Here is a 53,925-nt window from a genome sequence, read left to right as displayed (position 1 = left end):
GCGCCATGACGATGGCGCCGCCCCAGATGCAGATGATGAAGGGCTTCCACCAGATGCGCACGACCATGCCACCATCATTGGTCGGATCACCGAGCGAGACATAAAGCTGGCTGAGGCCAAGCGTCAGAATGCCGGCCTCGGTCGTGGCGGTGCGGCCGGCGGTGAAAAGTCGTTTGGAGGACGAGATGTTGGCGACGGCGACGCCGCCGCGGCTGACCGTAAACCGGGCGCGATCCTCGGTGTAGTTCGGGCCGACGCCGGGCTGGATGCCTTCGAAGTGCAGCGTATAGCCGCCAAGCTCGGCCGCGCCGCCCGGCTTCATCTCGGTGATGTTTTCGGACTGGAATGTCGTCACCGCGACGATGCCAAGCACGGTGATGCCGAGCCCGGCATGAGCGAGCGCCGTTCCGAAAGCCGAACGCGGCAAACCGACCAAACGCCGCCACGCGATATTCCCCGCCATCTTGCCGATACCGGCGCGGTACCAGAGATCAGCCACTGCGCCGAAAACCAGAAAAAAACCGGCGGCCAGGCCGAAAACGGCAAGCACCGGTCCGCCATGGCGGACGTAGAACAGGGCGAGACCCGCGATCAGGGCAAGGCCTGCGGCGACATAGAGCCGCTGCAGCACGCCGAGCAGATCACCGCGTTTCCAGGCAAGCAGCGGCCCGAAAGGAACCGCGATCAGGATCGGCGTCATCAGCAGGCCGAAGGTCATGTTGAAGAAGGGCGGGCCGACTGAAATCTTGTCGCCTGTGAGCGTTTCCAGCGCCAGCGGATAAAGCGTACCCGTCAGCACCGTGCCGCAGGCAACCGTCAGAATGAGGTTGTTCAACACCAGCGACCCCTCGCGCGAGATCGGCGCGAACAGGCCGCCGGCGGCAAGCTTCGGGGCGCGCAGGGCGAAAAGCGACAACGCCCCGCCGATGAAGATCAAAAGGATGCACAGAATGAAGATGCCGCGCGTCGGATCGCTGGCGAAGGAATGCACCGAGGTCAGCACGCCGGAGCGCACCAGGAAGGTGCCGAGCAGCGACAGCGAGAATGTCAGGATCGCCAGGAGTATCGTCCAGATCTTCAGCGCATCGCGCTTCTCCATGACGAGCGCGGAATGCAGGAGCGCGGTGCCGGCGAGCCAGGGCATGAAGGAGGCGTTCTCCACCGGGTCCCAGAACCACCAGCCGCCCCAGCCAAGCTCGTAATAGGCCCAATAGGAGCCCATGGCGATGCCGAGCGTCAGAAAGGTCCAGGCAGCCAGCGTCCAGGGGCGAACCCAGCGCGCCCATGCGGCGTCGATGCGGCCTTCGAGCAGAGCGGCGACGGCGAAGGAGAAACAGACGGAGAAGCCGACATAGCCAAGATAAAGCAGCGGCGGATGAACGGCCAGGCCGATATCCTGCAGCACCGGATTGAGGTCCTTGCCCTCAGCCGGGGCCGGATTGATACGGAGAAACGGGTTGGAGGTCAAAAGGATGAAGATCAAAAAGGCGGCCGAGATCCAGGACTGCACGGCAAGCACATTGGCGCGCAGCGTGTCCGGCAGGTTGCGCCCGAACAGCGCCACCAGGGCGCTGAACAGTGCCAGGATCAGCAACCAGAGCATCATCGATCCTTCGTGATTGCCCCAGACGCCGGAGATCTTGAAGATCAGCGGCATCAGCGAATGGGAATTTTCCCAGACGTTCAGCACCGAAAAATCGGAGGCGACATAGGCATAAGTCAAAACGCCGAAGGAAAAGGCGACCAGTGCGAACAAGACGACGGCGCCGACCGGCGCAATGTCCATCATCGACAAGTCGCCTCGCCGTGCGCCGATGACCGGGATGATCGAGAGGATGATCGCGGTCGCAAGCGCCAACACCAGCGCATAGTGTCCGAGCTCAATGATCATTGGCTGGCTTCCTCGCCCTTCCAGACGCCGTCCGCCTTCAGCTTGTCGGCGACTTCTTTCGGCATATAGCGCTCATCATGCTTGGCAAGCACGCTGTCGGCAACGAAGATGTCGCTGCCCGGCTCGAACCTGCCTTCCGTGACCACACCCTGCCCTTCGCGGAAGAGATCCGGCAGGATACCATTATATTTGACCTTGATCGCATCCGTACCGTCAGTGACGGAAAACTGCACCTGCGTTCCGTCGCCGCGCACCACGCTGCCCTGGCCGACGAGACCGCCGAGGCGGATCAGCGTACCGGCGTTGACCGGATTCTTGGCGAGGTCGGCCGGCATATAGAAATAGGCGACCGACTGGCTGAAGGCGAAGAGAACGAGCAGCACTGCGGCGGCGATGAAGCCCATGCCGCCGGCAATGACAGCCAGACGTTTCTGCTTGCGGGTCATTGCTGCGTCACCTCCGTCGGCAGTCCGAGCTCCTTCGCCAATGCCAGAAGCTGCTTGCCTTCGCCGCCGTCGGCCGGGAAAGTCTTCAGGCTCCGCTTCAGCGCATCCACCGCGCGGTCCGTGTCCTTCAGCACGGCATAGGAGCGGATCAGCCGCATCCAGCCTTCGAAATTCCTGGGATCATCCTTGAGCTTGGCGTCGAGGCTCTCGACCATGCCGCGGATCATCTGCTGACGGTCGCCGCTGTTCATCGCATCTGCGGCGGCAACCTGCTCGCTGGTCGGATTTCCGGGCGCATTGGCATTTGCCGAATCTGCCGTGGCGGTATCGGCCGCGCCGCCGTTCTTGACGATATGATCGTTGACGGCAGCCATCCAGGGCGCATCGGGGGGCGATTGCTTCGCCAGCGCCTCGAAGGCCGTCTTTGCTTGCTCCGCCTTGCCATCCTGCTCCAGCGCCAAAGCGAGATAGAAGAGCGCTCGGGGATTGTCGGCATCAAGCGCAAGGGATTGCTGCAACGAGCTGCGCGCCTCCGCCGTCACGATGCCATCGGCCTTCATGATCAGAACTTCGCCCAGATTGCCAAGCCGCTCGGCATTGGGACCGAGCAGACGGATGACATTGCGATAGGCGAGTTCCGCGTCGCCGATGCGGCCGGTCTTGAGGTAGATCGGCGCGAGCACTTCCCAACCCTTGCCGTCATCCGGTTGCTGCGCCAGATGCTGCTCGACCTTGACGATCGAGATGGCGAGATCGTTGCCGGGATGTTCGAGGCGCGCTTGCAGCGGCTGCGACGGCAGGCCGGGATTGCCCTTCACAAGATAGAGACAGAGACAGACGACCGGCAGCAGGACGATGATGAAGGCCTGGGAAAGGTAATGGCCGCGGGCTGGCACCTTCGCGGCACTCGGTCCGGCGCCTGAAACGGCAAGTAGACGGCGGCCGATTTCAGCGCGGGCATAGCCGGCCTCTTCCTGCGAAATCAGGCCGCCCGCAAGATCGCGGTCCAGCTCGCGAAGTTGATCGCGATAGACGGCAGCCTCGCCGGCACGACCGTCATCAGCCACCTTTGCTCCACGCAAAAGGGGGGAGAGCAGGATGGCACCGACAACAGCCGTCAGAACGGCCACGAGAATCCAGAACAGCATAGACGCCCAATACTTTAACAGGCCGCTTATTCCAACCGTCAAAGCCGCATTGACGAAGATTTGAGGCGTTTAGCCGCGATTTTCAGGCGGGGGATCTAATTCAGCGGCGTCCACGTACCGTCGTCGTTGCGGCAGGCAGCTCCTCTCGCCTGGGTCGGCTTGTCGTCGACCGTGATCGTATGGGTGTATTGGCGGCAATTTTGCGAGCCGACCTGATAGGGAGCGGCGGCCACGACCTCGCCACGGACGTTCTTGCCCGTCCAGGCGACAGGCTGACCGAGCGGCGCGGTTTCCAGCGCCCGATATTCCGCTTCCAGCGCCCGTTGCTTGTCATTGTCGCTGAGCTTGATGCCCGTGCGGCCGACGATGCCGCCCTCCAAGGCCGAGATATAGCGCGCCGAGGAGGCTGGTTTAGCGGAGGAAGATAGAAAGCCCGTCACGCCGCCTTTGCCGCTCGTGGTCGAGCAGCCGGAAAGGGCGATAAGGGCAAGAAGGGACGGGGCAATCAGAAAAAAAGTGCGAAGCTTCATACAACCGAACCAGTATCAACGAGCAAAACTAGAGGTACTGCGATGCGGCATCACTATGGCGCACCGCGTCTTTCTGGCATCATGCCGCGCGTCACGCAACATCCTTTGTTACCCCCGGTAGAATTAGGCTGGCGCGAAGTCCGCCCCAGGAACCACGGGACAGCTCGAACCGCCCCTGATATTCGTTGGTGATCTCGCTGACGATCGACAGGCCGAGACCGGTGCCGGGCTTGCTTTCATCCAGCCGGCGGCCACGCTTCATCGCCTCGCGGATCTGATCCGGCTCCAGGCCCGGCCCATCGTCCTCGACCACCAGCTCTACCCAGTGCCGTCGCGCCGGATCGATGCCCTTTACCTCGGCTGGCGCTTCGTTGGCGGCGACGCGCACCTTGCGTTCGGCAAAACGCGCGGCATTTTCCAGGAGATTGCCGACCGTCTCCTCCAGATCCTGCTGCTCCATGGCAAGCGACAGGTGCGGCGAAACGGAAAGCTCGAATTCCTTATCGGCATTGAGCCGCCGCATGACGCGCACCAGCCGCTCCAGCGCCGGCTCCGCGTCGGTGCGGGCCAGCACGGATTCGCGCTGGGCGGCGATGCGGGCACGGTTGAGGTAGGATTGCACCTGCCCCTGCATGACCTCGGCCTGGTTCTTGACGAGATCGCCGTGCGAGCGTTCCAGCACGCGGGACTCGTTCAACAAAACCGCGATCGGCGTCTTCAGCGAATGGGCGAGGTTGCCGACCTGCATGCGCGCTCGCTCCACAATGCGGCGGTTGCTGTCGATGAGGGCATTGACCTCGTTGGCGAGCGGCAGGATCTCACGCGGGAAATCCCCATGCAATCGCTCGCTCTCGCCGGCGCGGATGCGCTCCAGCGCCCCGCGCGCCTTATCGAGCGGCATCAGGCCATAGAGAATGGCGAGAGCGTTGACGACGAGACTGCCGACGCCGAAGCCGACGAGTGCGAAATAGAGGCTATGGGAAAAATTGCGGACATCGTCCTCCACCACCGCGACATTGCCGGTGACGCGAAAGCGCGCGGCGCGTCCGTCGGTATCGAGCACGACTTCGGTCTCGGCAACCTGTACCTGGTTTCCAAAGGCGTCGGTGACGATGTAGTAGCGCTCATAATTCTTATCGAAAGGCGCTTCCAGAACCGAGAGAACGGGCAAGCTCGACGCGCCGAGGGAGGGCGAAACCAATGGCGTCGCCGTATAGGTGCCGAGCGGTTCGACCATCCAGTACCAGCCTGTCTTCGGCTGAGCGAAACGCAGGTCGCCGAGCTGCGGGCTGCCCGACAACGCCCCTTGGTCACCGATCGTCACGGAGTTGATGACGTTATAGAGCTGCGCTCTCAGCAGGTCCTGAAAACCGCGTTCGGCGCTCTTGCGATAGATATTGGAAATGACGAGGCCGATCACCACCAGCGCCACGGCGGACCAGAGTGTGGTCAACAGCAGAACGCGGGCGGTGAGTGACTTAATTCGCATTGGTCGGCGCTTGGATACGATAGCCGAGACCCCGCACTGTTTCGATCAGGTCGACACCCATCTTCTTGCGCAGACGGCCGACGAAAACTTCGATCGTATTGGAATCGCGGTCGAAATCCTGGTCGTACATATGCTCGACCAGCTCCGTGCGCGAGACAACTTCGCCCTTGTGATGCATGAGATAGGCAAGCAGCCTGTACTCGTGCGAGGTGAGCTTCAGCGGCTTGCCGTCGACCGTGGCCTTCGAGCTCTTGGTGTCGAGGCGCACCGGGCCGCAGATGATTTCCGATGACGAATGGCCAGCGGCGCGACGGATCAGCGCCCGGATTCGGGCCAGTACCTCTTCTACGTGAAAAGGCTTGGCGACATAATCGTCGGCGCCCGCATCGATGCCGGCGACCTTGTCGCTCCAGCGATCGCGAGCCGTCAGGATCAATACGGGCGTCCCCCGCCCCGCACCGCGCCACTTCTCCAGTACCGTGATCCCGTCCATTTCCGGCAGGCCGATATCGAGGATGATGGCGTCGTAGGGCTCGGTCTCACCCAGGAAATGCCCCTCCTCGCCGTCGAAGGCGGTATCGACCACATAGCCCGCCTCTTTCAAGGCTTCGGCAAGCTGCCGATTCAAGTTGATATCATCTTCGACTATAAGAATGCGCATCTTCCGACCCAATTTCCCTGGTTTGAGAAATAGTACTGCAAATGAGGCTCGCGTGGAATCACTCGGCCATTAAAGATTTTGCGTGAGATTCAAAGCGTTAGAGAGTCCTTTGCGCGGCGGCGTGAAAGTGTTTCCACCTACATCGGCACCTTCATGGTTACCTTGCGCGGCCGCTGGCCATTACCCTGGACGAGAACGGTGATGACACAGCTATCGCCTGACGGCTGTGCGGAAAGGAGCTGTCCCCCCGTCTTTGCAACCACCTCGGCGGCCGCCTCGCTGCAGTCGCTGTTCGCACGCGCCACCAGGGTCGGCGTCGGCGTCGGCAGAACAGCCGAGCCGGCCATGATGGCGGCCGCTGCTGCTATGCTCAGAAATGATGCCATGCTCCAGACTTCCCACGGGGACATTAACTTGAGCAAATATTTACCCAAACGCGTCTGAATGGCAAATGAATGGGGCGTAATTTTCCACGCGCAGAACGTGCGGTCGGACGTCCCATCCCATCTAAGATCTTGCGCTAATTCGACCCGACAGTGGCGATATCAACGATGGGAAGGCGGCGGCCCGCCAAACGTTCCAAATCTCAGCCGCCGACCCCCTATCGATGACGCACACGGCAAATTGCGCGTGCAGCATATCGGCATCGCAATTGCTCACGGCACCGGTTTCCGCCGTAAACCGCAAAAGTCAGTCATTTTTAATCTATCTTGATTATCATCAACGCATAAGCACGCCCGTGATCGGGGGTGCCTAATCGGCCGATACGACCGGCCTTCAAGTGTTTTACCCACGTAAAACACTTGGGTTTCCTTGAGTCTTTTGAATCGCTTCGCGCCATGTTTTCGAGCATTGCTTCCAAGGCGTGAGAAGTTGAGTCAAAAGCTTCGCGCGATGCATGCGAATGCGGCGAACTTGATTCCGCGAGGCTATCCAGGCTTTTGAAAAGATTGGCGAATAGCTGTCCCTTCAGCGAAGGACCATACTAGACCGGCTTCCGCACCGCCGTCGTGCTCTCATAGTCCGCCGCGATCCGCATTTCGCGCAACGGGCGGACGCGTTCGATGGAAAGCTGATAGTTCGGATGCGCCTTGTAGGCTGCCAAAGCCGCTTCGTCGTCGAATTCGCCATAGACCACAAGATCGACATCGGTGCCGAGCTGGTCGGTCTTCACGTTCGTTCCGATCTCCAGCAGGCGCGCATGCGGAATAGCCGTCAGGATCGACAGGCCGGACCGTACGGCTTCAAGATTGGCGCGATCGGGAACGGTGAAGAAGACGATATGACGGATCACGCGGAGGCTCCCTATGCATTTGCGAAGGCACCGCGCGATATCATGCGTATTCGGTTATTTCAACGAGGAGCGGCCTCGGTGGGGCGGCCCTTTCGTCGCACGAGGCAGAGAAAAGCGGACGGCTGCGGTGCACTCGGCTTCCATGCTAATCTTCCGCTCATGACCGACGACGACCTCATTTCCTTTGCGCATGGCCTACCGGAAACGGTGGAGAGCTCGCATTTTGGGAATCGGGATTTTCGCGTTCGCGGGAAAATTTATCTGACGCTTCCGCACCCTGAATTCTGTGTTGTCAAGCTGACGCCCGATCAGCAGCAGATGGTGCTGGCAACCGTCTCGGAACACGTCCTCGCCGTGCCGGGCGCCTGGGGGCTCAAGGGCTGGACGCGGCTTTTCCATCATGTCCTGGATGACGACACGATACACGCGCTCGTGCGGCAGGCATGGCGCAATGTGGCGCCGAAATCTATGGCCTTGCCGGAGGACTAGCCTCCATGTCGTCTTCCACCGTCAACGGCCAATCGACGATGTAGTCTTCGAAATCGTCGAGATCGACATCGCTTTCGCTGACCGTGCGACCGCGGGCGGAGACGCCGGCTATGTGAACCGTTTCCGGATCGCCCGATATCAGCGGATGCCACCAGTAGAGGTCGCGCCCCTCGTTGACGAGGCGATAGGCACAGGTAGGCGGCAACCATTCCAGCTCCGGAACTTTCTCCGGCGTCAGTTGCACGCAATCAGGCACGAAATCCCAGCGGTTCGGGTAGCTGGTGCAGCGACAGCTTTCGCCGTCCATCAACTTGCAGCGGATCGAGGTGAAATAGACGTCGCCCGTATCCCACTCCTCGATCTTGTTGAGACAACAGAGGCCGCAGCCGTCACACAGGCTTTCCCATTCGGGTGTGCTCATCTCCGTCAGCGTCTTGCTCTTCCAAAAAGGTATGTCGTCCATCGTCGTCTTCCTCGCCGCTCGCGAGGGAAATGCGGGCTGCGGCATGCATGTCTCTTGTTCTTTTCCCTAAATCAACCAATTATTCAATTCACCGGTCTATGAGAGGTAGGCTTTGCGTGCCCCAAGGGAATACGCACTGAGGCATTGTGGTCGGGAAGTAGAGCGTGGAAGACCCATCCAACCCAGAAAACGGGCCTGAGACCAAGCCCGATGCACAGCCGGAGGGCCAAGCGGAGCAGCGGCCACGCCGGAAGCGGCATTTTTTCCTGCGTATCGATTCATGGATCGACTCTACCCTGTGGAATGCCGGATTCCGCCTCGCCGAACTCTGGGAAGATGTTACCATTTTCTTCCGCCGTTTTCGCGCCCGCGGCTGGAAACGCATCCTGTTCGAACTGCTTGGCGAAGGGCTGACGCTCGGCACCGCCGGTTCCATCGTCATGCTGATGCTCGCCATGCCGGCCTTCGAAGCCACGCAAGGAGACTGGCGCAACCGCGGCAACTTCGCCGTCACCTTCCTCGATCGTTACGGCAGCGTCATCGGTCATCGCGGCATCATTCATGAGAATTCCGTGCCGGTGGACCAGTTGCCGGACTATTTCATCAAGGCGGTATTGGCGACGGAGGATCGTCGCTTCTTCGACCATTTCGGCATTGATGTCTTCGGCCTGTTCCGGGCGCTGACCGTCAATGCGCAGGCTGGCGGCGTCGTCCAAGGTGGCTCGACGCTGACGCAACAGCTTGCCAAGAATATCTTCCTCAGTAACGAGCGCTCGATAGACCGCAAGATCAAGGAAGCCTTCCTGGCGATCTGGCTGGAGGCCAATCTTTCCAAGAAGGAGATCTTGAGCCTCTATCTCGATCGCACCTATATGGGCGGCGGAACCTTCGGTGCTGCCGCGGCGGCGCAGTTCTATTTCGGCAAGAGCATCAGCGACGTCAACCTGGCCGAGGCGGCGATGCTTGCGGGTCTATTCAAGGCGCCGGCGAAATATGCGCCGCATGTGAACTTGCCGGCAGCGCGCGCCCGCGCCAACGATGTCCTCACCAACCTCGTGCAAAGCGGTCTAATGACCGAAGGGCAAGTCATTGCCGCCAGGCGCAATCCCGCCTCGGTCGTCGATCGCGCCCAGATCGAATCACCGGATTTCTTCCTCGATTGGGCCTTCGACGAGGTGCAGCGACTGGCTGTCCACTTCCCCGAGCGTTCGCTGATCGTCCGCACGACGATCGACATGGGCCTGCAGAAGGCAGCGGAGGATTCCATCGAGTCCAGCCTGATGGAATATGGCGAACGCTATCACGCCTCGCAGGGTGCGAGCGTCATGATCGAAAACGGCGGGGCGGTACGCGCCATGGTGGGCGGCCGGGATTACGGCGAAAGCCAGTTCAACCGCGCCACCAAAGCCCTGCGTCAGCCAGGCTCGTCCTTTAAGATCTACACTTATTCCGTTGCCATGGAGAACGGCATGACGCCGACGTCGACCATCGTCGACGCGCCGATCAGTTGGGGCAATTGGAGCCCGCACAATTATGAAAACCGCTATGAAGGCAAGGTGACACTGACGCAGGCGATCGCGCAGTCCATCAACACCATTCCAGTTCGTCTCGCCAAGGAGAAATTCGGCATCCAGCCGATCCGCGACATGGCCAAGGCCTTGGGTGTGGAGACGCCGATCCGCAACGACAAGACCATTCCGATCGGCACGTCGGAAGTGACCGTACTCGACCAGGCGACGGCCTATTCGGTTTTCCCGGCGGACGGCATGCAGTCACGCCGGCACGGCATTGCGCAAATCATGGGCTATGACGGCAAGGTGCTCTACGATTTCGCGCGTGACGAGCCGCCGGCCAAACGCGTGCTTTCCGAAAAAGCCAATTCCTACATGAACCAGATGCTGACCCAGATCCCGATCATCGGCACCGGGCGCAAGGCAGCGCTCGACCACGGCATCCTCGTCGGCGGCAAGACGGGTACGACGCAGGCCTATCGCGATGCCTGGTTCATCGGCTTCACCGGCAACTACACCTGCGCCGTCTGGTTCGGCAACGACGACTACACCTCGACCAACAACATGACGGGCGGCACGCTGCCGGCCATGACCTTCAAGAAGATCATGGACTATGCCCACCAGGGCATCGTGCTGAAGCCAATCCCCGGCATCGACAATCCCTTCCCGGTGCAAAAGCCGCAGACCGTGGCTGCCAAGAAAGCCCAGGCGCCCGATGACAACGCCCTGCCCCCGCTCGTTCGGCCGCGCTCGCTGTCGGTGGATTCCACGAAAATCCTGCGCGATATCGGCGAGAAGCTGAAGGCGGCAGCGCCACTCGCCGCACAGAAAATGGCAGCGGCGGAGTAAAATCAGGCTGCCCGCGGCTTCATGCTTGCCAACCCCGAACCGACCTGTTGCCGCCGCTTCTTTTGGTGAGGCAAGATCGGCAAGCAGCTGCCCGCACTTCCCCCACCCCTTCGAATCAGGGATAAATCAGGCCTCTAGTTGGTCACGAGGACGATCTTAGAGTGTTCCGGGTTCCCCTTCTTGTTGCGCTTTCGCTGATAATCGCCTTTGGCGGGGGGATTCTATTCACGCTTTTTGCGCTGGATGCGACCTCCGGTTTCGGCGCAATCAAGCTCGGCACCTGGCAGGCATTTCCGGAAATGCACACGGTCGACGCCGATCCTTACGCGAAATCGCATCGCGCCCGTGCGGGACGATTGCTCTATGGCACGGCGGAGGGGCTGACGTTCACCGCCTCCGATGACGATACCGGCGCGCGGCTGACGGCGGGCTGCAGCTATCGCATCAGCGGCCAGACGCCGCCGGCGCGGCTATGGACGCTGTTCATCGCGGGCAATGACGGCGAGCCGCTTGGCGGATCTCCTGGCCGGCCGTCTGCGCTCAATTCCTGGATTATACTGCGCAATCCGGATTCGAGCTTCACCATTACCGTTTCGCCGGACGCACAGGCGGGCAATTGGCTGGCGCTGCCCGCTTCCGGCAACTTCCGCCTGGTGTGGACGCTGCTGGATTCGCCTGCGGCAGGCAATTCCGGCCTTATCGATCTGTCCATGCCGAAGCTCGAGAAAATCAGGTGCGGTCATGTTTAGGGTCGTCTTCGCCATTCTGACTGGCCTGCTTGGCGCCACGCTCCTGCATGTCATCATCATCCTCTCCCTGCCGCATTTTTCCGATCGCGACGCCTATACCCGTGTCGAGGGTGAGGGCGATGAAAACCACTTCTATACGCTGGACGACAAGGATGACGATTCAGGGCTTTCCAATAGCGACCCCTACATTCGTACGGCCGTTTGTGCCTTCGACATCGGAACTCAGCCAATCCGGCTGACGGCCAAGGGAAAGGTGCCGTTCTGGTCGCTGTCCGTTTATGACGCCGCATCGAACGAGGTCTTCAGCATGAGCGACCGCACTTCGGTCGGCGGCGTGCTGGATTTGCTGCTTGCCTCGCCGATCCAGCTCACGGGGATCCGCAAGGCATTGCCGCCGTCGCTCGCACAATCGATCCTGGTCGAAGCGCCGCGCGCGCAGGGCTATGTCGTGCTGCGCACAATGGCGCCACAAGCAAGCTTTGACGCCGCCGCACGGAACTTCCTCTCGGAAGCCGGCTGCGACGTGTTTGATGGACGGTAAGATCTAATCGCGAAGCTGGATGCCGTTTCAGTTAAGAACCGGCGAGTGGATTGCATCCGTATCGTGGCTCACGGGCCACGATATCGAAGTCGCCCCGAAGGGGTCGTGCCGGCGCATCTCGCCGGCATAGTGCCGAACTACTTGCCCTTCGCCCGCTTTGGTCCCGTTCCGGGACGATGGGAGCTGACGTCGAGGCGCTCGTAGCGGACGCCGGTGAACAGAAGAATCTTCGCCTCCACCGGCTCCTTCTGAGCCCGCAGCGGCAACCGCGATCTTCGATCCAAAAGGGATATGATCTCTGCCATTCTCGTCTCCATTTACGGCCCGAGACGGATGAACTTGCGATTAATTTCATCCTGCCCGCTATTCCCAAGCGGGCTGGCGCTCCCCAAAATCTTCGCCGCCTCCTGCGGCTCTGACAACAGGGCATTCACGCCATTCTCACGGCATTCCCCAGACACCGTGACATGGACGCCCAACTGTGGCGGCCATGCGAATAATCATGCGACTAAACTCTGCAAATCGCCGTTATCACCCGAATTGAGACATACTGTAGTTAACAGAATGCTAATCATTGCCGCGGCTTGCTTTGGCACTCCCTCGGCTTTCGCGGCGCCGTGATCTTCTAACGCTGGGAGGGCGGATTTGGTTTCATATGCGATGTAAAAATCTCTAGAATCATTTGAGCAGTAAAATATTGTGAAATCATGCTCTTAGGTAAAAAATATCTTTTATTCGCGGTAGCCGGTCAGATGCGAGCGTTGCAGAAAAGTGTCATGCAAATATTATTTGCGGCAACGAAAATTTGACGTATTGTAAAGGGGGCAACCTGAGGGCGGGCAATGTCAGCGACGACCAATTCGTTCTTCTCCCCGGAGGACATTATCGTGCTGCGCGGCGCGTTGGATAAATGGTGCCTGGAGAAGCGGATAGATATCAAAAGCGCCGAGGCCCAGTTCGCGGCAACGGCGGCGCTCGGCCTGTTTCAATCCGGCTATAATACCTCCGAAAGACTACTGGCCGCCTTGCGGGAGCATAAGACGCTCTGAGCCCTTGATGCTGCGAGCTTCTCCCGGGCAACTTTCCCAAGCGGGCAGGTTAATCCCCGAAACCCTTATAAGTTGAACACGCTAGTCAGTGCGTCACGGCGAGATAGCTTTCGTAAAGGTTGAGCGCCCGCTGACGCAGCCGATCAGGCCAAAATTCGACTTCCATCCCCACGCAAGCTTAACGCGCAATTTTTATTTGGATTTTAATAAAGTTTTCACGAACCATTAACCCTGCGCCCCTTACTCTTCCGAAAAAGCCAGATCAGGACGACCGTGTCCACGCCCGTTTCGATAGCCATCGCCGATAGCGCCCGCAAAAACCAAAGCGCGATCCGGCTCGGCCAGAGAAAAACACAGCGGCGCGCAGGTTTGCCGATCCGGCTCCCGTCTTTTTTGTTTTGCGTATCAGTATGGGTGTTGGCGTGCGTGACCGGTTTCGAGACCTCGAAGAGCCTGCGACAGTCCGCAAGAAAGATGTGGTCCTGATGGCGACGGTGACCAGTTTCGAAGGTTTGAATCATCCATCGAAATCGGAGCTTCGCCAGTTTGCCGAGCTCTTTACTCCCCTCTTCCAGGCCTCATCCGACGAAGCGAAACGCCAGGCCGTCGCCGCACTCTCCCAATGCCCAACCGTGCCGCCGGCCGTCTCCCTTTTCATCGGCTGTCAGCCGATCGCCATCGCCGCCCCTTTTCTGGCGAGTTCGCAAGCGATCGACGACGATACGCTGATCACCATCGCCCGCACGCAGGGCGCCGCGCATGCGAAAGCGATCGTCCGCCGACCCTCACTATCGCCGAAAGTCATCGACGCCCTTGTCAGCCTGCATCAGGCCGAGCCGGAACGCGGCATGACAATATCGGCGACCCCGCCGGCCGCTCCTGCTCCGGCCTTAGTGCCGGAACCGAGCGCTGCGGGCATTGAGGCCGAGCGCCTTGCCCGTGAGGAAGCCCTGCGGCAGAAGATCAAGCAGGTCGCCCGCCATCTCGGCCGTGACGATAGGGATCGTCTGGGCCTGCGCAGCCTTTCCGATGTGCAGGAAGCATTGCTGGTGCGTTTCGCCCGCGAGCGCGAGGCGCAGCAATTTGCCGCCACGCTTGCCGACGCACTTTCCTCGAGCCGTTGGCTTGCCGAGCGCATCATGATCGACACGTCCGGCCAGCAACTGGCAGTGACGCTGACGAGCCTCGGCATGGGCTTTGCCGACGCCGTCTATGCGCTGGAGCGCTTCTATCCGCATCTGGCCGAACAGCATGGCAGCGTCAGCCGCGCCTGGCTGGTGCTCGACAGCATCGATGCAGAGGAAAGTCAGGCCCGTGTAGAAGCTTGGCGCCGCGCCGACCGGTACACTTATCTGCCGCCCGAACAGAAGCCTGCGGTCCGCCCGGGCACGCCGCTTTTCGGCCCTAAGGCGAGTCCGATCCGCGAATTGCGTGTCGTCAGCCGCTCGCGTTGATTTAGCCCGTAAGTTCTTCGCGTGTCGCCTCCAGCTATTGCATGGTAGGATCGCGGGCCTGCCGACCTCCACACGCGGACAGCGACATGAACCATGATGCGACTGCCCATCCGTTGACCGGTGGCTGCCAATGCGGCGCCATTCGCTTTGCCTGCGACCTGCCTCCTCAAAACGTGCATGTGTGCCATTGCCGAATGTGCCAGAAAGCGGTCGGCGGGCCGTTTGCGGTCATCTGCCCTGTCATGAAGAGCGCGTTTCGAGTGACGCGGGGCGCGTTTTCCTGGTTTCAGAGTTCTGCCCTGGCGCGACGCGGTTTTTGCAAGGATTGCGGCACGCCGATGATTTTTGAATATCCGAAGTTCGAAGACATAGGCATTCTTGCGGGAACCTTCGACCAGCCCGATCAGGTGCCGCCGGTTGTTCAATACGGCAATGAAAGCAGGGTTTCCTGGTATGGCAGCCTGCATGAGCTCCCGGGAAATCATCCGACCTATGCGGTTGATCCGAACGGATACCTGCCCCGCATCATCGCGTCGAACCGGCAGCACCCCGACCATGACACCAGCCGGTGGCCACCGGAAGTAGACTCAGAAGACTGCCTGCCCTGATGCCGATAGAGCTATTTCTCTGTCACAGAGGATTGCTGCGTTGCTCGACCAACGGCACGATATCGGCAATATCGTCGGTCTCCAGCTCGATGATCCAGAGATCGGGGTCGAATTTCAGCTCACGATCAAGCGTCTGCCTGACATCTTCGGGTTCCCTGCGATCCAAACGGATTTCGAACAGGCGCGTCCCGCTTTCCTCTTCATCGAAGAAGCTTTGCGGAGCTGGAGCATAAAGCGTTTCCAGTCCATCGCGAAAACGCTGGCGGATGAAGATCGCTCCCGCCTCCTCCGCCCCCTTATGTTCCACAGCGGCAAAATCGCCGCGGGCAAAAAGACGGCGGGTCAGGGCGGATACGAAGATGTCGCTGCGCAATCTCATGGCTGAGCTATACCGGCCGGTTGGGCGCGAAGCAATCAAGGGGGAAGATTAAAGCGCGCCGATGTCCTGCAGTTTCTTCAAGACCGCCATGTCGGGCTCGCCGGTTTCCGGCAGCCGGTAGTGCTTCTGAAACCGGCGGATGGCGGCCTTGGTCTGTTCGCCGGCTACGCCGTCGACGCTGACATTGGTATAGGCGATGTTGCTCAGGCCCTTCTGGATCTGCATCACCATGTTGACGGTGTTGACGACGTCGCTTGGCCCGCTCCGGGGGGCGGCGCTCGTCTTGATATCCTTCTCCGCGCTCTGAATGGCGGCGGCGATGGGATCGATGGTGGAAGCGTTGGCCGAGACATTGATGGGCCGCTCCGACGGGACGGCCGCAACGCTCGTCTTGGAGCTGGCGTGGGTGCCGGGATCATTGGCCTTCAGCGCGGCCAGCAGTTCCGGAGTTGCGACCCCAGTCTGCGCCAGGCCGGACGCTTCCTGGAAGAACAGGATAGCGGCTGTCGTGCGCGAGCCGATGACACCGTCTGCGGTGCCGTCATAGAGGCCGCGGTGGATCAGTTCGCTCTGCACGTCGGCAACCAGCTTCGATGGTGTCGTGGTCGCCGCTGCCGGCGTTTGCGTCGCCGGCAGGCTGGCGGTCCGAACCTGTGGGGAAGGTGCTGCGGCATTCGCCATTGTGTCCTGCCGCTCGATGCGGAACGTGGTGACGTTGCCGGTATCGGTCTGCTGCGCATGCAGGAAGGGCTTGCGGCCGGGGATCTGATAGGGAGAGTTGGGATCCCGCGTGCGCAGCAGTGGCGACGGGTGTGCGCCCGACTGATACCAGAGCGCATTGGCCGTCACGAAACCAAAGACCGCGAAGAAGATTGCGACTCCGGCGGCGGCGGCCGGATGCCGGCCGACAACGCCGCCGCATAAAGCGGCCAAGGCACCGACGCCACGCACACCGAGGCCGCCCAGCGCGCCGGCACCGCGCAGGCCGAGGCTGCCGACGGCAACCGCCCCCCGGGAAGCAAAGCCGGGCTGCTTTCGCCTGGCCCTGCCCTTTCCCTTAGGCGATTTTCGCTTTTGCGGGGCCATTCACCTCTTCCTCTTTTCGCTTCTCGTTCATCTCCAGACTATGTTTCAGACGTGGCGGAAAATCGACCGTGCGACCGACATCCACAGCCGGCTGCACCGCTACAGCGCCGGAACCGTCAAACGGGATAAGGATCGTGATGACCGTGCCCTCACCTGGCGCACTGGCAATGGCGAAGCTGCCACCATGCAGCGCCACCAGGCCCTTGACCAGCGACAGGCCCAGCCCGGTGCCGGCATAGCGGCGGGTATAATCATTCTGGATCTGCACGAAAGGCTGGCCCAGCGAAGCGAGACGCTCGCTGGCGATGCCGATGCCGGTGTCGCTTACCGACAACTTCAGCATTCCGTCGGTCATGGCCGCATCGATGGTGACGGCGCCGCCCGCATCGGTGAACTTGATGGCATTGCCGACGAGATTGATGAGTATCTGCTGGATGGCGCGCTGGTCGGCGACGATATCGCCGAGGCCCCGCTGCACCCGGCTCGTCAATGTCAGCCCCTTCTCCTTGGCCTGCAGAGCCAGCATGGCCTCGCAAGCACCGATGGAGGCTTCGATGGGGAAAGGCTCGAGCAGAAGTTCGTAGCGGCCCGCCTCGATCTTGCTCATGTCGAGCATGGTGTTGACGACGGAGAGCAGATGCGCGCCGGACTGGCGGATCAGGCCGACATATTCGCGCTGGCGGTTGTTCTCGAGCTTGCCGAAATATTCGCCGCTGAGGATATCGGAAAAGCCGAGGATGGCGTTGAGCGGCGTGCGCAGCTCGTGGCTGACCGCGGCGAGGAAGCGCGACTTGGCGTCATTGGCGGATTCCGCCTCCGCCGCCTTGCGTGCGGCCTGGTCGCGAAGCTGCTGATCGTAGGAAATATCACGCGACTGGCTGACGATCCCGGTCAACCGGCCCTCGCCGTCGCGTCGCGCAGTCATTTCCATGCGGATATAGACGAACTGGTCGTTGCCCTCGACAACGGCCGAACGTTCCAGGCGCAAATCGACGCCGAGGGCTTCACGGCCCTGGCGAAGCCTGTCGACCGCCTGCAGAAAGAGGATGCGGTCGGAGACATGCACCTGTTCGACAAAGCCGCGACCGGAGGGGTCGCGCATCCAGTTCAGGAATTCGGCGCGATCGCGGCCGCCGACAGCGGTAACGCTGCCCTGCGGATCGAACAGGAGAACAAGACCGCTAGCCGCTTCCAGCATCAGATCGCGATGCTCGACGACGACGGCTTCGACCGGCCCGGAGGCGGGACGCTGGCGCGACAGAGCAATACTGCCGACGGCGGAAAACAGAAAACCGGCGCAGACGGTGGCAACGCCGACCGGGAGCGCCACGGCGGGACTGGTGATGAAGGAGAGCACTGTGGGAACGACGAAAAGAGCTGCAGAGGAGGCGAGCGCGAGCCGGCGCAGGATCGCCAGTTCCTGTTCACGGACTTCACCATTCCCGCTTGTCCGGGAGAGCCAGCTTCCGCCTGCCCGGTCCACGAGGGCTCCAGCCCTGCCAGCAATGTTACTCAATACGCGCACACCAAAACCCGCACAAACGGTCAGTTATTCAACCGCACAATAGGCCTTCGCGACTTAAGGAAAGAATAAAGAACGGGCGCGTGGATCGGTCGAAAAAGCTCGAAAATCTCGTTTTGGCGCACATGGCGAGACCTTTGGTTTTTGTGGTTAACAGCGGGTAAGCAGCGGATTTTATTTAGATTTCCGTCACACGTTAACCTTTGCGCCGACGTCGACGCCCGCAAGCCCCGGGATATCAGGCAGATCGGCCGAGACATACTTAACAGCAATCGCTACAATTCGACACAAATGAGCTTGAAATGCCAATTGCTACAATTTGAATCAAATTTGCCGAAAATGCATCCAAGTTTTGAAAAGGGGTGTTGTCCTCTGTCGGATAGGGTCTGAGCAACATCAGATAAACGACTTCGATCGGCGATAAGACCGAACGAAATAAAGGATGGGCAAGGCAATGTGGTTTCTCATTAGAGCGGGGTTCTGGTTTTCACTGGTTCTCATGTTCCTGCCGATCTTCGCCAAGCCTGACGGCGCTCCGCGGTCGGCCGACGAACCGAAGGTACAGGTTTCCGATGCGCTGTCGGCCGCGAGTGGCGTCATGCAATATGTCGGCGCCATGTGCGCGGAAAAACCCGATGTCTGCCAGAAAGGCGGCGAGACGCTGACCGCGCTCGGCTATCAGGCCCGTGACGGTGCCCGCGTCGCTTACGATCTTCTGGGTCAGCACTTCAAGGACGATAAGTCCGGCGAGCAGGCGGCCGCCAACCAGGCTGTGACTGCCCCCGTCGTCAACCGTGAGCTGGTCGCCGCCGAGGCACAGCCGATGCCCGCCAAGCGCCCGATCAACGTCGAGACGGCCGACGCGGTCGTTACCGGCACTGTCAAGCTGCCCTCTTATATTCCGGTGCCGCTGCCGAAGCCGCGAACCTGATCTCCGTTTCCATCGATGCCTCCCCCTTATGCGCCGTGAGCTTGCCATCGCTCGCGGCGTTCTTTTTTGTCATGGGTTCAAATCATCGACCTTTTCACCTATATCCAAGCAAGTGGATAATTGGACCGGCTTGATGGCGACGCTTGAACAGATCATAGAGGATTTCACCTTCCTGGACGACTGGGAGGACCGTTATCGCTATGTGATCGAGCTCGGCAAAGCGCTGCCGGATTTGCCGGAAGAGAAGCGGACGCTGGAAAACAAGGTGCAGGGCTGCGCCAGCCAGGTCTGGCTGGTAACGCACACAGCGGGCGATCTGGAAAATCCGGTCCTGACCTTCGAAGGTGATTCGGATGCGCATATCGTGCGCGGGCTGGTGGCGATCGTGCTCGCCACTTATTCCGGTAAACCGGCCTCCGAGATCGCCGCGCTCGATGCTCTCGACGTCTTCGGCAAGATCGGCCTGGTCGAACACCTTTCCTCGCAGCGCGCCAACGGATTGCGCTCGATGATCAAGCGTATCCGCGAAGAGGCGATAGTACGCGCCGCCGCATAGAATCTGCCACGCTGGTGAAACGACAAAACCCGGCTCGAAAGCCGGGTTTTTTGATGGTGTCGTCGATTTGGGAATTTAGCGGCTACCGCGCTTGCGGCGCTGGCCAAGGCCCATCTCCTTCGCGAGACGCGAACGAGCTTCGGCATAGGCGGGCGCAACCATCGGGTAGTCGGCCGCCAAATCCCACTTCTCACGATATTCTTCAGGCGAAAGACTGTGATGGGTCATCAGGTGGCGCTTCAACGACTTGAAGCTGCCGCCGCATTCCAGGCAGGTGATCTGATCGTCCTGTACCGATTTACGAACGGATACGGCCGGCTTCTGCTTTTCAACCACGGTAACGGCGGGGGCCGGAGCCGAGGTGTTGCTCAAGGCGGAATGTACGTCGGAAATCAGATTCGGAAGGTCGCTGACCGGGACTACATGATTGCTGACATACGCCGCCACGATGTCGGCGGTTAGCTCAACCAGCAAATCCTGGCCATTGCCAAGGGCCGTATCTGTCATTTTGTTCTCCTGTTCATCGGCTTGCCTACTGCGCTACGCCTCCAACGGAACACGTAAAACACAGCATTACTTTAGACGTTGCGCATAATCATTTCGATTTTCGAAATGTATGAGCTGGACATACCGCGAACGGCATTGCCCGTATTCGTAGCAGCAATCAGCAAAAAAACGGGGCATTTCATGCCAAATTGCCCGCAATACGAAATCCACCCCTAGACTTCGTGCAACGAAACCCGTTTTTATACCGCCTGACGATAGAATCAGTGATGACGGAGGTAGGTCCGTCAATCCTTAACCGGAAGAAAGTTTTGCCCGCCGTTGTTTGAAAGAAAGATCAAAGCATCGGGCACTTAAAGCCGGTTGAGACTAACTCAACATCAGAACTCTACTTGAATCTGGATTACCACTCTTTCTCCAAATGTCCAGTTTTTAATTCTATCATTTCTTTGCAAATTTCTCATCTATTAAAAATAGGTAACTAACGACGAGAATTTGTATTCACTTTTCTGGCAATCCAAGCGTTTGTTAGCTTTTCATTTTGTAAGAACGCCCCTCTACTCGGCCTTTCGAAAGATCATCGCGCACCGACGGTGGCATCAGCCGGTGGCCCGCCTTGTGAGCGGCACGGGCGAGAAGATGGGCAGAAATCGGCGCAGTCAAGATGAAGAACACGAAACCGGCCAGTGCCCGCGCCAATATCGGCAGATCCTGCGAGTGAAAACCGACTGCAAGTAGCAACAGGCCGGAACCAACCGTGCCAGCCTTCGAAGCGGCGTGCATACGGCTATAGAGATCCGGCAGGCGGACGATACCGATCGACGCGACCAGCGAAAACAATGCGCCCGCCAGGAGCAGGAAGGCGACAACGATGGCGGCGACCAATTCCATTACCGCTTTCCCTTCTTGCGACGGCCATTCTTGCGAACCGGCTTCCTCGCGGCCGCAATCGGCGCCAATGGTTGCCGTTCGGCTTGCGTCGATGCACTGTGGGTCAGGATGAACCGGGCAAAGGCGACGGTAGCGAGGAAGCCGACAAGTCCGAGAGAGATGGCGATGTCGATATAGAGTGTGAAGCCCGTCTTGATGGCGATGACGGCAATGAAGCCGATGGCGACGGCCACCAGCATATCGAGCGCCAGCACCCGATCGGGCAAAGTCGGACCGATTACCACGCGAAAGACGGTGAACAGGAAGGCCAGGCTGAGAATAACAAGCGACACCATGGCGGCGGCGGACACGATGGAAGCTGCGATCATCGGAAAGCCTCCATGATTCGGCGCTCGAAGCCATCGGCTATGCCGCGCTTCAACATTTCGGGGTCGGAGCAGTCGAGCGCATGCACATAGAGAGTCTTGCGGTCGTCGGAAACGTCGACGGAGAGCGTACCGGGCGTCAACGTGATGAGATTAGCGAGCAGGGTGATCTCGAAATCGCGGTCGACAGTCAGCGGAAAAGCGAAGATGCCGGGCTTCACATCCATTTTGGGGCTCATGACGGTTACCGCAACGGCCCATGCGGATTTGGCGAGTTCACGCAGGAACAGCAGCAACAGCGCCAGAATCCGCCTGAGGCGCTCGAGATAGAGGACGCCGCCATGGGATTCCCGAATCATTGCCAGGGCGAGTGCCGAGAGGACAAAACCAAGGACAAGATTGAGGAAGGAGGCGCTGCCGGTGATGGCGACCCAGACAATGGCGAGCAGCAGGTTGAAGACGAGCAGGATCATTGTGCGCCTCCAGCCCCCGCAAAGACGGAGTGCAGATAGGCGGAAGGATCTTCGAGACCGCCGGCGGCAAGCTGCGTCAGATGCAGCAACCGCTCGGGAAACAGACCAAACCCTATGACCAAGGCTGCGAGGGCGACCAGCGGCAAGCCGGCCTGCCAGGCGATCGGCTGCGGCACAGCAGCATCCTGCGCCGATCTTGGACGCCAATAGGCGAGGAGAAAGACGCGGCCGAAGACGATGGTGGTGAGAAAGCCCGTCAACAGGATCGCTGCCGCGATCCACCAGGCGCCCGCATCGAGCGCCGCCTTCACCAAGACGACCTTGGGCCAGAAGCCCGAAAATGGCGGCAGGCCGCAAGCGGCGAAAAACAGCACCAGTGACAGACCTGCGAACCAGCCGCTTTGCCGGTAAAGCCCGCCGAGGGTAGCAAGCGAAAAGCTGCCGCCGAGCCGGGCCGCTTGGCCTGCCAGCAGATAGAGCGCCGTCATCAGCACCATCGAATGCAGTGCATAGAAGATCGCCCCGCTGAGGCCGCTGGCGCTGCCAATCGCGACGCCGGCCAGCATCGTGCCGATGCCGGAAATGACGACATAGCCGAACAGGCGGCGGATATCGCTTTCGCCGAGCGCGCCGAGTACGCCGGTCAGCATCGTCGCAATGGCAATGACCGTGGTGACCGGGCCGAGCCCAGCGCGTTCGACCGGCAGCAGCATGACCAGCACCCTGATCAGCGCATAGATGCCGACCTTGGTGAGCAGGCCGGCGAAAAGCGCCGAGACGGTGATGCGTGGCGTATGATAGGACGCGGGCAGCCAGAAATTGACCGGGAAGGCCGCGGCCTTCATGCCGAAAGCGAGGAGAAAGAGGCCGGCGAGCGTCATCAGCGGCGCCTCGTTGCCGGGCGCCCTCGCCTTCATCGCGATATCGGCCATGTTGAGCGTGCCGAAGATGGCGTAGACATAGCCGACGGACACGAGAAACAGCGTGGTGGCGATGAGGTTCAGCACCGCATATTTCAAAGCGCCATCGATCTGCTCACGCTCCGAGCCGAGGATCAGCAGGCCGAAAGAGGAAATCAGCAGTACTTCGAACCAGACGTAGAGATTGAAGACGTCGCCGGTCAGAAATGCCCCGCTCACGCCCGCAAGCAGCAGCATGAGGAACGGAAAGAAGCCGTAGCGGCGGCCGCTGACCGTAATCTCGCCGAGCGCATAAAGGCTCGCTGCAAGCACCACGACCGCCGCCGCCAGCGCCATCACCGCGCCGAGAAGATCGACGCTGAAGGCAATGCCGAAAGGCGGCAGCCAGCGGCCCATGACCATGGTCACTGGCCCTTCGTTAGCGACCCTATAAAGCAGAGCCGCGTCGATCAGCACCAGCAGTACCAGGCCGGGAATGGCGATCCAGCCGTGCATGGCAGTGCGGTCGCGAAACATCATCAAAATCGCGCCGAGGCCAATACACAGGGCCACCGGCAGGATCACCAGCCAATGACCGGCCTGCACTGGCACCGACACCAGCGCAGCGGAAAAATCGACAGCGATGCTGGTCGGGGCCGCCATGCTGCTAATACCCCAGGGGCGGCAGCGGCCGCTTTTTCGGTTCTGCCACACGCATCTCGCCGGTATTGTCGGTCTTCAGGTCCTGATAGGCCCGATAGGTCAGCACCAGCAGGAAGGCGAGGAAAGAGAACGATATGACGATTGCCGTCAGGATCAGGGCCTGCGGCAGCGGGTTGGCGGCATCCGCATTGAGCGTGTCAGCGCCCGACGGGATGATCGGCGGCACTTCGCGCGTTACCCGGCCGGCGGTGAAAAGCAGCAGGTTGACGGCGTTTCCGAGGATGGCGATGCCGAGCATGATGCGGATCGAAAACTTCGACAGCATCAGATAGATCGCAGCGGCGAAGAACAGGCCGACGAGCATTGCGAAGACCACCTCCATCACTCCGCCTCCCGCTCTTCGAGCGCCAGCGCGATCGAGGTGATGGCGCCGACGACGACCAGATAGACGCCGGCATCGAACAGCATGACGCTCGAGAGCGGCACCTCGACGCCAAAGAGATGCGGATAGATCCAGAGCCCGGTCATGAAAGGCACGCGAGAGAAGACCGACAGCAACCCGGCAACCGTCGAGGCCAGCAGGCCGAAACTGGCAATCGTCAACGGATGGAAGATAATGGCCCGGCGCACCGCCGTCACACCGCAGGCAATGCCATAAATCGCCAGCGCGGAGGCCGCGATCAATCCGCCGATGAAGCCTCCGCCGGGCTCATTGTGGCCGCGCAGCAGCACGAAGACGGAGAAGAGCAGCATCAAAGCGGTCAGGAAAGGCGCGGCGGTACGGAAGATGACGGTGTTCATGGACGCTCGGCCTCCATTACCTCTTCCACGTCGGGGTCGTTGGCCGCAAGCTTGCGCTCACCGCCGGCGCGGATGCGGATCAGCGCCAGGATGGCGAGGCCAGTGATGGTGACGACGGCGATTTCGCCGAGCGTATCCGTGCCGCGGAAATCGACGATGATCACGTTGACGACATTGGCACCATGGGCGATCAGCTTTGAATAATGATTGAAAAACGCCGTCAGCGTCAGGTCGAAAGGCGTTTGCGTGGCCTTCAAGAGCAGCAATCCGAAACCGAGGCCACAGGCGATGGCAAGCGCCGCATGCAAGAGCCTCTGCAACGGCGGACGGCGATCGGCGGGCGACAGGCGCAGTCGCGTCATTACCAGCGCCAGGATGACGACGGAGAGCGTCTCGACCATGAACTGCGTGAAAGACAGATCCGGCGCGCCGAAGAGCAGGAAGATGACGGCGACGGCAAAACCCTGAATGCCGAGCGAAACGATCGCCGTCAGCCGGTCGCGCGCCGAGACGACGGCCGCAAGACCAATGACGGCGATGAGGAAAATCGCCGCCTCATGCCACTGCATGTCGGGCCATGAGGGGACGACCGGCAACTCGCCATGGAGCACCGGCGGCACCAGCAGCATTGCGGCAAGGCAAAGGAAGGTGACGGTGACGTAGATCTCCAGCCGGCCCGGCTGCAGAAAGCGGGAGACGGCATGCGACAGGCGCACCAGCCCCGAGATGAGGGCATCGAAGCCGCGATCGGGTCCCGGCCCGAGTTTGCGCAGCACCACCGCCATCAGGAAGCGGGCGCGATCGAGCTTCCAATAGATGAAGGCACCGATCAGCACGGTCAGAGCGGACAGGGCCAAGGGTGCACCAAAATGCGGAGCGAGCGAGACCGATATCTCCATTGCCTTGCCACCGACGGCACTTGCCATCGGCGAGGAGATGTAGACGTGCCAAAAGCCGGAGACCATGGCTGCGGCTAGTCCGAGAACGGCAAGGACAAACGGGCCAAGCAGGAGCAGCGGCGGCGCCTCGTGCGGATGTTTCGGCGTTTCGACCCGCGCGCCGATAAACGGCTTCAGCGCCACGGCGAAGGCGATAGAGAACATTAGCGCGTTACCGACAATCGCAACGACTGCCAGAAGGATCGGCCAGGGGAAAACTTGGGCCAACGCGGCATAGATCTCCTCCTTAGCCAGAAAGCCGAAGGCGGGCGGCAGGCCGCCCATGGAAAATGCAGCCGCCAGCGCCACCGCAAAGGTCAACGGCATGGCGTTGCGCAAACCGCCGAGATGGGTAATGTCGCGCGTGCCCGTCTCGTGATCGACGATGCCGGCGACCATGAAGAGCGCGCCTTTAAACAGCGAATGCGCCACCAGATAGAGCGCGGCCGCCTCGACGGCATAATCGGAACCGAAACCGGTGAGCAATACCAGCAAGCCGAGAGAAGAGACCGTCGTATAGGCGAGCTTCAGCTTCAAATCGGTCTGGCGGATGGCGAGCAGCGTTCCCACCAGCAGGGTCATGCCACCGAAAACCGGCAGGATCGTCTCCCAGGCTGTTGTGTCACCCATTACGGGGTTGAGTCGCATCACGAGGTAGACACCGGCCTTCACCATCGTTGCAGAATGCAGATAGGCAGACACCGGCGTCGGCGCCTCCATGGCGTTCGGCAGCCAGAAATGGAAGGGGAATTGCGCGGATTTCGTAAAGGCGCCGCCGAGTACTAAGATCAGCGCCGCAAGATAAAGCGGGCTTTCGCGCAGCATCCCACCGGTCTTCAACAGGCCGGACATGTCCGCTGCACCGGTGATCTGCCAGATCAACAACAGGCCCGCGAGCAGCAGAAGCCCTCCCCCGCCGGTGACCACCAGCGCCTGCAAGGCAGCCCGCCGCGCAGCCTCGCGCTGATGATCGAAGCCGATCAGCAGGAAGGAGGTGATCGAGGTCAGCTCCCAGAAAACGAACAGCGTCAGGAAACTGTCCGACACGACGAGGCCAAGCATCGAACCCATGAACAGGAAGATAAAGGAGAAGAAGCGGCCTTGATCTTCGTGTCCTTTCAGGTAGCCGCCGGAATAAAGCACGATCAGTGTGCCGATGCCGGTGATAAGCAGCGCGAATGTCAGCGAAAGGCCGTCGAGCAGCCAGGAAAAGCGCAAGCCGAGGCTCGGCACCCACTCGAAGCCGTCCTGGATATTCTGGCCGGCGGCGATAGCGGGAAGAAAACCCGCGAAATGCAGAAAGGCGAGTGCGGGGAAAAGCGCCAGCGGCCAGGCCGCGTTGTGGCCGAGATAGCGGACGGCAGCAGGCGCAATGATCGCACCGAGAAAGGGCAGACACAAAGCCAGGAATGTCAGGCCGGTGACACTGGCCATGTCTTCTCCCTGCTGAACGATCGCGGAGTCCGGCAAAGCCGAAAGTCTTCATTGGGATAGGCTAAAGGCTGGATTGCCTCAAGCCCCGCGCGAGAAAAACCGAGGGGTAAACCACTGGAATCGGCTTCGGCATCATGGCTGAATAGTTGAAGACGGGACGGGCTGCACCACATTGCGACAACGGGGCTCGCCTAATAGATTGGGTGATGGGAAAGGGATGACACTCATGTCTGCTACGATGACAGGGCCTAAAATCGAGAAGACCGATGCCGAATGGCGGGAACAACTGACGCCGGAGCAATATCGCATCACCCGGCAGCATGGCACCGAGCGCGCCTTTACGGGACCCTACTGGGACTCATTCGAAACCGGCCTCTACCGCTGCGTCTGCTGCAACGCACCACTTTTCCGCTCGGACACGAAATTCGATGCCGGCTGCGGCTGGCCGAGCTATTTCGAAACGGTTTCGCCGGAGGCGGTGAAGGAATATCGCGACGAGTCCTATGGCATGGTGCGCACGGAAATCCGCTGCGGCGCCTGCGAAGCCCATCTCGGGCATGTCTTCCCCGACGGCCCGCCACCCACCGGACTGCGCTATTGCATCAACGGTCACGCCATGGTGTTCGAGGCAGGGAAATAGGCGGCACGTTAGCTGCCGTGAAAAACGCCCGCGCTAAATCCCGGTACAAGCGTCGATCGCTGTCCCTCAACGATCTCTTCCATCGTCAACCGGCCGAGCAAGGGCGCCAGGATGACGCCGGGATGGGCGACAGCGACATAGGCGCCATCGACGCCCGGCAAGAAGCCGAGCCTCGGAAACCCATCGGCGAAGACCGGGCGGTAGCCAACGGCTGCCTGCCGCAGTTCGACACCATCGGGCAGAGCGAGCTTTCGTCTCATCACGTCGAGCACCCGATGTCCGATCGCCAGCGGCGCCTCCTCTTCGGCGCCGCTCCTGCAGCTTGCGGCGGAGACCAGCGAATGGTCAGGCCGCTGACGAATTTCCAAACCCGGCCCGCGAAGAAATACGATTGAGGAAGCGCCGGTCAGCGGAAAATTGCATCAGCACGGCGGGCGAGCTTTCGACGCCGATCGCCAGTCCCAAGGGCGAAATCAGCGCATCGACCGATGTGCCGGCAGCCAGCACGACGACATCCGCCGAAACGACCTGCCCTGCCGTCCGAACACCGGTGATCCGGCTGTCAGATGTTTCGAGCGCGACGATCCTCTGATCGAAATCCGCCTTAGCGCCGAAAGCGATCGCGGCGTCTACAAATGTCCGCGCGAGCTGTGCCGGATCCAGCGCGAGATCGTCGGGAGAAAAGGCGGCGCATTCCGGCACCTCGCGAAGCTCCGGCTCCCACCAGGCGATCGTCTTGGCATCCACCAGTTCAACCGTTGCACCCGCAGCCTTATGCTCCCGTACCAACGCCTCCGTCTCCGCCGCCGTCCGATGCCAAATCAGAGAACCCGTCCGCGCATGCTGCAGGGCCTTCGGAAGGGCGGCCTTCAAACGTTGATATTCAGTGATCGCCTCGCGCCAGATGCGATAATTCGCGTAATTTGCCGTCGGGTCGCCATTGATGAGGTTGACCCAGCCGAAGGCCTTGCCGGTGACGCCCGCGGCTGGTGCCGGGCCCTCGTCAAACAAATGCACTCGCGCCCCGCGGCGTGCCAGGTGATAGGCTATGGATGCCCCAACAATCCCTGCGCCGACGACGGCTATCTGCATTTTCGGAGGATGCAACGAAGGATACCCGCGATGAAAATCACGATTCAGATCTGCCGTTGCTTGGATAGCGTCAAGCTATGACGCGGGAATGACTGCGAGCTAGGCGTGGCCGTCCCAGCCGGGTCCGGCAACCCTTTTACTCTCTGACTAGGGATGCCGGCGGGCGGGCTGAGGTTATCGGATCGGCGTGACGAAGGACGATCCTCCACGCGCCTTCTTCCCGCCGGAATATGGTGGTGACCCGAAGCGCGATCGGTACCAGTTTGTCGCCACCACCGACTTTGGATCGGAACCGCTCGACCTCAATGATGTACCCCAAGTCCGCAGTCGCGTACTCGGAGATGCGCTCAAAGCCGGTGGCCTCGCCGTCCCGATAATTGGTTGCAGCCCGTTCCATGGTCGCGGCGGCTTTTTCCCACCCCTTCGCCGGCGGCCCGAACGGATTAGCGATAATGACGTCATCCCGTCGCGAGTAGAGATATTTCAGAGGCTCAGGATCGCCCTTCACGAAAGCATCTAAAGCCAGATGATCCTGCTCGATAAAATTCGTTAAGTCAGAGGCCAACATCTTAGCGCCCTCAGATGATCGGAAAGAGAACTTTATCCGAAAAGTCGGCCCTCCGCTCGCGCTGTCTCACTTCCCGGTCTGCCAGCCGTTAATGAGTTCACGCCCTAGACCGTTATGCGCAGCTCCATGCAGGTCAGATCCAGCCAGCGGCCGAACTTGGTGCCGACTTCTGAAAACTGACCGACGATGCGGAAGCCGAGTTTTTCATGCAGGCGGATGGAGGTGGTATTGCCGGTTTCGATGGCGGCGATCATGACGTGGATATTGCCTTCGGCGGCACGGGCGACGAGTTCGCGCAGCAAACCCTCGCCGATACCGAGGCCGCGATGATCCTTGTCGACATAAACGGAATTTTCGACCGTATGCCGGTAACCGTCGAAGGCACGCCAATCGCCGTAGGAGGCATAGCCGGCGACGTTCCCGTCCTTCTCGGCGACAATGACCGGAAAGCCCCTCGCCTTGCGCGCTTTGAGCCATTCAATACGGTTATCGACGTCGACCAACGTGTCGTTCCAGATCGCGGTCGTGTGCAGGACCGCGTGGTTGTAGATCTCGCAAATCGCGGGCAGATCAGCCTCGGTGGCGTCGCGAAGCAGCACGGCTTGGTCCATAGTCGAATTGTCCAATCGTTTAAGGCATCGATGGCGGCATACTCCGCGATATTGACGAAGTAAATCCGCCATTCCTGCATGGCTCGCAATGAAACCGTAACGAATTGAAGCTATTTTCTGATCATTCTTAGAATCACTATGGAATTTCTGCTGAAAAATGCGCTATTCATAGCTGGTTTGCAGATCCCGCCTCCCGGAAACCGCAATGCTCGCGCGCCTGACCGCCCTCCTTTTCTTTTCTGCTGTGCCGGCACTGGCTGCCGACTGGTGGTCCTATGACAATGCGCGGTTTGGCTATGAAATCGAACTACCCTCGGAATTCCGCCTTTCGACCCGTTCGGACAATGGCGACGGACTGACCTTGACGCCGTCCGATCAGTCGGCACGGCTGCTTGTTTTCGGCACCAATATCCTCGATGGCGACTTTTCGGCGGAAGCGAATGTCCGCGTCGCAATCGCCAAGGACGAAGGCTGGCAGATTTCCTATTCGAAATCGACCTCGCGCGGCATCAGCTTCTCGGGTACGAGGCAGGGCCGCATCGTCTATGTGCGCGGCGTAGCACTCTGCAATGGCGGCGCCGCCTTCTTCCAGATGGATTATCCCAAGACGGACATGCAGCGCTTCGACGCCATCGTCATGCGCCTGGTGCGCAGCCTGCAGCCGACGAGGAAATGCACGCCGACGACGCAGATCTCAAGAGTTTTCCGGTGACAGGCTGAAACAGGTCAGGACCGCCGAATAATGCACTGCGGTGGCGGCGAGCACGAAGCCATGCCAGATGGCGTTCTGAAAGCGCAACTTCTCCCAGACATGGAAAATTACGCCTAGCGAATAGATGACGCCGCCGATGACGATCAGTAGCATCGACGCGTAGGGTATATGCATGGAAACGGACCTTGCCACCAGCACACCGCTCCAGCCCATGGCGAGATAAAGCAGGATCGCCAGCCGGTCATACCGCCCCGGGAAAACGCATTTCAGCGCGATGCCGAAGCCGGCAAAAATCCAGATGGCAATCAGCATGGCAAACAACAGCGGATCCTCGGCGCCGCGCTCCAGGAACGGCGTATAGGTGGCGGCGATCAAGACGAAGATGGCCGAGTGATCGAAACGCCGCAGGACCCACTTCGTCTGCGACACCGGCCACAGATTGTAGGTAAAGGACATGGCCAACGTCAGAACGAGGCCGACGCCATAGATCCAAGCGGCGGCGATCTCGCGATAGGAGCTCCACACCGTCGCATAGAAGATCAACACGGTCGCGCCGATCAAAGCAAAGACGACGCCAATCCCGTTGACGATGCTGTCAACGATCACTTCATATCGGTCATAGGCCCAACGAATGCCTTTGATTTCGGGCATGCATGCGTGTTCCAATTGCTCGACGTCGCCTTTGATCGTTGCACCTCAAGGGGTTGGAGACAAGCGGGTGAAACGGACATATAAGTAAATCTTGGTAAATGGCGGGTGAGCTGATCGCGCGGCTGTCAACAACCAGCGAACGCTCAATCTGCAATTTCGGGCCTTCTGTGAACAATCGGAATCGGCCATATCTAGGTCAAGTACAGCGGGCTTGAATTCTGAAGAGGCACATCAACCGGCGAAAGCTCTCAAGCCCTGCTATTGGCGACGTCTTCTCCGCCGCGCCGGTTGCTCTCTTGCAGAATATTGAGGTTGGAACACTCGCATGACCGAAACTGCCCTTTCCTATGCGCTTACGCGTCCCGCCTATGTCGGCCAGTCGCACCTGATCGTCACCGATCTGGCGGTGGTGTCGCGCTTCTACCAGCAGATGCTTGGCCTCAGGGTCATTGAAAAGACGGCCAGCGGCGAGGTGTTGGGCGTTGCCGGCCAGCCGCTTTTGGTTCTGACAACGGATCGTGCGGCCAAACGAGCGCCGCAAACCGCCGCGGGCTTGTTCCACACCGCCTTTCTGATGCCCGATCGCATCGAGCTTGCTCGCTGGCTACGGCACGCCGCACATAATGGCGTAGGTCTCGAAGGCGCGTCCGACCACATCGTCAGCGAGGCGATCTATCTTTCCGACCCCGAGGGCAACGGCATCGAGATCTATGCGGACCGGCCGCACGAACAGTGGAAATTCCACAGCGATGGCACGGTCGAGATGGCGACGCTCAGGCTCGATTTGCAGAAGCTTTACGAAAGCGCGCCGCAGGATCGCTGGGATGGCATGGCCGAGGGTTCGGCGATCGGCCATATCCATTTGCAGGTCGGCGACGTTGCGGAGGCGAATGCCTTTTACCGCGATGTGCTGGGCATGAACGTCATGGCGGCGCGCTATCCCGGCGCGACCTTCCTCGCAACCGGCGGCTATCACCACCATCTCGGCGCCAATACCTGGAACAGCCGCGGCGCCGGCGTCCGGTCCAAGGATATGACCGGCCTTTCCGATTACACCCTGCGTTTCAACGACAAGGACGCGCTCGACAAGGCGGTCGCCGCACTCGATGCGCATGAGATCAAGACGGAAAAACGCGACGGCGGGATTTCGCTGCGCGATCCCTGGGGCATCGGGCTCAATCTAATCGCCTGATCGCGAATCCGCTGACCCATGATGTCAAAGGCCCGCCCCGGAACCAGGGCGGGCCTTTCGCGTTTGCATACCGAAGCAATGGGGTTTCGGGGACATGTCCGGAATGGATATCGCCAACGGCATACGCAAACAGGCGCGCAGATTGGGAGCGACGAGCGAAAGGCGTTCCAGCGCCTGGGTGGATGCGTTGCGAGCGGACACCGAGCAGTTGGACAACGGCTCGTCAGCACCCGTCGAGAAGGACGCGCTGGATATTGCCTCCGCCTGGGCTCTCATCGGCATATTCCTTGTGCTGGCGCTGGCAGGCGTCTACATGATGTCGATCATCCTCATCCCTGTAACCCTGGCCGTCGTCGTCGGCATGATCCTCGGGCTGGCTGCGGAAAAGCTCAGCAAGCTCGGCGTACCGCGCGTCCTCAACGCCGTTCTGTTGTCATCGGCGGTGGCGCTGGTCATCTTCCTGATCATCAATTCACTCGCCGGGCCGATGGCGACGCTCGCCCAGGAAGGGCCTAACGTTTTCCAGCGTACCGTCGATCGGCTGATGCCCTATCTCGAACAGATCAAATGGTTGCACATCACACCGCAAACCTTTGAAAGCGGACCGATGTCCATCAATGTGCTGCTCGAAAACACCGGCAATGTGCTGCATCTTCTCGCCGCCAGCCTCACGCCCGCCATCGTCCAGGGCCTGCTCTTTTTTGCGGCGCTGCTGTTGTTCCTTGCCGGCCGCATCAGCCTGCGCAAGACGATCATCATGACCTTCTCCACCCGGGCATCACGGCTGACGGCGATCCGCATCATCAATGCGGTGGAGCAGGTGCTCGGCTTCTACTTTGCGACGGCGTCGCTGATCTATGTGGGCCTCGGCGTGGTGATGACGGTCATCGCCTATATCGGCGGCATGGGCACGCCGATCCTCTGGGGAATATTCGCCTTTCTTTCCAGCTTCGTCCCGTTCGTCGGCATCACGACGATAACGACCGCGCTGGCGATCGCCGGCATCATCACCCATGACGATATCATCTTCGGTCTCCTCCCCGCCGCCGCGTTCTTCTCCGTCCATCTCACCGTGGAAAATCTGGTTTTTCCGGCAGTGATGGGCCGACAATGGGAACTCAATCCCTTCATCGTCTTCCTTGCCATCATCTTCTGGACGTGGATGTGGGGCGCCGTCGGCGCAATGCTCGCCCTGCCGCTGTCGCTGATCGTCATGACCGTAGTCAACGAGCTGTTCTTCGAGGAAAAGGTGCAGCCGCAACTACCGCAGTGAAGGCATCAGCTATCGGCGCCGACACCGAAAACGCCTCAGTTCGTCGTGTCGTCATCACCCTGCTCGGGGATATCCTGCAGGCGGACGAACTGCACGCCCTTGGCCTTCAGCGCCAAGATGCTCGCGGCGACGCCTTCGCCGGCGGTATGGGTCGGCTGGTTGATGTGCGAGATGATGACGTCGCCATCCTTGGCGGAGGCATATTGTTTTTCCACCATCTTGGCCGGCAGCAGCGAGCCGCTGTCGCCGTTGACGGAATAGCCTGCGATGCGATAGCCCATGCCGCGAATCTGAGCGATAGCCGAGAGGCTATATTTCGCCGTCGCGCCCCGGAACCAATGCGGCTGAGGAATGCCAGCGGCCATCATGGCATCAGCGCCGCCTTTGACCTCCTGCGCGACCGCCTGCGGCGAGCCGGCAGCGGGAATGCCATAGACCGTCGTTGGGATATCGACCGCGGGAATATGGTTCTGACCGTGATCCTCAAGCTCGAAAATATCGGGATGAGCGAGGAAGACGGCAAGCGCTTCGGGATTGCTGCGCAGCCATCGAGCGGTGACGAAGATCGTCGCCGGGATATGCTGATCGACTAGTGTGCTGAGGATGCGCGGATCGGTCTTGCCCATGCAGGCATCGAAGGTCAGGGCGATGCGCGGCGCGCCCTTGCCTGCGCGGTTGACGTGTAGATGGGGCTCGACCAACTTGACGTTCGACACCGCCGCCTTCGGCGGGAGCTGCGGCCAGACAACGGGCTTTTCCGAAGGCTCGGCGGCAAAGGCGGCCGAAGCGGCGAGCACGAATGCGGACGTCAGCACAAAACGGTTCATCAGGCAGCCACCGGTTGGATCGAATGAAATGAAGTCTGTCGGAAAAGGCGCATAATTGCCATAGACTCCTTTGCCGCTGCGCCCGCCATCGTCCGGCAAGGCGACGGAAATATGGCGGCTTGCCCGCAAAGCCGCCTGTTCCCCATCACAAATGCGCCAATGGTTCATTCTGCCGGGTCGCGGCTAGAGGCGCTATCATTTATGATACGATTGATACCACGCCTGCCGATCACTATCTGCGTCTTTTCCTATGCTCCCAAAGGGAAACATCCATGAGCCGTGATCCCTATGATATTCTGGGCGTAAAACGGGACGCCCCGCAAAAAGACATTCAAAGCGCCTATCGCAAGCTTGCGAAAAAGCTACATCCCGATCTGAACCCCGGCGATAAGCAAGCCGAGGATAAATTCAAGGAAGTCTCCGCGGCTTACGGCATCCTCGGCGACGAGGACAAGCGCGCGCGCTTTGACCGCGGCGAGATCGACAATACCGGCGCGGAGCAGCCGCCACGTAGCTATTATCGCGATTACGCGACGAGCGAGGGCCAGCGCGGCCCCTATCGCAACACGGGTGGTTTCGCCGATTTCGGCGATGCCGACGATATACTTTCCAGTTTCTTCTCACGTCGCAGCCGAGGCCAATCGGGAATGCAAGGTCAGGATCGCCACTACTCCATGGAGGTCGACTTTCTCGACGCCATCAACGGCGCGAAAAAGCAGATCAGCCTGCCGGACGGACCGGCGCTCGACGTGCAGATACCGCCGGGAACCCGCGACGGGCAGACACTGCGCCTGCGCGGCAAGGGCGATCCCGGTTTTGGCGGCGGCGCCTCCGGGGATGCGCTGATCGAGGTGCATGTACGCCCGCATCGTTTCTTCGTTCGCGACGGCAACGATATCAGACTTGAATTGCCGATTTCGCTTGCGGAGGCGGTGCTTGGCGGCAAAATCCGTGTGCCCACGCCTTCCGGGCCGGTCACGGTGACCCTTCAGCCGAACTCCAACACGGGCAAGGTTCTGCGGCTGAAAGGCAAAGGTGCGCCGGTGCCTGGCAAGGAAAACGGCGACGCCTATGTTTCGTTGAAGATCGTCCTGCCGGATGCGCCGGATGCGGACCTTGCGGCCTTTGTTTCCGAATGGCAGGCCGGCAAGACGCATGATCCCAGAAAGACCATGGGAGGCTGAGCCATGAACGAGAGCGAGTTTCGTTTGCGCCTCGAGATCGACAATGCGGTGCTGGACGTTTGGATCGAACAGGGCTGGCTCATTCCCGAAACGACCGGGGAAGGCCGGCATTTCCGCGAAGCCGACCTGGCGCGCGGGCAGTTGATCCTCGACCTCATCAACGCGATGGGCGTCAACGAGCCTGGAGTCGATCTGGTCATGGATCTGGTAGATCAGCTTCATGCGCTGAGAGGAACGCTACGCGATCTGACGGACGCCGTCTGTCATCAGGATGCCGATGTGCAGGAGCATGTTCTCTCCGAACTCTACCGGCTAGAGCGCCAAAGACGGCGCTGAAGGCATCAATCGTAGAGATAATATTTTTGCCAGCTATCGCGCGGCACCTTCTCGCCGATTGCGTAGTTCATATCCCGAACATGAATATGCTGCGGGCCGGTCGTGCACTGATAGGAGAGATGATACCAATCCCCCTTGCTGCGAAAGACCGCGCCGGGAGCATTCATCGAGTCCGGGGCCATAGCAGGGTCGCTGAAGGTGTAGGCGATGACCTTGTCGGGCTTGAAGCCGGTCTGCTCGGTGCCGATCCGTTTCATGGCCTCAGCATCGCAGGTCTGCTCCATCCGCTCGGAGGGATCGAGCTTCTCCAGTTCCTTCTTCATGGTCGCGTCCACGGCAAAAGCGGACGTCGCAATGGCGGCCAACGGCATGAGAATGGCGATGAATTTCAGCATGAAGACCGATCCCTTGCTTGACTGCGGGCTGGGAAGCGTCTCTTCGACCAGGCGGTTCAAGCCGCCTTATTATCGACGCAACATAAGCGGACTTCGTTAAAGAATGTGGTCACATCAAGGCAGCTCTGAACGAGTTCTTTTGCCGCCGTCAGCTAGATTTAAAGCCTGTTATCATCCCCTTACGTGAGGCTTAAGCAGGCAAATGCCGCTTGAACCTCACGCAAGCGCCCTCTATCTCTTCCTCACCTCATATCCGACATTGATCCCGGAGAAAGCCTGCCCGTGTCTTCATTCAAGAGCCTCCCCACCCCGCCCGCCGCTGCGAAAAAACCGGTCACGGACACGCGCCACGGCATCAGCCGCAGCGACGATTACGCCTGGCTGCGCGCCGACAATTGGCAGGCGATGTTCAAGGACACGTCTATCCTCGATCCGGAAATCCGCGCGCATCTGGAGGCTGAGAACGCCTATATGAACGCCGCCATGGCGGATACGAAAGAGCTGCAGAAGGCGTTGTTTGCCGAAATGAAGGGCCGTATCAAGGAGGATGACAGCTCCGTGCCGGTCAAGGACGGGCCTTATGCCTATGGCACGCTCTACGTCACCGGCGGCGAACAGCCGCACTATTTCCGCGAGGCGCGCAATGGCGGCGAGCGCAAGCTGCTCCTCAACGGTGACAAGGAAAACGAAGGAAAGTCCTATTTCCGCCTCTCCGGCATCGATCATTCCACGGATCACAGCCATGGCATCTGGGGCTATGACGACAAGGGCTCGGAATATTTCACGCTGAAGGTCCGCAATCTGGAAACCGGCGAAGACCTTGCCGACGTGATCGAAAACACCGGCGGCGGCGGTGTCTGGGCGCCTGACGGCAAGAGCTTCTTCTATACGCTGCAGGACGAGAACCATCGTCCCTCAAAGATCTTCCACCACATTGTCGGCACACCGCAATCGGACGACCGGCTGGTTTATGAAGAGGAGGATTCCGGCTTCTTCATGGGCGTCGGCGGCTCATTGCTGGATGACTACGTCTTCATCGACATCCACGATCACGAGACCAGCGAATACCGCATCATCCCGACCTCCGATCTGACGGCCGAACCGAGACTGGTGGCCGCGCGCGACACCGGCATCGAGTATGAAATGGCGGAAGGCGGCGATGTCTTCTACATCCTCACCAATGACGGCGATGCCAAGGATTTCAAGATCATGGAAACGCCGGTCGACAAACCGGCCAAGGAAAACTGGCGCGATGTCGTGGCTCATAAGCCGGGCACGCTGATCCTCAATCACATGGCCTATGCCCGCCATCTCATCTGGCTGGAGCGCAAGGACGGCCTGCCGCGGATCATCGTCCGTGACCGGCGCAGCGGCGAAGAACATGCCATTGCCTTCGACGAGGAGGCCTATTCGCTCGGCCTGCAGGGCGCCGCCGAATACGACACCGACGTCATCCGTTTCTCCTACTCCTCGATGACGACGCCGAGCCAGCTTTATGACTACAACATGGTGACGCGCGAGCGCACTTTGCTGAAGACACAGGAGGTTCCCTCAGGCCACAATCCGGACGACTACGTCACGCGTCGCGTCTTCGCCCCTGCCTGGGACGGCGAACGGGTGCCGGTGACCCTGCTCTATCGTAAGGATACGCCGCTCGACGGATCCGCGCCCTGCCTCCTTTACGGCTATGGCGCCTACGGCATCACCATCCCCGCCGGCTTCAACACCAATTGCCTGTCGCTTGCCGACCGTGGCTTCGTCTATGCCATCGCCCATATCCGTGGCGGCAAGGACAAGGGCTTCGCCTGGTACGAAGACGGCAAGATGGACAAGAAGACCAATACCTTCGAGGACTTCATTGCTGCGGCCGACTATTTGAATGAGCAGAAGTTCACCTCCTACGCGAAGATCATCGCCGAGGGCGGCTCGGCCGGCGGCATGCTGATGGGCGCCATCGCCAACATGGCGCCGGAGAAATTCGCCGGCATCATCGCTGCCGTACCCTTCGTCGACGTGCTCAACACCATGCTGGACGACACGCTGCCGCTGACGCCGCCGGAATGGCCGGAATGGGGCAATCCGATCGACAGCAAGGAAGAATACGAGCAGATCGCAGCCTACAGCCCCTATGACAATGTCGGTGAGAAGCCTTACCCGCCAATTCTGGCGCTCGGCGGCCTGACCGATCCGCGCGTCACCTATTGGGAACCGGCGAAATGGGTGGCCAAGCTGCGTGAAAAGACCACCGGAGACGCGCCGATCCTCTTGAAGACAAACATGGATGCCGGCCATGGCGGCGCTTCGGGCCGTTTCCAGCGCCTGGAAGAGATCGCCTTCGAATACGGCTTCGCCATCAAGGTCGCCGGGAAGATCTAGCAAATCTCGGGAGGAGCCCATGCCGGTCTATGTCGCCCTGTTGCGTGCCGTCAATGTCGGCGGCACCGGCGCTCTGCCGATGGCGGATTTGAAAGCGCTCTGCGAAGAGACCGGCTTTACCGACGTGAAGACCTATATCCAGAGCGGCAATGTGCTTTTCCGTTCTGACAAGGCCGAGGCGACCGTACAGAAGGATCTGGAAAAGGCACTGGCGCTCAAAATGGGCAAATCGCCGGGCGTGCTGCTGCGCAGCCGCCGGGAATTGGAGGCGGCAGCGGAAGGCTCACCCTTTCCGCACGCCAAACCGAACTACCTGCTCGTCAACTTCCTTCCGGAACCCGCACCTGACGATGCCCTGGACAAGCTGGTGGCACCCGACGGCGAAGAAGTGCATATCGCCGGCAGGGAAATCTATGTCCACTATCCCGATGGCTCCGGTCGCTCGAAACTGAAGTTGCCGGCGCTGAAGGCGGGCACGTCGCGGAACCTCAATACGGTGAGGAAACTGGCGGAGATGGCGCGGGAGATGGAGGGCTAGCTGAAACGCGGCCGGAACAGCATCTTGATGAAGCTGCGGAAGACCAGGATCTGATCCGCCAGGCTGTTCGGTTCTTTCAACGCCTTGGATAGCACGATGCCGCCTTCGAGCACGGTCGACACCATATCGGCGAGTTGATCGACATCCAGCGGCTCGCGGGGCTCGTAGACCACCATGATCTCCTCGAACATGCGGCGAAATCGCCGCCGCCATGTCAGGGCCGCCTCGCGGTTGATCTCCTGAACCTCGCGATCAAATAGCCGTTCGTAGTAGCAGAAGCCTGCCACCAGGCATCCTGGATGACCATTCGGCAGATCGGACAACAATTCCGACAGCAATTTCAGGCCAAGCAGGAAAGATTGCAGTGGATCGTCCATCAGCTCACGGGCACGCCCGAAAATCTCGTCGTAAATCCGGTTGTCGTTTTCGATGTAGCGCTGGATAAGGGCCTTAGCGAGTTCGTTCTTGTCGCGGAAGTGATAGAAGAAGCCGCTCTTGGTAATGCCGGTTTCGGCGATCAATTCATCGATGGAGGTGCCGCCGAAACCCTTCGCCAGCACCGCGGCTTCGGCAACCTCCAGCAGCCGGCTGCGCGTTTCCTCACCCTTTCGCATGATCCCCTCCTGTACCGACGGTACAGTATTGTTGCACAAACGCCGCGCCGCGCCTCCGGATCAATGCGGGGCCGAGGCCGTAAGCCATTGAATAGAAAATGAAATGCTTGCTCGCGTCGATAGTATACCGCAAATCGCCTATTTTAGCAGACGGCGATAAGAGAAAATCGCCACCACTGCGATGCCAACGAACGGCTGGGGATATCAACGGGTGGAGATCACAATGGCCAAATATCGAAACGATCTGCCGCAACAGAAAGGCGGTATATTCCTGACAGATGGTGGCATGGAAACGGTGTTGATCTTTCATGAGGGCGTCGAGCTGCCGCAATTCGCTTCCTTTGTCCTTCTGGCAACACCGGAGGGACGGGAGAAAATCAAGGATTACTATCGACGCTATCTCGACATCGCCAGTCGTCGCGGCACCGGCTTCGTGCTTGAAACCGCCACATGGCGGGCCAACGCCGATTGGGGCGAGAAGCTCGGCTATGATGCCCAAGCGTTGAAAGCGGTGAATGAGGATGCGGTGACGCTGCTTTGCGAGCTGCGTGCGGAGTATGAGCGTCCTGCGGCCCCAATCACTATTAGCGGAAACATCGGCCCTCGCGGCGACGGCTACAAGGCGGGCAGGATGAATGCGGCGGAAGCCGAGGATTATCACACGCCGCAGATCGCGAGCTTCGCCGGCACCGAGGCCGACATGGTGACCGCACTCACGATCAATACCATCAATGAGGCGATCGGTATTGCTCGCGCCGCCGAGGCGCAAGGCATGCCATGCGCTATCTCGTTCACGGTCGAGACTGACGGCAGGCTTGCGACCGGAAGAACGATACAGGAAGCGATCGAAAGTACCGATGCTGCAACCGGCTGCGCACCCGCCTACTACATGATCAATTGCGCCCATCCGAGCCATTTTGAAAACACGCTTGACGAGGATAGCGCTTGGGTCAAACGCATCTGGGGGCTACGCGCCAACGCCTCGATGATGAGCCATGCCGAACTCGACGAGAGCGAGACGCTGGATGACGGCGACCCTGCCGATCTCGGCCGTCGCTATCGGCAGCTTACCCGCCGCATGCCGCAGTTGCGTGTGCTCGGCGGCTGCTGCGGTACCGACCATCGCCACGTTGCGGCAATCTGCGAAGCCTGCCTGCCGCGAACGGCAGCGAGCGCTTGAGGTGACGGAGAAAAGAAGCAGCGTGGCGAGACTGCAAAATCGCGAATCTACTGTTGTGATCGCAACAGAGTTTCGTAGTCCTGCCCACCGGCAATTATGTTCGTGATACGCACTCGATCGCCCTCGGCGATATAGAGAATCACGACGCTTCGTTCAAAAACGGCCATGCGAATGCCAGGTCCCAGATCGTCTCGCGCGACCCCGCCGAAGGGAGCATCGCCAATCTTTTCGCAGCGCCTGTAGATGCGATTGAGGTATCCTTCGCTCGTCTTGATATTCTGGCTTTGCTCCAACACGTAAGCGGCGATGTCGAGAAGGTTTTCAACAGCTTCCGGACGGTATTCGACCGTAAATCGCTCCATAGGTTAGCGGCGTTTGTCAAAAAAGGCATCAAGACGCTGCTTGACTTCGTGTCCACTCAAATTCGATCTCGGATCATCCAAGGATGCCTCGACCCTGTGGCGGATCGCCGCGATCCGTTGTTGATATTCCTCCTCTTCCCGCAACCACACCCGAACAGCAGCACGCAGCACCTCGCTCGTTGAGGCGTAAACTCCGGCGTCGACACGGCTTTTTATGGCGGCAACCATCTCACTGGGAAGCGAGATGCTCAATTTCTCGTTCATAGCGAACTCCTCACGTTCAGTGGGATAAAGTAGGATAATCTCCTACTTTGGGCAAGCGCCTTGCACCGTACCCTCCCCAGCCCTACCTTAGATGCATGAGCTCATCTCTTCACGACAATGCAGTGCTCGAAGCGCGGCCGATACCGTTCGACAATAGCTATGCGCGTCTCCCGCCGCAGTTTTTTGCGAACCAGGCGCCGACGCCGGTGGCGGCGCCGCGGCTGGTCAAGTTCAATAGGGCATTGGCCGGCGATCTCGGGTTGGACGCCGATGTACTGGAACGGGATGGGGCGGCGATCTTTTCCGGGAATAAGCTCCTGCCGGGTTCCGAGCCGATTGCGATGGCCTATGCCGGCCACCAGTTCGGCGGCTTCGTGCCGCAGCTCGGGGATGGCCGGGCAATCCTGCTTGGCGAAGTCATCAATCGTAGCGGCAGACGCCGCGATATCCAGCTCAAGGGCGCCGGACCGACGCTCTTTTCGCGGCGTGGTGACGGCCGGGCAGCGGTCGGGCCGGTCTTGCGCGAATATATCGTCAGCGAAGCCATGCATGCCCTTGGCATTCCGACGACACGGGCGCTGGCGGCGGTTACCACCGGCGAGCGCGTCTATCGTGAGAAAGTACTGCCCGGTGCGATTTTCACCCGGGTTGCGGCAAGCCATATCCGTGTCGGCACATTCCAGTTTTTCGCCGCCCGCGGCGATACGGACAGCCTGCGTATCCTCGCCGATTATGTCATCGACCGACATTATCCGGAGATCAAGGACAGAGAAAATCGCTATCTGGCGCTATTGGAGGCCGTTTCCGAACGACAGGCGGCCTTGATCGCGCGCTGGCTGCATGTCGGCTTCATCCATGGCGTGATGAATACCGACAATATGACCATCTCCGGCGAGACGATCGACTATGGTCCCTGCGCCTTCATGGACAGTTATAATTCGGCAATGGTCTTTTCTTCGATCGATCACCAGGGCCGTTATGCCTATGCCAACCAGCCCGCGATCGGCCAATGGAATATCGCTCGGCTCGGTGAAACCCTACTGTCGTTGATCGATCCGTCGCTGGACGCAGCGGTCGACCTGGCAAATGCAGTGCTCAAAGCCTACGGCGAACGCTTCCAGGCCCCTTGGCTTGCCGGCATGCGCGCCAAGATCGGCCTTGCAGCCGAGGAAGACGACGATCTCGATCTGATCCAGGCGCTGCTAACGCTGATGCAACAGCAGGAAGCGGATTTCACGTTGACGTTCCGCCGACTTGGCGCGCTGGCCGATAGCGCGGACAACGAAACGGCCTTTGCCGCCGGTTTCAAGGATCCGGAAGCTACCAAGCCGTGGCTGACGCTCTGGCGCGAACGGTTGAGCCGCGATCCGCAAGCACCGGCCGAGCGAGCACGGGCGATGCGGAGCGTGAACCCGGCATTCATTCCACGCAACCATCGAATCGAACAGGCGATCGAAGCCGCGGTCGAGGATGAGGATTTTTCATTGTTCGAAGCGCTGCTGACGGTGCTTGCAAAGCCCTATGAGGACCAGCCGGCCTTCGCGCCCTATGCCGAACCGCCGCAGCCGGCGGAGCGGGTGCTGCAGACTTTCTGCGGAACGTAAGGGAGCCTTAGCACACAAGCCCCGGACATGTTTGCGGAGGCATCGTCGCGTCAACCACAGGGAGACATGACGATGAAAGTTCATCATAGCACCCAGAGCATTTTCAGCAGCCCGATCAAGAGCCGGCAGGATACGGATACTGACGACAGCACGCCATTCATGCTGCCCGACGACAGCGACCAGCAGCAGACGCAGGCGCCTTCGATCACGTCCAGCGGCGTCCCCTCCTCCATCTCCTCCGGCTTCTGGCTCGGCCAGACTGGACAGACGGCCCCATCGACATCAGATGCCGACGCCGATGAGAGCGACAGCGCGGCTCCCAGCATCAATGGTTCGGATTCGTCTAGCGATACGTCCAGCCAGGATATTCTGGACGAATTTACCAAGTGGGCGCACATGACCCCTGCGGAAAAAATCCGCGCCCAATATCTGGAAAAACACAATCTGACGGAAGATTCTCTCAAGCAACTGCCACCCGATGAGCAGAAGGCAATCAACGATCAGATCGCCGCTGAAATCAAAAAGAAGCTCGGCGGCGATAATCAGGCCGACGACAGCGATGAAACGGATAGCGCCGCTGCCTTATCCGTCGCTTGAGCTTCCTCGAAACGACATCAAGGCGATACGATCCTGATTCACATCGAGATCGTATCGCCTTGATTTTATTGCCCACATTTCAAGACGCTACTATTTTAGCCCTACCATGCCCGCGATGATCTTTCCGACTTCGGCGAAGACGGCCTCGATGTCCTTTGCGGGGGCGGTTGCCTCGCCGACATAGGTGGTGACGAGGATGGGGCCGCGGTCGGTAGGCCAGATCACGGCGACGTCGGCGTAGGAGCCGTTCTGACCCGTGCCGGTCTTGTCGCCCACCTTCCATTCCTTCGGCAAGCCGGCACGCAGGCGGGCATTGCCGGTGGTGTTGTTGGCCAGCCAGTTTGTCAACTGGTCGCGCGAAGTTTCGGACAGCGTATTGCCGAGCGTCAGGAGGCCGATCGTATCCAGCATGGAATCTGGCGTCGTTGTGTCGCGCGGATCGTCCTTGATCGCCTGGTTGACGTCGGGCTCCTTGCGGTCGAGGCGGGTTTCGGTGTCGCCGGTCGTGCGCAGCCATGCGGTCAGCGCCGCCGGACCACCGAAGCTGTCCAGCAGCAGATTGCCGGCGGTGTTGTCGCTCAGCGTGATCGCCGCGCCGCAGAGTTCGGCGATCGTCATGCCATCGGTGCCGGCGTGCTTTTCTGTCTCCGGCGAATAGGTAACGACAACATCCTTGCCATAAGTGACACGACGATCGAGCTTCTCTACGCCCTGATCGACGCGCGCGAGCACGAAACCGACCGCAAGCGCCTTATAGGTGCTGCACAATGCAAACCGCTCGGCTTCGCGATAGCCGAGCGAAATATTGGTTTCCGTATCCAGCACGGAAACACCAAGACGACCGCCCGTCTTCTTTTCCAGATCCGCCAACTGCTTGTCGGCATCATCCGTGAACTGAGAATTATCGGGACCCTGGTCGTCTTCCATGTCCTGACCGCTGTCGGGTGCCGCGGAATTCTCCTGAGTATCGGATGCATCGGGCGCGGGAGCTGTCGCGTCGGGGCTCTTGTTGGCGCTGGTATTCTGCGCAAAGAGGGTTTCGGGGCCAAATGTCAGGGCGGGGAAAAGCAGCGCCGAGCCTGCCAAAAGGCGGCGGCGGGTAAGCGATGTGGACATGCGGAAGCCTCCAGCGGAATCAGCCGAATTCTGAGCTAAGCGAGGAATATGGCAACCCTCTGACAGGGCCAGTTTCCCTCAGGGCTTATGCTGCTTTTTTGACCACGACTTCAACGGTGACATGCGACAGTTCGTGAATATCGGCCAGCCGTGCCTTGTAGAAGGCAGGATCGCGCGGCTCCGGCGTTACAACAGCGACGATCGCCGCATGGTGGCCGGGTCCGACCTGCCAGACATGCAGATCGGTAATGCGGTCATCGCCCGTTTCAATGAGCACCCGGATCTCATCCGGCAGGTTCTCGCCCTGCGGAATGAAGTCGAGCAGAATTGAACCCGAGGCACGCGCTAGGCTCAAGGACCACTGCAGGATCACCAGGCCGCCGACGATGCCCATCAAGGGATCGAGAAAGGTCCAGCCGAAACGGCTGCCGAGCAGAAGGGCGATGATGGCCAAAACCGAGGTCATGGCGTCGGCAATGACGTGGACATAGGCCGAGCGCAGATTGTTGTCCTTGCCGTGATTATGACCGTGATGATGGTCATGATCATGGTGGTGATGATGATCATGTCCATGCGCATGGGAGTGCCCATGATGGTGGTCGTGGTCGTCGCGCAGCAGCCAGGCGCTGACGAGATTGACGAGGAGGCCGACAACGGCAATGGCGATCGCCTCGCGAAAATTGATTGCCACCGGATTCTGCAATCGCAGCAGGCTTTCCCAAGCCATCAAGAGCGCGATCATGGCGAGGATGATGGCGCTGGCGAAGCCGGCGAGATCGCCGAGCTTTCCGGTGCCGAAGGTGAAGCGAGAATTATGGGCATGGCGACGGGCATAGAGATAGGCCAGTGCCGAAATCAGCATGGCGCTGGCATGCGTCGACATGTGCCAGCCATCGGCAACCAGCGCCATCGAGCCGTACAACGTCCCGGCGGCGATTTCGACCACCATCATCACTGTCGTCAGCGCAATGACCAGCCAGACGCGGCGCTCGTTGCGACGGTGAGCGGAGCCCAGAAACACATGGCTATGCGTCAACGCATCCGAAGAAGTACTCATGACATCAGTCTCCCGTTGGATATCCCAAAGACTCTGATCAGCGCAGATAGGTCTTCAGCACATCGGATATTTCATCGACCGCCTGACGGCGGGCCGGCTCGCTTTCGGCTTCGAGCACGTGCTCCCGCAAATGATCTTCCAATATCTCGCCGGTCAGTCCTGTCAGGGCGCCGCGGATGGACGCGAGAAGCTGCAAGACCTCCCCGCAGGGCCGCTCAGCCTCCAACGCCCGCTCCACCGCCTCCATCTGCCCCTTGAGGCGGCGGACGCGGGAAAGAAGCTTGGCTTGCTCACGGACAGTATGGGACATGTCGGCCTCATCTATAATATAGGGGGGTATACTATAATTCCCACTGGAAGAAAACCCACCCTTAGCGATGCGCGGGGTGCGATAGACTGACGCGTACGATCTTAATGCCAACGAGCCGAACCCCCGGAGCATTGCCGCCGCGCCTTGTCCGATCGTGCCTGCGGGAAGGAGCGTTAACTCTCCCCATTGACAAATCCGCCATTCCAGATCATCTATGCGCCCATGATCACGCACGCGCTCCACAATCGCTCGTATTTTTGGCTGTACCTGTAAGGGGCGGCCGGGACAGATCATATTGTCAACAAGCCGCCGTCAGGCGGCTTTGTTGTATCGGCAGCGTCCTGACGGCATATTCGAAAAAGGACGCAAGACCTCATGCTGGACGATAGCGAAATTTCACTTCTCCGCCCGCCTGTCATCACCATCCGCAGCGCGCATCCGCGCGATTTGCCGGAGTTGAACGACATGATCCGGCTGCTCGCCGCTCATCATGGCGATCCCTCCGCCGCGACGCCGGAACAGCTCGAACGAGATCTCTTCGGCCCCGTGCCGTGGATTACCGCGCTGGTGGCGGAAGGTGAAACCGGGCTGATCGGCTACGCCATCCTCGTGCCGCTCTACCGGGCGCAAGAAGGCCAGCGCGGCATGGACCTGCACCATCTCTTCGTACGTGACGGCCATCGCGGCCATGGCATCGGTCAGCATCTCGTCGACCGCGCTCGCGAGATCGCCCGCAAGGCCGGCTGCGGCTACCTCTCCGTCAGTGCCTCGACCGGCAATGTCCAGGCACATCGCTTCTATGAACAAATGGATTTCAAGCCGCGCCCGGTCACCGGCATGCGCTATCTGCAGGCGCTTGCATGAGACAAATTATGCCGGGATCGCCAGAGATCTTCCGTCTTTAGAGATCGATGACGATCCCTCGTCCGGCGAAGAACTGGTCGAATATCGCCAGGGGCAATTCGACATTTTCGCGCGTCGCAGGCTCATGCCCGGAGGGATTGTGAAAGCGGATCGCGTCTGAGTTGACCGCCGTCACCAGGACAAGATGTCCGCCCTTCGACGGCGGCTCGGTGTCCGGCCAGCGAATGGAGTGGTGGACGGAGGCGATGAAGAATTCGGATTGGGTCAGAATATCGCCGATATCTGCGACGGGAATTCCGGTGACGACCCTCGCGTTCAGGCCGAACCGATCTTTGACGAAGGGCACGAACGGCGCATAGATCAGCCCTTTGATCTTGCCATCCGGTTCTTCGACATAGCCGCCATAGTCTCGGCATCCCATGGCCAGATCCACGGTCGGCATGATTTCGCCCGTACGCGCGGCAAGAATCATTTTCAGGCAGGCCATGCCACACAGATTGCCGGCCCAGCGGGCATAATCCTCGACATCCCGCGCCCCCGAACCTGCCCAAAGCGGGTCCTTTAGCAGCGCGGCTCGTGCTCCTTCCGCTAGCACCGCCGTGGTCATATCAGGCGTCTCCCACTGGCTGAAATAAGGAATTCTGCGCTCTGCCATTCCGCCCATGATCACCCGCCTCTGCTCTGCAACCGAAATTGGTTGCGCTATAAACTTCAACCAAAATGTGCTAGAAAAAAGACCTGCCCTCTGGATCTCAGCCGAGGATACGTCTTGGAGCAGCGGTTCACTTTTGACGGGGTGGGCTTCCCCTCGCGTTCCGTCGCGAGGCCCTCTGAGATCGTTGTGCGCATAACTGCGAAGGATAAGAAATTGAATCCCGACATCAGATAAAAATTGCAATATCAGGGGTAAGCTATTGACGCAGCACGTCCAATGCTCAAATTTACAACTACCACACTGCTATAAAAGTAATTTCAAACCTGTATTTGCACATCATCTCACATGGTCATCTGAACATCATGAACTCTGCAATGGATGCGTTAGCGGCTTGGAACGAACTTACCCGCACAATTAACCAGTTTAGGCTTGAGACACCGGCACTGGCGCAAGATACCAACTTGCAAGACTTCGATAAGTCAATGCAGCTTTCTGCACTCGCATTTTTGCTATTAATTTGCTCTGCGGAAAAATACACTATAAGCGACGCCGAAACGGCAATAATTAATACAATTCTTGGCGAAACTTATTCAAGTACACACCACAACAACCTCTTATATAACGCGAAAAGCCGAGATTTTCTACATAACTCGGCCATTTCGATCTTCACCTGCATGATGCAGATCGCTGCAAATTGGCAGCTTAGCCAAACCGGCGATTATATTGCAGCCAACGATCTCGTCATTCCGACGGTGGAAAAGATGGCATACGCGCTTTTCCTTGCAGACAACGCGATAAAACAGCAAGAGCTCGATGAGCTTTCCAAGCTTACTGGGCCGCTTCGGAATGTCGCTCAAGACTTGGATGCCGAACTAAAAGCCAAGAGAGCCGCTTTAGAGGCAAAGCCCGACGTTAATACCCACGCGGCTTCAAATGTGTCCGCAAACGGCACCGCGAATAAATCGATTGGAACCAGCGCTGCGGACAATTTGGAAGGATGCCTGCAAGAGCTAAATGCCCTCGTAGGCCTCCAAAACGTCAAGCTCGAAATCGAAAGCCTCGTCAATCTGGCAAAGATAATATCGCTTCGCCGGGAGAAAAATCTGCCAGTGCCAAATGTCATGTTCCACTTGGTATTCACCGGCAATCCAGGAACCGGGAAAACAACCGTTGCACGCTTGATTTCGCAAATCTATCGGCATCTTGGGCTGGTATCCAAGGGTCATCTAGTCGAAGTTGACCGGTCCGGGCTCGTTGCCGGTTTTGTTGGCCAAACCGCAGCGAGAGCGCGCAACGTTGTCGATAACGCGACGGGTGGGATTCTGTTCATTGATGAAGCCTATGCCCTTAAGAGTCGCTCCGAAAATGATTATGGGCAGGAAGCTATCGAGACGATCTTAAAATTGATGGAGGACAGACGCGATGATCTTGTTGTGATTGTCGCGGGATACACCGACAAGATGGCCGAGTTTTTGGATGCAAATCCGGGTCTCAGATCACGGTTTCCAAGAGTTATCGAGTTTTCCGACTATACTGCCGAGGAAATGCTCGAAATATTTCTGCGCGCGGCCCGAAAAGATCACTACGAAATCAGCGCCGATGCTAAAGCGCTGATACTTGAGGCATTTCAGGCTCGCAGCAATTCAAAGCCTGCTTCATTCGCAAACGGTCGCGAAGCTAGAAATCTGTTCGAGCGGGTGATCATGATGCAGGCCAACAGGATTGCCACTTCAATACAGATCACGGAAATAGAACTTATCACGGTTGACCGCCGTGACGTCGAACTGGCACTTACCTCACCAGCAAAGGAATTGAACGCGTTTGCAGATGCGGGCTGATTGGCAGCGTCTACACTACTCTCCCGTCTCTTCAGTTCGGACGGCAAGTCTCACCGCGCCGGCACCGCCTTCAGATAGGCGGCGATCGCCTCGCGGTCCGAGGCCGGCAGGCGGGCGATGTTTTGCTGGACTTCGGCCATCGAGCCGCCGACACTATCGAAATCGGGGGTGAAGCCGGTCTCCAGGTAGTTGGCGATATCGCCGGCGCTCCAGCCGCCCATGGATTTCGAACCGGGGGTGATGTCGGGGATGCGGCCCTTGCCTTCCGGGTTCGGGGCGCCGGCGAGCCACTGGTCCCTCAGAAAGCCGCCAAGCCCATCGCGCGGTGTGTGGCACTCGCCACAATGGCCGGAGCCTTCTACCAGATATTGGCCGCGCTTGATCTTGTCGTCGGCATTGGCGATGACAACGCGGGGCTGATCGTTGAAATAGAGGAACTTCCAGCCACCAAGCGCCAGCCTGATGTTGAAGGCGAACGGCAGTTCATGCGGCGGCGCGACGTTGTTGCTCTTCGGTAGTGTCTTCAAGAAACCCCAGAGGTCGTTGATGTCCTTGTCGCTCATACGCGTATAGGAGCCGTAGGGGAAAGCCGGATAGAGATGTTCGCCGTTTTTCCCGACGCCGCGCTTCATGGCGTTGCCGAACTCCGCAAGCGTCCAACTGCCAAGGCCGGCCTTTTCATCCGGTGAGATATTGGGGACATGAAACGTGCCGAAGGGACTCTTCAGCGCCAGCCCACCCGACAGAACCAGTTTGGCATCGCCCTGCGCACCCGGCGCGGCATGACAGCTCGTACAGCCGCCTGCCCAGAACACCTGTTCGCCATTCTTGATATCGGGATCGCCCAAATTCGCCCAATGGCTGGCCGGCAAGGGCGACGGCGCGGTGACGACATAGAAAGCGCCGAAGCCGAAGATGACAACGCCGATCAGACAGAGCAGCCACCGGACAAATCGCGCAACCATGCCTCGCACTCCCCCGCATTCAGCGTGCACCGAAAAATACTAAAATCCGCATCGGCAGCAAAGCCGATGCGGATGCTTGAATTGATTTCGGGCTATGCCGACCTACCGCTCAGTCCTTCTTGATGCGGTAGGCCTGATGACAGGCGCCGCAATCGCCGCCCAAGGTCTTCAGCGTGGCACCGACGCCAGCCTGATCGGCCGGGAGCTGGGCAAGCGCGGTCTCGGCGTTGCTGGAGAGCTTGTTAGCCTTGGCCTTGAAGTCACTGAAGTTATCCCAGATCTTCGGATTGACCTCGGCATCGGTCTTGTCGCTGTTCGGGCCAAAATGGTCAGGGAAAGCCTTGGCGTTCTCGGCGATCGTCATCAGCGCGGCCTTGACGACCTCGGCGTCGTAGGGCTTGTCGCCCTTGGCGATGGCGCCGAGAGCGCCGGCAGCACCGCCGACCTTCTTCATCACGGCTATACGGGAATCATGCGTGCCATCGGCCGCAACGACGGAACCAAAGGCGACGCCGGCTAAAACCGTCGCAGCCACAATTGCTTTCCATTTCATACATCTCTCCTACGTGATCAGGACCGCAAATGCGGCCGGCGCGTTGTCACGGCCCACATGTTTGCCGGTTTCCGCGCCGGCAATGAAGTCACAAAGTGGTGAGAGCTGAGCAAAATCAGCGTCATATTTCAGACATATACCAGATTTCGCGCCGGAAATCACGTCGCCCTCCATCCCTCCCAGACGGTGAAGACGGAAACTGCGAAAAGGAGCAGGCCGGCGACGCGGCCGGCAAAGGCGGTCGCCTGGGGATTGGCGACCAGCAGATCACGGCTGCGTCCGGCAGTGACCGCGAGCCCGCCATAGACGGCAAACTGCGTGACAATGGTCATCAGCCCCATGATGGTCGCTTGTACCCAGATCGGGCCGTAATCCGGTTTCAGAAACTGCGGATAGACGGCGAACACGAAGAGGTAGGCCTTGGGATTCATCATGCAGGTCACCGCTCCCTGACGAAAGGCCCGCCAGGTGGAGCGGCTGCCGGCTGGTCCGTCGTGGCCGACCGTGATCGAGCTGCGCATCAACGTGATGCCGATAAAGGCCATGTAGGCGGCGCCGGCAACGAGCAGCGGATTGAAGAGGATCGGTACGAAATGCATCAGTAGGCCGACGCCAAGCGCGCCGTTCAGCGAATGCACTACGCCGCCGAGCATGATGCCGCCGGTGGCGGCCAATCCTCTGTTGCGGCCGCCGGTCAGCGCATTGGCGAGTACGAAGAGCATATCCATGCCCGGCACGATGATGATGCCGAAGAGGAGGAGAAAGAAGAGCCAGAGATTTTCACTGTAATCCATGTCAGTTGCCCATTGTTTCCTGCGAGTGCGCCGCAGAGGAACCTGTTGATTTTCAAGCTAATAGGAAGTTTTATAGATCAACCCAACTGACAGGGTGTTGTCAGGAGCCTTCAATCGCGAGGGTGAAATGCGCAAGGCGTCGCGCCTGTTCGAGATCATCCAGATCCTGCGGCTGGCGAAAAAGCCGGTGACGGCGGCTGTCATTGCCGAGCGGCTGGAGGTGACGGTGCGCTCCGTCTATCGCGATATCGTGGCGCTGCAGGCTATGCGCGTTCCAATCGAGGGCGGGCGCGGCATCGGCTATATCTTGCGCCCCGGCTTCGACCTGCCGCCGCTGATGTTTTCGATCGAGGAGATGGAGGCGATCGTGCTGTCGCTGGCGCTCTTGGAGCGCACCGGAGACAATGAGCTCAAGCTCGCGGCCAAGCGCGTCAGCGCCAAGATCGCAGGCGCGGTGCCGCCGCCGCTGCGTCAGACACTCGATGCCAATGCGTTGCATGCCTGGGGCTTTGCTGCCCCCTCGGCCGCTGCCATCGACCTCGCGCTGGTGCGCCGCGCCATTCGCGACGAGGAGAAACTCGATCTCTCCTACCGCGACGAATTGGGCCGCGCCACCGAGCGCACCATCCGTCCCATCGCCCTCATCTATTATTCCGAAACCGCCAATATCGTCGCCTGGTGCGAGCTGCGCCAGGCCATCCGCAATTTCCGCAGCGACCGGATCGAAGGCTGCGAGGCGACCGGACTGTGGTTTAAGGGCGAAGGCGATGGATTGCGACAGACCTGGGTGAATGGGTGGCAGATCAACACCTCAGCCGCAGCCGGCTGAGGTGTTCAGAGATGCTGAGGTGCGGTCGGGTCTTAGACGACCATGCCGCCAGAAACTTCGATGCGCTGGCGACGGCGCCCTTCATTATCGCATATGCTACGGCGGAGATGCGGATGGCAGCGGAATAGGGACAGGCGCTAGAGGGCAACCGCGGTCACCAACAGAATAAAAGCGAGCAATCCCAAGGCAGCGCGCGCGGCATGCGACCATTCCCAGCGGTCGCGCAGCATGGTCCAGTCCGGTTTGGTGGTCGTTTCGAGCCGATGGCCGCCAAATGGATCGTGGGAGAAGAAACCGGCCCCCAGCCCTTTCAGCTCGGCATCCTTGAGCCAGAAATTGTTGACCGGCTGCGTCAGCAACCAAAAGACGGCGTGCATGACGACCATCGCGGCAAAGGCGGCAGCGAACAACCAGAAGGCCAACGTGTTGGCTGGCGTCAGGAACAGGAGAAGCAGAAGCAAAAGAGCGCCGATCGGCTCGGTAACACCGCCGATCGTAAAGCCGGGATAATAAATGCGCTGAACCGTCAGATAGTCTTCCTTGGACAGCCGCATCTTGCCCGGCAGTTCCAACAAATGCGCCAATGCCAGCGCCATGGCGACTGCGACGACTAAGATTGTCAGAATTTGCAATGTCGGAAACATCGGCCCGCCTCAAAGCAGCTTCGGTTCCTAAACTTCTATCGGTGCGGATCGTTCCCTACAGGTTCAAAGGTGCCGAAGGTCATTTAGGCGCCCTACAGTGCCAACACCCTGTTCTCCTCACGTCCGAATCCTTCAATTTCCAGCCGGTCCTCGTAAACCGAGACGACCGCATAGGCACTACTGTCCTCGGTATCGACCATGCCTTTGAAATTGATGAAATAGGTGCCGTCGACAAAGCCGAAATTGCCTTCATGATTATGGCCGCTGAGGTAGGCGACGACATGATCATGTTCGGCGAGCAGCGCCAGCATACGGTCGCTGTCGAGCGCGTTATGCGAATTTTCCGGGAAAATCGGGTAGTGGTTCATGATGACCACCTTCTCGCCTGCGGCTTTCGCCTTGAGTAGTTTGGCGGCGAGCCAGGCATGTTGTGTATCGCTGATGGCGGCATTCCAGCGCTGCGAATTCGGCGCGCCGGCCTCATGCAATGCCTTCATCAGGCCCTTAGCCTCCGCCCGGCGTGGATCGCCCTCCGGCGAGGCGAAAAGGCTGATTTCATTGCCATCAAGCACGATAAAACGATAACCGCCGTGAGCGAAGTCATAATAGGCAGACGGCATGCCGACACGGGCTGCGACTTCCGTCAAATGCTCCGGCGCGACGGCAAAGT

General features: G+C 59.7%; 63 protein-coding genes (2 of these 63 running past the window's edge). 23 read left to right on the top strand and 40 right to left on the bottom strand.

The window, feature by feature from the left end; genetic code table 11:
- The 8 genes from NXC24_RS05865 to NXC24_RS05830 all read right to left on the bottom strand — a co-directional run.
- Positions 1–1,891, bottom strand: the 5' portion of a protein-coding gene (locus NXC24_RS05865) for a heme lyase CcmF/NrfE family subunit (protein ID WP_104822451.1). Its footprint begins 98 nt before the window's first position; the window shows 1,891 of its 1,989 coding nt (coding positions 1–1,891); the start codon lies at positions 1,889–1,891; the stop codon falls past the left edge of the window.
- A complete protein-coding gene (gene ccmE, locus NXC24_RS05860; RefSeq protein WP_104822450.1) occupies positions 1,888–2,337 on the bottom strand; it encodes a cytochrome c maturation protein CcmE in 450 nt (149 codons plus the stop codon). Before ccmE ends, NXC24_RS05865 begins: the two co-directional genes overlap by 4 nt.
- The gene (gene ccmI / locus NXC24_RS05855) at positions 2,334–3,485 is read right to left on the bottom strand and encodes a c-type cytochrome biogenesis protein CcmI (protein ID WP_104822449.1); all 1,152 of its coding nucleotides are present in this window, start codon (positions 3,483–3,485) and stop codon (positions 2,334–2,336) included. The genes ccmE and ccmI overlap by 4 nt, the downstream gene beginning before the upstream one ends.
- Before the next feature lie 95 nt (positions 3,486–3,580).
- Positions 3,581–4,015: a hypothetical protein gene (locus tag NXC24_RS05850; RefSeq protein ID WP_104822448.1), complete on the bottom strand. Its 435-nt coding sequence runs from the start codon at positions 4,013–4,015 to the stop codon at positions 3,581–3,583.
- A gap of 91 nt (positions 4,016–4,106) precedes the next feature.
- Positions 4,107–5,504, bottom strand: a complete 1,398-nt coding sequence (locus tag NXC24_RS05845; protein WP_104822447.1) for a HAMP domain-containing sensor histidine kinase — start codon at positions 5,502–5,504, stop codon at positions 4,107–4,109.
- Positions 5,494–6,165, bottom strand: a complete 672-nt coding sequence (locus tag NXC24_RS05840) for a response regulator transcription factor (protein ID WP_104822446.1) — start codon at positions 6,163–6,165, stop codon at positions 5,494–5,496. Before NXC24_RS05840 ends, NXC24_RS05845 begins: the two co-directional genes overlap by 11 nt.
- Positions 6,166–6,302: 137 nt before the next feature.
- Positions 6,303–6,551: a hypothetical protein gene (locus NXC24_RS05835; RefSeq protein WP_104822445.1), complete on the bottom strand. Its 249-nt coding sequence runs from the start codon at positions 6,549–6,551 to the stop codon at positions 6,303–6,305.
- A gap of 599 nt (positions 6,552–7,150) precedes the next feature.
- Complete coding sequence (locus tag NXC24_RS05830; RefSeq protein ID WP_104822444.1) at positions 7,151–7,459, bottom strand: Dabb family protein; 309 nt, start codon at positions 7,457–7,459, stop codon at positions 7,151–7,153.
- A gap of 159 nt (positions 7,460–7,618) precedes the next feature.
- On the opposite strand from NXC24_RS05830, the gene NXC24_RS05825 reads away from it, so the two are divergent.
- Complete coding sequence (locus NXC24_RS05825; protein WP_104825030.1) at positions 7,619–7,948, top strand: MmcQ/YjbR family DNA-binding protein; 330 nt, start codon at positions 7,619–7,621, stop codon at positions 7,946–7,948.
- Here NXC24_RS05825 and NXC24_RS05820 read toward each other — a convergent pair.
- The gene (locus NXC24_RS05820; RefSeq protein WP_104822443.1) at positions 7,926–8,411 is read right to left on the bottom strand and encodes a YcgN family cysteine cluster protein; all 486 of its coding nucleotides are present in this window, start codon (positions 8,409–8,411) and stop codon (positions 7,926–7,928) included. The genes NXC24_RS05825 and NXC24_RS05820 overlap by 23 nt on opposite strands.
- A gap of 164 nt (positions 8,412–8,575) precedes the next feature.
- On the opposite strand from NXC24_RS05820, the gene NXC24_RS05815 reads away from it, so the two are divergent.
- The 3 genes from NXC24_RS05815 (at position 8,576) to NXC24_RS05805 (ending at position 12,061) form a co-directional block, all read left to right on the top strand.
- Positions 8,576–10,771, top strand: a complete 2,196-nt coding sequence (locus tag NXC24_RS05815) for a transglycosylase domain-containing protein (RefSeq protein ID WP_104822442.1) — start codon at positions 8,576–8,578, stop codon at positions 10,769–10,771.
- 161 nt (positions 10,772–10,932) lie between these two features.
- Complete coding sequence (locus NXC24_RS05810; RefSeq protein ID WP_104822441.1) at positions 10,933–11,520, top strand: DUF1214 domain-containing protein; 588 nt, start codon at positions 10,933–10,935, stop codon at positions 11,518–11,520.
- Positions 11,513–12,061, top strand: coding sequence for a DUF1254 domain-containing protein (locus NXC24_RS05805; RefSeq protein ID WP_104822440.1), 549 nt, complete (start codon positions 11,513–11,515; stop codon positions 12,059–12,061). The genes NXC24_RS05810 and NXC24_RS05805 overlap by 8 nt, the downstream gene beginning before the upstream one ends.
- A gap of 137 nt (positions 12,062–12,198) precedes the next feature.
- Here the strand turns inward: NXC24_RS05805 and NXC24_RS35430 are convergent, their stop codons facing one another.
- Complete coding sequence (locus NXC24_RS35430; protein ID WP_166656783.1) at positions 12,199–12,366, bottom strand: hypothetical protein; 168 nt, start codon at positions 12,364–12,366, stop codon at positions 12,199–12,201.
- 537 nt (positions 12,367–12,903) lie between these two features.
- On the opposite strand from NXC24_RS35430, the gene NXC24_RS05800 reads away from it, so the two are divergent.
- From NXC24_RS05800 to NXC24_RS05790, 3 genes are all read left to right on the top strand, one after another.
- A complete protein-coding gene (locus NXC24_RS05800) occupies positions 12,904–13,110 on the top strand; it encodes a hypothetical protein (protein WP_104822439.1) in 207 nt (68 codons plus the stop codon).
- Positions 13,111–13,532: 422 nt separating this feature from the next.
- Entirely contained in the window at positions 13,533–14,564 is a 1,032-nt protein-coding gene (locus NXC24_RS05795) for a DUF2336 domain-containing protein (protein ID WP_199773528.1), read from the top strand.
- Between the two features lie 41 nt (positions 14,565–14,605).
- Positions 14,606–15,172 carry a GFA family protein gene (locus NXC24_RS05790; RefSeq protein ID WP_348632711.1) on the top strand — a complete coding sequence of 189 codons (567 nt, stop codon included), beginning with the start codon at positions 14,606–14,608 and terminating at the stop codon, positions 15,170–15,172.
- A 22-nt stretch (positions 15,173–15,194) separates the two neighbouring features.
- On the opposite strand, the gene NXC24_RS05785 is transcribed toward NXC24_RS05790, so the two are convergent.
- Genes NXC24_RS05785 through NXC24_RS05775 form a run of 3 tightly spaced genes read right to left on the bottom strand, consistent with a single transcriptional unit; the run spans position 15,195 to position 18,162 of the window.
- Positions 15,195–15,551: a DUF1491 family protein gene (locus NXC24_RS05785; protein WP_104822436.1), complete on the bottom strand. Its 357-nt coding sequence runs from the start codon at positions 15,549–15,551 to the stop codon at positions 15,195–15,197.
- A gap of 48 nt (positions 15,552–15,599) precedes the next feature.
- Positions 15,600–16,637, bottom strand: a complete 1,038-nt coding sequence (locus NXC24_RS05780; RefSeq protein ID WP_104822435.1) for a peptidoglycan-binding domain-containing protein — start codon at positions 16,635–16,637, stop codon at positions 15,600–15,602.
- Entirely contained in the window at positions 16,609–18,162 is a 1,554-nt protein-coding gene (locus NXC24_RS05775; protein ID WP_104822434.1) for an ATP-binding protein, read from the bottom strand. The genes NXC24_RS05780 and NXC24_RS05775 overlap by 29 nt, the downstream gene beginning before the upstream one ends.
- Positions 18,163–18,613: 451 nt before the next feature.
- Between NXC24_RS05775 and NXC24_RS05770 the strand changes: the two genes are divergently transcribed.
- Both NXC24_RS05770 and NXC24_RS05765 read left to right on the top strand, forming a co-directional pair.
- A complete protein-coding gene (locus NXC24_RS05770) occupies positions 18,614–19,090 on the top strand; it encodes a DUF5330 domain-containing protein (protein WP_104825029.1) in 477 nt (158 codons plus the stop codon).
- A 133-nt stretch (positions 19,091–19,223) separates the two neighbouring features.
- Entirely contained in the window at positions 19,224–19,646 is a 423-nt protein-coding gene (locus tag NXC24_RS05765) for a SufE family protein (RefSeq protein ID WP_104822433.1), read from the top strand.
- A 75-nt stretch (positions 19,647–19,721) separates the two neighbouring features.
- Here the strand turns inward: NXC24_RS05765 and NXC24_RS05760 are convergent, their stop codons facing one another.
- The 8 genes from NXC24_RS05760 to NXC24_RS05725 form a co-directional block, all read right to left on the bottom strand.
- Positions 19,722–20,153 carry a MucR family transcriptional regulator gene (locus NXC24_RS05760; protein WP_104822432.1) on the bottom strand — a complete coding sequence of 144 codons (432 nt, stop codon included), beginning with the start codon at positions 20,151–20,153 and terminating at the stop codon, positions 19,722–19,724.
- A 525-nt stretch (positions 20,154–20,678) separates the two neighbouring features.
- The gene (gene mnhG / locus NXC24_RS05755; protein WP_104822431.1) at positions 20,679–21,041 is read right to left on the bottom strand and encodes a monovalent cation/H(+) antiporter subunit G; all 363 of its coding nucleotides are present in this window, start codon (positions 21,039–21,041) and stop codon (positions 20,679–20,681) included.
- The gene (locus NXC24_RS05750) at positions 21,041–21,409 is read right to left on the bottom strand and encodes a cation:proton antiporter (RefSeq protein WP_104822430.1); all 369 of its coding nucleotides are present in this window, start codon (positions 21,407–21,409) and stop codon (positions 21,041–21,043) included. The genes mnhG and NXC24_RS05750 overlap by 1 nt, the downstream gene beginning before the upstream one ends.
- Positions 21,406–21,879, bottom strand: coding sequence for a Na+/H+ antiporter subunit E (locus NXC24_RS05745; RefSeq protein WP_104822429.1), 474 nt, complete (start codon positions 21,877–21,879; stop codon positions 21,406–21,408). Before NXC24_RS05745 ends, NXC24_RS05750 begins: the two co-directional genes overlap by 4 nt.
- A complete protein-coding gene (locus tag NXC24_RS05740) occupies positions 21,876–23,441 on the bottom strand; it encodes a Na+/H+ antiporter subunit D (RefSeq protein WP_104822428.1) in 1,566 nt (521 codons plus the stop codon). Before NXC24_RS05740 ends, NXC24_RS05745 begins: the two co-directional genes overlap by 4 nt.
- A gap of 4 nt (positions 23,442–23,445) precedes the next feature.
- A complete protein-coding gene (locus NXC24_RS05735; RefSeq protein ID WP_104822427.1) occupies positions 23,446–23,823 on the bottom strand; it encodes a Na+/H+ antiporter subunit C in 378 nt (125 codons plus the stop codon).
- Complete coding sequence (locus NXC24_RS05730; RefSeq protein WP_104822426.1) at positions 23,823–24,242, bottom strand: Na(+)/H(+) antiporter subunit B; 420 nt, start codon at positions 24,240–24,242, stop codon at positions 23,823–23,825. Before NXC24_RS05730 ends, NXC24_RS05735 begins: the two co-directional genes overlap by 1 nt.
- The gene (locus NXC24_RS05725) at positions 24,239–26,614 is read right to left on the bottom strand and encodes a putative monovalent cation/H+ antiporter subunit A (protein ID WP_104822425.1); all 2,376 of its coding nucleotides are present in this window, start codon (positions 26,612–26,614) and stop codon (positions 24,239–24,241) included. Before NXC24_RS05725 ends, NXC24_RS05730 begins: the two co-directional genes overlap by 4 nt.
- 226 nt (positions 26,615–26,840) lie before the next feature.
- Between NXC24_RS05725 and msrB the strand changes: the two genes are divergently transcribed.
- Positions 26,841–27,254 carry a peptide-methionine (R)-S-oxide reductase MsrB gene (msrB, locus tag NXC24_RS05720; RefSeq protein ID WP_104825028.1) on the top strand — a complete coding sequence of 138 codons (414 nt, stop codon included), beginning with the start codon at positions 26,841–26,843 and terminating at the stop codon, positions 27,252–27,254.
- Between the two features lie 8 nt (positions 27,255–27,262).
- On the opposite strand, the gene NXC24_RS36165 is transcribed toward msrB, so the two are convergent.
- From NXC24_RS36165 to NXC24_RS05700, 4 genes are all read right to left on the bottom strand, one after another.
- On the bottom strand, positions 27,263–27,622 hold the full coding sequence (locus tag NXC24_RS36165; RefSeq protein ID WP_104822424.1) for an FAD-dependent oxidoreductase: 360 nt from the start codon (positions 27,620–27,622) through the stop codon (positions 27,263–27,265).
- Positions 27,600–28,346, bottom strand: coding sequence for an FAD-dependent oxidoreductase (locus NXC24_RS05710; protein ID WP_104822423.1), 747 nt, complete (start codon positions 28,344–28,346; stop codon positions 27,600–27,602). The genes NXC24_RS36165 and NXC24_RS05710 overlap by 23 nt, the downstream gene beginning before the upstream one ends.
- Before the next feature lie 136 nt (positions 28,347–28,482).
- A complete protein-coding gene (locus NXC24_RS05705; protein WP_104822422.1) occupies positions 28,483–28,914 on the bottom strand; it encodes a nuclear transport factor 2 family protein in 432 nt (143 codons plus the stop codon).
- Positions 28,915–29,018: 104 nt separating this feature from the next.
- The gene (locus tag NXC24_RS05700; protein ID WP_104822421.1) at positions 29,019–29,525 is read right to left on the bottom strand and encodes a GNAT family N-acetyltransferase; all 507 of its coding nucleotides are present in this window, start codon (positions 29,523–29,525) and stop codon (positions 29,019–29,021) included.
- A 205-nt stretch (positions 29,526–29,730) separates the two neighbouring features.
- On the opposite strand from NXC24_RS05700, the gene NXC24_RS05695 reads away from it, so the two are divergent.
- A complete protein-coding gene (locus NXC24_RS05695) occupies positions 29,731–30,237 on the top strand; it encodes a hypothetical protein (protein WP_245463937.1) in 507 nt (168 codons plus the stop codon).
- On the opposite strand, the gene NXC24_RS05690 is transcribed toward NXC24_RS05695, so the two are convergent.
- On the bottom strand, positions 30,220–30,888 hold the full coding sequence (locus NXC24_RS05690; protein ID WP_104822420.1) for a hemolysin III family protein: 669 nt from the start codon (positions 30,886–30,888) through the stop codon (positions 30,220–30,222). The genes NXC24_RS05695 and NXC24_RS05690 overlap by 18 nt on opposite strands.
- Before the next feature lie 325 nt (positions 30,889–31,213).
- On the opposite strand from NXC24_RS05690, the gene NXC24_RS05685 reads away from it, so the two are divergent.
- Both NXC24_RS05685 and NXC24_RS05680 read left to right on the top strand, forming a co-directional pair.
- Positions 31,214–32,080, top strand: a complete 867-nt coding sequence (locus tag NXC24_RS05685; RefSeq protein WP_104822419.1) for a VOC family protein — start codon at positions 31,214–31,216, stop codon at positions 32,078–32,080.
- Between the two features lie 103 nt (positions 32,081–32,183).
- Entirely contained in the window at positions 32,184–33,353 is a 1,170-nt protein-coding gene (locus NXC24_RS05680; RefSeq protein ID WP_104822418.1) for an AI-2E family transporter, read from the top strand.
- Between the two features lie 35 nt (positions 33,354–33,388).
- Here NXC24_RS05680 and NXC24_RS05675 read toward each other — a convergent pair whose 3' ends face one another.
- Positions 33,389–34,180, bottom strand: coding sequence for a polysaccharide deacetylase family protein (locus NXC24_RS05675; RefSeq protein WP_104825027.1), 792 nt, complete (start codon positions 34,178–34,180; stop codon positions 33,389–33,391).
- Between the two features lie 272 nt (positions 34,181–34,452).
- Here NXC24_RS05675 and NXC24_RS05670 point away from each other — a divergent pair, with 272 nt between their 5' ends.
- Positions 34,453–35,364, top strand: coding sequence for a DnaJ C-terminal domain-containing protein (locus NXC24_RS05670; RefSeq protein ID WP_104822417.1), 912 nt, complete (start codon positions 34,453–34,455; stop codon positions 35,362–35,364).
- 3 nt (positions 35,365–35,367) lie between these two features.
- Positions 35,368–35,700: a chaperone modulator CbpM gene (locus NXC24_RS05665; protein WP_104822416.1), complete on the top strand. Its 333-nt coding sequence runs from the start codon at positions 35,368–35,370 to the stop codon at positions 35,698–35,700.
- Between the two features lie 5 nt (positions 35,701–35,705).
- Here NXC24_RS05665 and NXC24_RS05660 read toward each other — a convergent pair whose 3' ends face one another.
- Positions 35,706–36,095: a DUF930 domain-containing protein gene (locus tag NXC24_RS05660; RefSeq protein ID WP_104825026.1), complete on the bottom strand. Its 390-nt coding sequence runs from the start codon at positions 36,093–36,095 to the stop codon at positions 35,706–35,708.
- A gap of 282 nt (positions 36,096–36,377) precedes the next feature.
- Between NXC24_RS05660 and NXC24_RS05655 the strand changes: the two genes are divergently transcribed.
- Positions 36,378–38,471 (top strand): S9 family peptidase, encoded by a 2,094-nt coding sequence (locus NXC24_RS05655; protein ID WP_104822415.1) that lies wholly within the window; start codon positions 36,378–36,380, stop codon positions 38,469–38,471.
- 19 nt (positions 38,472–38,490) lie between these two features.
- Positions 38,491–39,009: a DUF1697 domain-containing protein gene (locus tag NXC24_RS05650; protein WP_104822414.1), complete on the top strand. Its 519-nt coding sequence runs from the start codon at positions 38,491–38,493 to the stop codon at positions 39,007–39,009.
- Here the strand turns inward: NXC24_RS05650 and NXC24_RS05645 are convergent.
- Positions 39,006–39,623 carry a TetR/AcrR family transcriptional regulator gene (locus tag NXC24_RS05645; RefSeq protein ID WP_104822413.1) on the bottom strand — a complete coding sequence of 206 codons (618 nt, stop codon included), beginning with the start codon at positions 39,621–39,623 and terminating at the stop codon, positions 39,006–39,008. The genes NXC24_RS05650 and NXC24_RS05645 overlap by 4 nt on opposite strands.
- Before the next feature lie 223 nt (positions 39,624–39,846).
- On the opposite strand from NXC24_RS05645, the gene NXC24_RS05640 reads away from it, so the two are divergent.
- Entirely contained in the window at positions 39,847–40,803 is a 957-nt protein-coding gene (locus tag NXC24_RS05640) for a homocysteine S-methyltransferase family protein (protein ID WP_104822412.1), read from the top strand.
- Between the two features lie 47 nt (positions 40,804–40,850).
- Here NXC24_RS05640 and NXC24_RS05635 read toward each other — a convergent pair whose 3' ends face one another.
- Positions 40,851–41,165 carry a type II toxin-antitoxin system RelE/ParE family toxin gene (locus tag NXC24_RS05635; protein ID WP_104822411.1) on the bottom strand — a complete coding sequence of 105 codons (315 nt, stop codon included), beginning with the start codon at positions 41,163–41,165 and terminating at the stop codon, positions 40,851–40,853.
- A gap of 3 nt (positions 41,166–41,168) precedes the next feature.
- Positions 41,169–41,429, bottom strand: a complete 261-nt coding sequence (locus tag NXC24_RS05630) for a ribbon-helix-helix domain-containing protein (protein ID WP_104822410.1) — start codon at positions 41,427–41,429, stop codon at positions 41,169–41,171.
- A 95-nt stretch (positions 41,430–41,524) separates the two neighbouring features.
- Here NXC24_RS05630 and NXC24_RS05625 point away from each other — a divergent pair, with 95 nt between their 5' ends.
- Together NXC24_RS05625 and NXC24_RS05620 are read left to right on the top strand one after the other, a co-directional pair.
- Positions 41,525–43,033: a protein adenylyltransferase SelO gene (locus NXC24_RS05625; protein ID WP_104822409.1), complete on the top strand. Its 1,509-nt coding sequence runs from the start codon at positions 41,525–41,527 to the stop codon at positions 43,031–43,033.
- Positions 43,034–43,105: 72 nt separating this feature from the next.
- Positions 43,106–43,630, top strand: coding sequence for a hypothetical protein (locus NXC24_RS05620; protein ID WP_104822408.1), 525 nt, complete (start codon positions 43,106–43,108; stop codon positions 43,628–43,630).
- A gap of 90 nt (positions 43,631–43,720) precedes the next feature.
- On the opposite strand, the gene bla is transcribed toward NXC24_RS05620, so the two are convergent.
- The 3 genes from bla to dmeR all read right to left on the bottom strand — a co-directional run bounded on the left by bla (position 43,721) and on the right by dmeR (position 46,113).
- The gene (gene bla, locus NXC24_RS05615) at positions 43,721–44,746 is read right to left on the bottom strand and encodes a class A beta-lactamase (RefSeq protein ID WP_104822407.1); all 1,026 of its coding nucleotides are present in this window, start codon (positions 44,744–44,746) and stop codon (positions 43,721–43,723) included.
- 85 nt (positions 44,747–44,831) lie between these two features.
- Positions 44,832–45,803: a CDF family Co(II)/Ni(II) efflux transporter DmeF gene (dmeF, locus tag NXC24_RS05610; RefSeq protein ID WP_104822406.1), complete on the bottom strand. Its 972-nt coding sequence runs from the start codon at positions 45,801–45,803 to the stop codon at positions 44,832–44,834.
- A 37-nt stretch (positions 45,804–45,840) separates the two neighbouring features.
- Positions 45,841–46,113, bottom strand: coding sequence for a Ni(II)/Co(II)-sensing transcriptional repressor DmeR (gene dmeR / locus NXC24_RS05605; protein WP_104822405.1), 273 nt, complete (start codon positions 46,111–46,113; stop codon positions 45,841–45,843).
- Positions 46,114–46,488: 375 nt separating this feature from the next.
- Between dmeR and NXC24_RS05600 the strand changes: the two genes are divergently transcribed.
- Positions 46,489–46,977, top strand: coding sequence for a GNAT family N-acetyltransferase (locus tag NXC24_RS05600; protein ID WP_104822404.1), 489 nt, complete (start codon positions 46,489–46,491; stop codon positions 46,975–46,977).
- Between the two features lie 37 nt (positions 46,978–47,014).
- Here the strand turns inward: NXC24_RS05600 and NXC24_RS05595 are convergent, their stop codons facing one another.
- Positions 47,015–47,632, bottom strand: a complete 618-nt coding sequence (locus NXC24_RS05595; RefSeq protein WP_104825025.1) for a C39 family peptidase — start codon at positions 47,630–47,632, stop codon at positions 47,015–47,017.
- 374 nt (positions 47,633–48,006) lie between these two features.
- Between NXC24_RS05595 and NXC24_RS05590 the strand changes: the two genes are divergently transcribed.
- A complete protein-coding gene (locus NXC24_RS05590; RefSeq protein ID WP_158704427.1) occupies positions 48,007–49,470 on the top strand; it encodes an AAA family ATPase in 1,464 nt (487 codons plus the stop codon).
- A 50-nt stretch (positions 49,471–49,520) separates the two neighbouring features.
- On the opposite strand, the gene NXC24_RS05585 is transcribed toward NXC24_RS05590, so the two are convergent.
- From NXC24_RS05585 to NXC24_RS05575, 3 genes are all read right to left on the bottom strand, one after another.
- Entirely contained in the window at positions 49,521–50,435 is a 915-nt protein-coding gene (locus tag NXC24_RS05585) for a cytochrome c (protein ID WP_104822402.1), read from the bottom strand.
- 109 nt (positions 50,436–50,544) lie between these two features.
- The gene (locus NXC24_RS05580; RefSeq protein ID WP_104822401.1) at positions 50,545–50,988 is read right to left on the bottom strand and encodes a cytochrome c; all 444 of its coding nucleotides are present in this window, start codon (positions 50,986–50,988) and stop codon (positions 50,545–50,547) included.
- Positions 50,989–51,146: 158 nt separating this feature from the next.
- Positions 51,147–51,782, bottom strand: a complete 636-nt coding sequence (locus NXC24_RS05575; protein ID WP_104822400.1) for a LysE family translocator — start codon at positions 51,780–51,782, stop codon at positions 51,147–51,149.
- A gap of 127 nt (positions 51,783–51,909) precedes the next feature.
- Here NXC24_RS05575 and NXC24_RS05570 point away from each other — a divergent pair, with 127 nt between their 5' ends.
- Complete coding sequence (locus tag NXC24_RS05570) at positions 51,910–52,611, top strand: YafY family protein (RefSeq protein WP_104822399.1); 702 nt, start codon at positions 51,910–51,912, stop codon at positions 52,609–52,611.
- A gap of 137 nt (positions 52,612–52,748) precedes the next feature.
- On the opposite strand, the gene NXC24_RS05565 is transcribed toward NXC24_RS05570, so the two are convergent.
- Positions 52,749–53,255: an anthrone oxygenase family protein gene (locus tag NXC24_RS05565; protein ID WP_104822398.1), complete on the bottom strand. Its 507-nt coding sequence runs from the start codon at positions 53,253–53,255 to the stop codon at positions 52,749–52,751.
- Between the two features lie 92 nt (positions 53,256–53,347).
- On the bottom strand, positions 53,348–53,925 hold the 3' portion of the coding sequence (locus tag NXC24_RS05560; protein WP_104822397.1) for a metallophosphoesterase. Its footprint extends 268 nt past the window's final position; only the last 578 of its 846 coding nucleotides appear in the window; its start codon lies beyond the right edge, outside the window — the gene reads right to left on this strand; its stop codon occupies positions 53,348–53,350.

Source organism: Rhizobium sp. NXC24, from assembly GCF_002944315.1.
Taxonomy (GTDB): domain Bacteria; phylum Pseudomonadota; class Alphaproteobacteria; order Rhizobiales; family Rhizobiaceae; genus Rhizobium.
The sequence above is the reverse complement of the archived record's forward strand: the minus strand, read 5'-3'. Positions and strand labels throughout refer to the sequence as shown.

Coding starts and splice junctions, on each gene's coding strand:
- ccmE (WP_104822450.1), bottom strand. CDS start 2,337: ATGACCCGCAAGCAGAAACGTCTGGCTGTCATTGCCGGCGGCATGGGC.
- ccmI (WP_104822449.1), bottom strand. CDS start 3,485: ATGCTGTTCTGGATTCTCGTGGCCGTTCTGACGGCTGTTGTCGGTGCC.
- NXC24_RS05850 (WP_104822448.1), bottom strand. CDS start 4,015: ATGAAGCTTCGCACTTTTTTTCTGATTGCCCCGTCCCTTCTTGCCCTT.
- NXC24_RS05845 (WP_104822447.1), bottom strand. CDS start 5,504: ATGCGAATTAAGTCACTCACCGCCCGCGTTCTGCTGTTGACCACACTC.
- NXC24_RS05840 (WP_104822446.1), bottom strand. CDS start 6,165: ATGCGCATTCTTATAGTCGAAGATGATATCAACTTGAATCGGCAGCTT.
- NXC24_RS05835 (WP_104822445.1), bottom strand. CDS start 6,551: ATGGCATCATTTCTGAGCATAGCAGCAGCGGCCGCCATCATGGCCGGC.
- NXC24_RS05825 (WP_104825030.1), top strand. CDS start 7,619: ATGACCGACGACGACCTCATTTCCTTTGCGCATGGCCTACCGGAAACG.
- NXC24_RS05820 (WP_104822443.1), bottom strand. CDS start 8,411: ATGGACGACATACCTTTTTGGAAGAGCAAGACGCTGACGGAGATGAGC.
- NXC24_RS05805 (WP_104822440.1), top strand. CDS start 11,513: ATGTTTAGGGTCGTCTTCGCCATTCTGACTGGCCTGCTTGGCGCCACG.
- NXC24_RS35430 (WP_166656783.1), bottom strand. CDS start 12,366: ATGGCAGAGATCATATCCCTTTTGGATCGAAGATCGCGGTTGCCGCTG.
- NXC24_RS05800 (WP_104822439.1), top strand. CDS start 12,904: ATGTCAGCGACGACCAATTCGTTCTTCTCCCCGGAGGACATTATCGTG.
- NXC24_RS05790 (WP_348632711.1), top strand. CDS start 14,606: ATGGTAGGATCGCGGGCCTGCCGACCTCCACACGCGGACAGCGACATG.
- NXC24_RS05785 (WP_104822436.1), bottom strand. CDS start 15,551: ATGAGATTGCGCAGCGACATCTTCGTATCCGCCCTGACCCGCCGTCTT.
- NXC24_RS05780 (WP_104822435.1), bottom strand. CDS start 16,637: ATGGCCCCGCAAAAGCGAAAATCGCCTAAGGGAAAGGGCAGGGCCAGG.
- NXC24_RS05770 (WP_104825029.1), top strand. CDS start 18,614: ATGTGGTTTCTCATTAGAGCGGGGTTCTGGTTTTCACTGGTTCTCATG.
- NXC24_RS05765 (WP_104822433.1), top strand. CDS start 19,224: ATGGCGACGCTTGAACAGATCATAGAGGATTTCACCTTCCTGGACGAC.
- NXC24_RS05760 (WP_104822432.1), bottom strand. CDS start 20,153: ATGACAGATACGGCCCTTGGCAATGGCCAGGATTTGCTGGTTGAGCTA.
- mnhG (WP_104822431.1), bottom strand. CDS start 21,041: ATGGAATTGGTCGCCGCCATCGTTGTCGCCTTCCTGCTCCTGGCGGGC.
- NXC24_RS05750 (WP_104822430.1), bottom strand. CDS start 21,409: ATGATCGCAGCTTCCATCGTGTCCGCCGCCGCCATGGTGTCGCTTGTT.
- NXC24_RS05745 (WP_104822429.1), bottom strand. CDS start 21,879: ATGATCCTGCTCGTCTTCAACCTGCTGCTCGCCATTGTCTGGGTCGCC.
- NXC24_RS05740 (WP_104822428.1), bottom strand. CDS start 23,441: ATGGCGGCCCCGACCAGCATCGCTGTCGATTTTTCCGCTGCGCTGGTG.
- NXC24_RS05735 (WP_104822427.1), bottom strand. CDS start 23,823: ATGGAGGTGGTCTTCGCAATGCTCGTCGGCCTGTTCTTCGCCGCTGCG.
- NXC24_RS05730 (WP_104822426.1), bottom strand. CDS start 24,242: ATGAACACCGTCATCTTCCGTACCGCCGCGCCTTTCCTGACCGCTTTG.
- NXC24_RS05725 (WP_104822425.1), bottom strand. CDS start 26,614: ATGGCCAGTGTCACCGGCCTGACATTCCTGGCTTTGTGTCTGCCCTTT.
- msrB (WP_104825028.1), top strand. CDS start 26,841: ATGTCTGCTACGATGACAGGGCCTAAAATCGAGAAGACCGATGCCGAA.
- NXC24_RS05710 (WP_104822423.1), bottom strand. CDS start 28,346: ATGCAGATAGCCGTCGTCGGCGCAGGGATTGTTGGGGCATCCATAGCC.
- NXC24_RS05705 (WP_104822422.1), bottom strand. CDS start 28,914: ATGTTGGCCTCTGACTTAACGAATTTTATCGAGCAGGATCATCTGGCT.
- NXC24_RS05700 (WP_104822421.1), bottom strand. CDS start 29,525: ATGGACCAAGCCGTGCTGCTTCGCGACGCCACCGAGGCTGATCTGCCC.
- NXC24_RS05695 (WP_245463937.1), top strand. CDS start 29,731: ATGCTCGCGCGCCTGACCGCCCTCCTTTTCTTTTCTGCTGTGCCGGCA.
- NXC24_RS05690 (WP_104822420.1), bottom strand. CDS start 30,888: ATGCCCGAAATCAAAGGCATTCGTTGGGCCTATGACCGATATGAAGTG.
- NXC24_RS05685 (WP_104822419.1), top strand. CDS start 31,214: ATGACCGAAACTGCCCTTTCCTATGCGCTTACGCGTCCCGCCTATGTC.
- NXC24_RS05680 (WP_104822418.1), top strand. CDS start 32,184: ATGGATATCGCCAACGGCATACGCAAACAGGCGCGCAGATTGGGAGCG.
- NXC24_RS05675 (WP_104825027.1), bottom strand. CDS start 34,180: ATGAACCGTTTTGTGCTGACGTCCGCATTCGTGCTCGCCGCTTCGGCC.
- NXC24_RS05670 (WP_104822417.1), top strand. CDS start 34,453: ATGAGCCGTGATCCCTATGATATTCTGGGCGTAAAACGGGACGCCCCG.
- NXC24_RS05665 (WP_104822416.1), top strand. CDS start 35,368: ATGAACGAGAGCGAGTTTCGTTTGCGCCTCGAGATCGACAATGCGGTG.
- NXC24_RS05660 (WP_104825026.1), bottom strand. CDS start 36,095: ATGCTGAAATTCATCGCCATTCTCATGCCGTTGGCCGCCATTGCGACG.
- NXC24_RS05650 (WP_104822414.1), top strand. CDS start 38,491: ATGCCGGTCTATGTCGCCCTGTTGCGTGCCGTCAATGTCGGCGGCACC.
- NXC24_RS05645 (WP_104822413.1), bottom strand. CDS start 39,623: ATGCGAAAGGGTGAGGAAACGCGCAGCCGGCTGCTGGAGGTTGCCGAA.
- NXC24_RS05640 (WP_104822412.1), top strand. CDS start 39,847: ATGGCCAAATATCGAAACGATCTGCCGCAACAGAAAGGCGGTATATTC.
- NXC24_RS05635 (WP_104822411.1), bottom strand. CDS start 41,165: ATGGAGCGATTTACGGTCGAATACCGTCCGGAAGCTGTTGAAAACCTT.
- NXC24_RS05630 (WP_104822410.1), bottom strand. CDS start 41,429: ATGAACGAGAAATTGAGCATCTCGCTTCCCAGTGAGATGGTTGCCGCC.
- NXC24_RS05625 (WP_104822409.1), top strand. CDS start 41,525: ATGAGCTCATCTCTTCACGACAATGCAGTGCTCGAAGCGCGGCCGATA.
- NXC24_RS05620 (WP_104822408.1), top strand. CDS start 43,106: ATGAAAGTTCATCATAGCACCCAGAGCATTTTCAGCAGCCCGATCAAG.
- bla (WP_104822407.1), bottom strand. CDS start 44,746: ATGTCCACATCGCTTACCCGCCGCCGCCTTTTGGCAGGCTCGGCGCTG.
- dmeF (WP_104822406.1), bottom strand. CDS start 45,803: ATGAGTACTTCTTCGGATGCGTTGACGCATAGCCATGTGTTTCTGGGC.
- dmeR (WP_104822405.1), bottom strand. CDS start 46,113: ATGTCCCATACTGTCCGTGAGCAAGCCAAGCTTCTTTCCCGCGTCCGC.
- NXC24_RS05600 (WP_104822404.1), top strand. CDS start 46,489: ATGCTGGACGATAGCGAAATTTCACTTCTCCGCCCGCCTGTCATCACC.
- NXC24_RS05595 (WP_104825025.1), bottom strand. CDS start 47,632: ATGGCAGAGCGCAGAATTCCTTATTTCAGCCAGTGGGAGACGCCTGAT.
- NXC24_RS05590 (WP_158704427.1), top strand. CDS start 48,007: ATGGATGCGTTAGCGGCTTGGAACGAACTTACCCGCACAATTAACCAG.
- NXC24_RS05585 (WP_104822402.1), bottom strand. CDS start 50,435: ATGGTTGCGCGATTTGTCCGGTGGCTGCTCTGTCTGATCGGCGTTGTC.
- NXC24_RS05580 (WP_104822401.1), bottom strand. CDS start 50,988: ATGAAATGGAAAGCAATTGTGGCTGCGACGGTTTTAGCCGGCGTCGCC.
- NXC24_RS05575 (WP_104822400.1), bottom strand. CDS start 51,782: ATGGATTACAGTGAAAATCTCTGGCTCTTCTTTCTCCTCCTCTTCGGC.
- NXC24_RS05570 (WP_104822399.1), top strand. CDS start 51,910: ATGCGCAAGGCGTCGCGCCTGTTCGAGATCATCCAGATCCTGCGGCTG.
- NXC24_RS05565 (WP_104822398.1), bottom strand. CDS start 53,255: ATGTTTCCGACATTGCAAATTCTGACAATCTTAGTCGTCGCAGTCGCC.